59 protein-coding genes and 1 tRNA gene (2 of these 60 running past the window's edge) are annotated in these 55,484 nt (G+C 46.2%); 35 read left to right on the forward strand and 25 right to left on the reverse strand.

Translation table 11 applies throughout. The annotated features are described in order from the left end of the window. On the reverse strand, positions 1-491 hold the beginning of the coding sequence (locus ACES2G_RS07115) for a helix-turn-helix domain-containing protein (protein WP_374001669.1). The gene continues 637 nt to the left of window position 1, outside the view; only the first 491 of its 1,128 coding nucleotides appear in the window; it begins with the start codon at positions 489-491; its stop codon lies beyond the left edge, outside the window. Further along, positions 491-1,366 (reverse strand): 16S rRNA (guanine(527)-N(7))-methyltransferase RsmG, encoded by an 876-nt coding sequence (gene rsmG, locus ACES2G_RS07120; protein WP_347359477.1) that lies wholly within the window; start codon positions 1,364-1,366, stop codon positions 491-493. Before rsmG ends, ACES2G_RS07115 begins: the two co-directional genes overlap by 1 nt. A 111-nt stretch (positions 1,367-1,477) precedes the next feature. Here rsmG and pheS point away from each other — a divergent pair, with 111 nt between their 5' ends. The 4 genes from pheS to ACES2G_RS07140 all read left to right on the forward strand — a co-directional run bounded on the left by pheS (position 1,478) and on the right by ACES2G_RS07140 (position 5,911). Then, complete coding sequence (pheS, locus tag ACES2G_RS07125; RefSeq protein ID WP_374001670.1) at positions 1,478-2,503, forward strand: phenylalanine--tRNA ligase subunit alpha; 1,026 nt, start codon at positions 1,478-1,480, stop codon at positions 2,501-2,503. Continuing rightward, the gene (gene pheT / locus ACES2G_RS07130; protein ID WP_374001671.1) at positions 2,500-4,941 is read left to right on the forward strand and encodes a phenylalanine--tRNA ligase subunit beta; all 2,442 of its coding nucleotides are present in this window, start codon (positions 2,500-2,502) and stop codon (positions 4,939-4,941) included. Before pheS ends, pheT begins: the two co-directional genes overlap by 4 nt. A 123-nt stretch (positions 4,942-5,064) precedes the next feature. Continuing rightward, complete coding sequence (locus ACES2G_RS07135) at positions 5,065-5,397, forward strand: integration host factor subunit alpha (RefSeq protein WP_347359097.1); 333 nt, start codon at positions 5,065-5,067, stop codon at positions 5,395-5,397. Further along, positions 5,369-5,911, forward strand: a complete 543-nt coding sequence (locus ACES2G_RS07140) for a MerR family transcriptional regulator (RefSeq protein ID WP_374001672.1) — start codon at positions 5,369-5,371, stop codon at positions 5,909-5,911. Before ACES2G_RS07135 ends, ACES2G_RS07140 begins: the two co-directional genes overlap by 29 nt. 68 nt (positions 5,912-5,979) lie before the next feature. Here ACES2G_RS07140 and ACES2G_RS07145 read toward each other — a convergent pair whose 3' ends face one another. Further along, a complete protein-coding gene (locus tag ACES2G_RS07145) occupies positions 5,980-6,483 on the reverse strand; it encodes a hypothetical protein (protein ID WP_374001673.1) in 504 nt (167 codons plus the stop codon). 332 nt (positions 6,484-6,815) lie between these two features. Here ACES2G_RS07145 and ACES2G_RS07150 point away from each other — a divergent pair, with 332 nt between their 5' ends. Continuing rightward, positions 6,816-7,274: a hypothetical protein gene (locus ACES2G_RS07150; protein ID WP_374001674.1), complete on the forward strand. Its 459-nt coding sequence runs from the start codon at positions 6,816-6,818 to the stop codon at positions 7,272-7,274. A 1-nt stretch (position 7,275) separates the two neighbouring features. Here ACES2G_RS07150 and ACES2G_RS07155 read toward each other — a convergent pair. The 4 genes from ACES2G_RS07155 to ACES2G_RS07170 all read right to left on the reverse strand — a co-directional run bounded on the left by ACES2G_RS07155 (position 7,276) and on the right by ACES2G_RS07170 (position 9,976). Continuing rightward, positions 7,276-7,352, reverse strand: a tRNA-Pro gene (locus ACES2G_RS07155). 81 nt (positions 7,353-7,433) lie between these two features. After that, on the reverse strand, positions 7,434-8,360 hold the full coding sequence (locus tag ACES2G_RS07160) for a hypothetical protein (protein ID WP_347359081.1): 927 nt from the start codon (positions 8,358-8,360) through the stop codon (positions 7,434-7,436). 266 nt (positions 8,361-8,626) lie between these two features. After that, positions 8,627-9,391 carry a hypothetical protein gene (locus ACES2G_RS07165; protein ID WP_374001675.1) on the reverse strand — a complete coding sequence of 255 codons (765 nt, stop codon included), beginning with the start codon at positions 9,389-9,391 and terminating at the stop codon, positions 8,627-8,629. A 120-nt stretch (positions 9,392-9,511) separates the two neighbouring features. Next, positions 9,512-9,976: a hypothetical protein gene (locus ACES2G_RS07170; RefSeq protein WP_374001676.1), complete on the reverse strand. Its 465-nt coding sequence runs from the start codon at positions 9,974-9,976 to the stop codon at positions 9,512-9,514. Between the two features lie 302 nt (positions 9,977-10,278). Here ACES2G_RS07170 and ACES2G_RS07175 point away from each other — a divergent pair, with 302 nt between their 5' ends. Together ACES2G_RS07175 and ACES2G_RS07180 are read left to right on the forward strand one after the other, a co-directional pair. Beyond that, entirely contained in the window at positions 10,279-10,464 is a 186-nt protein-coding gene (locus tag ACES2G_RS07175) for a hypothetical protein (RefSeq protein WP_347359084.1), read from the forward strand. Positions 10,465-10,473: 9 nt separating this feature from the next. Continuing rightward, the gene (locus tag ACES2G_RS07180) at positions 10,474-10,863 is read left to right on the forward strand and encodes a four-helix bundle copper-binding protein (RefSeq protein WP_347359085.1); all 390 of its coding nucleotides are present in this window, start codon (positions 10,474-10,476) and stop codon (positions 10,861-10,863) included. 37 nt (positions 10,864-10,900) lie between these two features. Here ACES2G_RS07180 and ACES2G_RS07185 read toward each other — a convergent pair whose 3' ends face one another. Continuing rightward, entirely contained in the window at positions 10,901-11,419 is a 519-nt protein-coding gene (locus ACES2G_RS07185; protein ID WP_347359086.1) for a hypothetical protein, read from the reverse strand. A gap of 76 nt (positions 11,420-11,495) precedes the next feature. Here ACES2G_RS07185 and ACES2G_RS07190 point away from each other — a divergent pair, with 76 nt between their 5' ends. Further along, entirely contained in the window at positions 11,496-13,829 is a 2,334-nt protein-coding gene (locus tag ACES2G_RS07190; protein WP_374001677.1) for a fatty acid cis/trans isomerase, read from the forward strand. Here the strand turns inward: ACES2G_RS07190 and ACES2G_RS07195 are convergent. Continuing rightward, positions 13,826-14,413 carry a histidine phosphatase family protein gene (locus ACES2G_RS07195; RefSeq protein WP_347359088.1) on the reverse strand — a complete coding sequence of 196 codons (588 nt, stop codon included), beginning with the start codon at positions 14,411-14,413 and terminating at the stop codon, positions 13,826-13,828. The genes ACES2G_RS07190 and ACES2G_RS07195 overlap by 4 nt on opposite strands. Here ACES2G_RS07195 and ACES2G_RS07200 point away from each other — a divergent pair. Then, complete coding sequence (locus tag ACES2G_RS07200) at positions 14,396-15,184, forward strand: EI24 domain-containing protein (RefSeq protein WP_347359089.1); 789 nt, start codon at positions 14,396-14,398, stop codon at positions 15,182-15,184. The genes ACES2G_RS07195 and ACES2G_RS07200 overlap by 18 nt on opposite strands. A gap of 42 nt (positions 15,185-15,226) precedes the next feature. Next, positions 15,227-15,676 carry a Fur family transcriptional regulator gene (locus tag ACES2G_RS07205; protein WP_347359090.1) on the forward strand — a complete coding sequence of 150 codons (450 nt, stop codon included), beginning with the start codon at positions 15,227-15,229 and terminating at the stop codon, positions 15,674-15,676. Here the strand turns inward: ACES2G_RS07205 and ACES2G_RS07210 are convergent. Continuing rightward, positions 15,670-17,202, reverse strand: coding sequence for a PAS domain-containing protein (locus ACES2G_RS07210; RefSeq protein WP_374001678.1), 1,533 nt, complete (start codon positions 17,200-17,202; stop codon positions 15,670-15,672). The genes ACES2G_RS07205 and ACES2G_RS07210 overlap by 7 nt on opposite strands. 125 nt (positions 17,203-17,327) lie before the next feature. Here ACES2G_RS07210 and ACES2G_RS07215 point away from each other — a divergent pair, with 125 nt between their 5' ends. From ACES2G_RS07215 to pstB, 4 genes are all read left to right on the forward strand, one after another. Continuing rightward, positions 17,328-18,341 carry a PstS family phosphate ABC transporter substrate-binding protein gene (locus tag ACES2G_RS07215; RefSeq protein ID WP_374001679.1) on the forward strand — a complete coding sequence of 338 codons (1,014 nt, stop codon included), beginning with the start codon at positions 17,328-17,330 and terminating at the stop codon, positions 18,339-18,341. 72 nt (positions 18,342-18,413) lie between these two features. Beyond that, positions 18,414-19,289, forward strand: a complete 876-nt coding sequence (gene pstC, locus ACES2G_RS07220) for a phosphate ABC transporter permease subunit PstC (protein ID WP_347359093.1) — start codon at positions 18,414-18,416, stop codon at positions 19,287-19,289. Between the two features lie 44 nt (positions 19,290-19,333). Next, the gene (pstA, locus tag ACES2G_RS07225; protein WP_347359098.1) at positions 19,334-20,206 is read left to right on the forward strand and encodes a phosphate ABC transporter permease PstA; all 873 of its coding nucleotides are present in this window, start codon (positions 19,334-19,336) and stop codon (positions 20,204-20,206) included. 3 nt (positions 20,207-20,209) lie between these two features. Then, positions 20,210-20,980: a phosphate ABC transporter ATP-binding protein PstB gene (pstB, locus tag ACES2G_RS07230; protein ID WP_347359094.1), complete on the forward strand. Its 771-nt coding sequence runs from the start codon at positions 20,210-20,212 to the stop codon at positions 20,978-20,980. Between the two features lie 67 nt (positions 20,981-21,047). Here pstB and ACES2G_RS07235 read toward each other — a convergent pair whose 3' ends face one another. After that, entirely contained in the window at positions 21,048-21,995 is a 948-nt protein-coding gene (locus ACES2G_RS07235) for a hypothetical protein (protein ID WP_374001680.1), read from the reverse strand. Positions 21,996-22,147: 152 nt separating this feature from the next. Between ACES2G_RS07235 and ACES2G_RS07240 the strand changes: the two genes are divergently transcribed. Together ACES2G_RS07240 and ACES2G_RS07245 are read left to right on the forward strand one after the other, a co-directional pair. Beyond that, positions 22,148-22,897 carry a hypothetical protein gene (locus ACES2G_RS07240; RefSeq protein ID WP_374001681.1) on the forward strand — a complete coding sequence of 250 codons (750 nt, stop codon included), beginning with the start codon at positions 22,148-22,150 and terminating at the stop codon, positions 22,895-22,897. Positions 22,898-22,987: 90 nt separating this feature from the next. Next, positions 22,988-23,302, forward strand: coding sequence for a hypothetical protein (locus tag ACES2G_RS07245; RefSeq protein ID WP_347359199.1), 315 nt, complete (start codon positions 22,988-22,990; stop codon positions 23,300-23,302). Here ACES2G_RS07245 and ACES2G_RS07250 read toward each other — a convergent pair. Beyond that, positions 23,288-23,656, reverse strand: coding sequence for a hypothetical protein (locus tag ACES2G_RS07250; RefSeq protein WP_374001682.1), 369 nt, complete (start codon positions 23,654-23,656; stop codon positions 23,288-23,290). The two genes, ACES2G_RS07245 and ACES2G_RS07250, sit on opposite strands and share 15 nt — an antisense overlap. Before the next feature lie 193 nt (positions 23,657-23,849). Between ACES2G_RS07250 and ACES2G_RS07255 the strand changes: the two genes are divergently transcribed. From ACES2G_RS07255 to ACES2G_RS07280, 6 genes are all read left to right on the forward strand, one after another. Continuing rightward, positions 23,850-24,089 (forward strand): hypothetical protein, encoded by a 240-nt coding sequence (locus ACES2G_RS07255; protein ID WP_374001683.1) that lies wholly within the window; start codon positions 23,850-23,852, stop codon positions 24,087-24,089. A gap of 27 nt (positions 24,090-24,116) precedes the next feature. After that, complete coding sequence (locus tag ACES2G_RS07260) at positions 24,117-25,151, forward strand: NAD-dependent epimerase/dehydratase family protein (RefSeq protein ID WP_347359201.1); 1,035 nt, start codon at positions 24,117-24,119, stop codon at positions 25,149-25,151. A gap of 2 nt (positions 25,152-25,153) precedes the next feature. Further along, entirely contained in the window at positions 25,154-29,146 is a 3,993-nt protein-coding gene (locus ACES2G_RS07265; RefSeq protein ID WP_374001684.1) for a DEAD/DEAH box helicase, read from the forward strand. Between the two features lie 207 nt (positions 29,147-29,353). Next, on the forward strand, positions 29,354-29,602 hold the full coding sequence (locus ACES2G_RS07270) for a type II toxin-antitoxin system prevent-host-death family antitoxin (protein ID WP_347359203.1): 249 nt from the start codon (positions 29,354-29,356) through the stop codon (positions 29,600-29,602). Continuing rightward, positions 29,592-30,017, forward strand: coding sequence for a type II toxin-antitoxin system VapC family toxin (locus ACES2G_RS07275; RefSeq protein WP_374001685.1), 426 nt, complete (start codon positions 29,592-29,594; stop codon positions 30,015-30,017). The genes ACES2G_RS07270 and ACES2G_RS07275 overlap by 11 nt, the downstream gene beginning before the upstream one ends. Positions 30,018-30,131: 114 nt before the next feature. Then, complete coding sequence (locus ACES2G_RS07280; protein WP_347359205.1) at positions 30,132-31,376, forward strand: hypothetical protein; 1,245 nt, start codon at positions 30,132-30,134, stop codon at positions 31,374-31,376. Between the two features lie 18 nt (positions 31,377-31,394). Here the strand turns inward: ACES2G_RS07280 and ACES2G_RS07285 are convergent, their stop codons facing one another. The 5 genes from ACES2G_RS07285 to ACES2G_RS07305 all read right to left on the reverse strand — a co-directional run bounded on the left by ACES2G_RS07285 (position 31,395) and on the right by ACES2G_RS07305 (position 34,749). Continuing rightward, on the reverse strand, positions 31,395-31,802 hold the full coding sequence (locus ACES2G_RS07285) for a DUF86 domain-containing protein (RefSeq protein WP_347359206.1): 408 nt from the start codon (positions 31,800-31,802) through the stop codon (positions 31,395-31,397). Further along, a complete protein-coding gene (locus tag ACES2G_RS07290; RefSeq protein ID WP_347359207.1) occupies positions 31,799-32,203 on the reverse strand; it encodes a nucleotidyltransferase domain-containing protein in 405 nt (134 codons plus the stop codon). The genes ACES2G_RS07285 and ACES2G_RS07290 overlap by 4 nt, the downstream gene beginning before the upstream one ends. A gap of 85 nt (positions 32,204-32,288) precedes the next feature. After that, positions 32,289-34,121: an LTA synthase family protein gene (locus ACES2G_RS07295; RefSeq protein ID WP_374001686.1), complete on the reverse strand. Its 1,833-nt coding sequence runs from the start codon at positions 34,119-34,121 to the stop codon at positions 32,289-32,291. 51 nt (positions 34,122-34,172) lie between these two features. Further along, positions 34,173-34,478: a helix-turn-helix transcriptional regulator gene (locus tag ACES2G_RS07300; RefSeq protein ID WP_374001687.1), complete on the reverse strand. Its 306-nt coding sequence runs from the start codon at positions 34,476-34,478 to the stop codon at positions 34,173-34,175. Further along, positions 34,468-34,749, reverse strand: a complete 282-nt coding sequence (locus ACES2G_RS07305; RefSeq protein ID WP_347359210.1) for a type II toxin-antitoxin system mRNA interferase toxin, RelE/StbE family — start codon at positions 34,747-34,749, stop codon at positions 34,468-34,470. The genes ACES2G_RS07300 and ACES2G_RS07305 overlap by 11 nt, the downstream gene beginning before the upstream one ends. Positions 34,750-34,988: 239 nt before the next feature. On the opposite strand from ACES2G_RS07305, the gene ACES2G_RS07310 reads away from it, so the two are divergent. From ACES2G_RS07310 to ACES2G_RS07325, 4 genes are all read left to right on the forward strand, one after another. Further along, a complete protein-coding gene (locus ACES2G_RS07310) occupies positions 34,989-36,335 on the forward strand; it encodes an exopolysaccharide biosynthesis polyprenyl glycosylphosphotransferase (RefSeq protein ID WP_347359211.1) in 1,347 nt (448 codons plus the stop codon). 473 nt (positions 36,336-36,808) lie between these two features. Further along, positions 36,809-37,039 carry a hypothetical protein gene (locus ACES2G_RS07315; protein WP_374001889.1) on the forward strand — a complete coding sequence of 77 codons (231 nt, stop codon included), beginning with the start codon at positions 36,809-36,811 and terminating at the stop codon, positions 37,037-37,039. 138 nt (positions 37,040-37,177) lie between these two features. Continuing rightward, complete coding sequence (locus ACES2G_RS07320) at positions 37,178-37,426, forward strand: helix-turn-helix domain-containing protein (RefSeq protein WP_347359212.1); 249 nt, start codon at positions 37,178-37,180, stop codon at positions 37,424-37,426. Continuing rightward, complete coding sequence (locus ACES2G_RS07325; protein WP_374001688.1) at positions 37,420-38,730, forward strand: HipA domain-containing protein; 1,311 nt, start codon at positions 37,420-37,422, stop codon at positions 38,728-38,730. Before ACES2G_RS07320 ends, ACES2G_RS07325 begins: the two co-directional genes overlap by 7 nt. Positions 38,731-38,804: 74 nt before the next feature. Here the strand turns inward: ACES2G_RS07325 and ACES2G_RS07330 are convergent, their stop codons facing one another. After that, positions 38,805-38,957 carry an XRE family transcriptional regulator gene (locus ACES2G_RS07330; protein WP_374001689.1) on the reverse strand — a complete coding sequence of 51 codons (153 nt, stop codon included), beginning with the start codon at positions 38,955-38,957 and terminating at the stop codon, positions 38,805-38,807. A gap of 302 nt (positions 38,958-39,259) precedes the next feature. Between ACES2G_RS07330 and ACES2G_RS07335 the strand changes: the two genes are divergently transcribed. Genes ACES2G_RS07335 through ACES2G_RS07350 form a run of 4 tightly spaced genes read left to right on the forward strand, consistent with a single transcriptional unit; the run spans position 39,260 to position 43,989 of the window. Next, complete coding sequence (locus tag ACES2G_RS07335; protein WP_374001690.1) at positions 39,260-40,456, forward strand: O-antigen ligase family protein; 1,197 nt, start codon at positions 39,260-39,262, stop codon at positions 40,454-40,456. After that, positions 40,446-41,657 carry an O-antigen ligase family protein gene (locus ACES2G_RS07340; protein ID WP_374001691.1) on the forward strand — a complete coding sequence of 404 codons (1,212 nt, stop codon included), beginning with the start codon at positions 40,446-40,448 and terminating at the stop codon, positions 41,655-41,657. Before ACES2G_RS07335 ends, ACES2G_RS07340 begins: the two co-directional genes overlap by 11 nt. A 1-nt stretch (position 41,658) precedes the next feature. Next, positions 41,659-42,876, forward strand: a complete 1,218-nt coding sequence (locus ACES2G_RS07345; RefSeq protein WP_374001692.1) for a hypothetical protein — start codon at positions 41,659-41,661, stop codon at positions 42,874-42,876. A gap of 9 nt (positions 42,877-42,885) precedes the next feature. Further along, positions 42,886-43,989, forward strand: a complete 1,104-nt coding sequence (locus ACES2G_RS07350) for a glycosyltransferase family 4 protein (RefSeq protein ID WP_374001693.1) — start codon at positions 42,886-42,888, stop codon at positions 43,987-43,989. Here the strand turns inward: ACES2G_RS07350 and ACES2G_RS07355 are convergent. After that, entirely contained in the window at positions 43,943-45,268 is a 1,326-nt protein-coding gene (locus tag ACES2G_RS07355) for a hypothetical protein (protein ID WP_374001694.1), read from the reverse strand. The genes ACES2G_RS07350 and ACES2G_RS07355 overlap by 47 nt on opposite strands. Before the next feature lie 106 nt (positions 45,269-45,374). Between ACES2G_RS07355 and ACES2G_RS07360 the strand changes: the two genes are divergently transcribed. Further along, positions 45,375-46,313, forward strand: a complete 939-nt coding sequence (locus tag ACES2G_RS07360; RefSeq protein ID WP_374001695.1) for a glycosyltransferase family 2 protein — start codon at positions 45,375-45,377, stop codon at positions 46,311-46,313. On the opposite strand, the gene ACES2G_RS07365 is transcribed toward ACES2G_RS07360, so the two are convergent. Then, positions 46,306-46,911 (reverse strand): NeuD/PglB/VioB family sugar acetyltransferase, encoded by a 606-nt coding sequence (locus ACES2G_RS07365; RefSeq protein WP_374001696.1) that lies wholly within the window; start codon positions 46,909-46,911, stop codon positions 46,306-46,308. The two genes, ACES2G_RS07360 and ACES2G_RS07365, sit on opposite strands and share 8 nt — an antisense overlap. An 8-nt stretch (positions 46,912-46,919) precedes the next feature. Beyond that, positions 46,920-48,002, reverse strand: a complete 1,083-nt coding sequence (locus tag ACES2G_RS07370) for a DegT/DnrJ/EryC1/StrS family aminotransferase (protein ID WP_374001697.1) — start codon at positions 48,000-48,002, stop codon at positions 46,920-46,922. Between the two features lie 161 nt (positions 48,003-48,163). Here ACES2G_RS07370 and rfbC point away from each other — a divergent pair, with 161 nt between their 5' ends. Further along, complete coding sequence (rfbC, locus tag ACES2G_RS07375) at positions 48,164-48,715, forward strand: dTDP-4-dehydrorhamnose 3,5-epimerase (protein WP_374001698.1); 552 nt, start codon at positions 48,164-48,166, stop codon at positions 48,713-48,715. A 1-nt stretch (position 48,716) separates the two neighbouring features. Here rfbC and ACES2G_RS07380 read toward each other — a convergent pair whose 3' ends face one another. From ACES2G_RS07380 to ACES2G_RS07395, 4 genes are read right to left on the reverse strand one after another with little or no spacing between them, the layout of a single operon-like run. Continuing rightward, positions 48,717-49,817, reverse strand: coding sequence for a glycosyltransferase (locus tag ACES2G_RS07380; RefSeq protein ID WP_374001699.1), 1,101 nt, complete (start codon positions 49,815-49,817; stop codon positions 48,717-48,719). Then, positions 49,817-51,172, reverse strand: a complete 1,356-nt coding sequence (locus tag ACES2G_RS07385; protein ID WP_374001700.1) for a UDP-glucose/GDP-mannose dehydrogenase family protein — start codon at positions 51,170-51,172, stop codon at positions 49,817-49,819. Before ACES2G_RS07385 ends, ACES2G_RS07380 begins: the two co-directional genes overlap by 1 nt. Positions 51,173-51,180: 8 nt before the next feature. Then, the gene (locus ACES2G_RS07390; protein ID WP_374001701.1) at positions 51,181-51,921 is read right to left on the reverse strand and encodes an ABC transporter ATP-binding protein; all 741 of its coding nucleotides are present in this window, start codon (positions 51,919-51,921) and stop codon (positions 51,181-51,183) included. Further along, positions 51,918-52,679, reverse strand: coding sequence for an ABC transporter permease (locus tag ACES2G_RS07395; RefSeq protein WP_374001702.1), 762 nt, complete (start codon positions 52,677-52,679; stop codon positions 51,918-51,920). The genes ACES2G_RS07390 and ACES2G_RS07395 overlap by 4 nt, the downstream gene beginning before the upstream one ends. Before the next feature lie 174 nt (positions 52,680-52,853). Here ACES2G_RS07395 and ACES2G_RS07400 point away from each other — a divergent pair, with 174 nt between their 5' ends. The 3 genes from ACES2G_RS07400 to ACES2G_RS07410 form a co-directional block, all read left to right on the forward strand. Further along, entirely contained in the window at positions 52,854-54,170 is a 1,317-nt protein-coding gene (locus ACES2G_RS07400) for a hypothetical protein (RefSeq protein ID WP_374001703.1), read from the forward strand. Positions 54,171-54,222: 52 nt separating this feature from the next. Further along, positions 54,223-55,128 carry a glycosyltransferase gene (locus tag ACES2G_RS07405; RefSeq protein ID WP_374001704.1) on the forward strand — a complete coding sequence of 302 codons (906 nt, stop codon included), beginning with the start codon at positions 54,223-54,225 and terminating at the stop codon, positions 55,126-55,128. 84 nt (positions 55,129-55,212) lie between these two features. After that, positions 55,213-55,484, forward strand: the 5' end (the start) of a protein-coding gene (locus ACES2G_RS07410) for a glycosyltransferase family 2 protein (RefSeq protein WP_374001705.1). 1,021 nt of this gene lie beyond the right edge of the window; the window shows 272 of its 1,293 coding nt (coding positions 1-272); it begins with the start codon at positions 55,213-55,215; its stop codon lies beyond the right edge, outside the window.

A 55,484-nucleotide genomic window follows, 5' to 3' on the forward strand; every position in this document is an offset into this window, starting at 1 on the left:
TCAGCACTGTCCAGTTCGGTCAGAATGATATCGAGCTTTTCCAGTTGTTGCAGGCATTGGCCATAAGTTTCTGGATTGAAGGCTTTGGCCAGTGCCAATGTGAACAGGGCACGGGCCAAAGTATCTAAATCATGCGTCTGTGAAGCTTTGGAAATGGCCGAGTTGATGTACATCTCGGACTCCTGAACCTTGTTGCTGGCCAGAAGCCAGGCGCCGATCAGGTTTTCTGCCAAGCCTTGTTCATTGAGATTCTGGGTGTTGCGATGGAACAGCAGCACTTGATCCATAAGGCTCTTTACTTCATCCAAAGTCTCAAGCTCATGGCAGCACTGGAAGAACAGGCGGGCAGCCTCGATCCAGTCTGAATTGTTTTTCTGATTTTTTGCCACAACCATCGCTTCTTGACAAGAAAGACGGGCCTCGTGCAGGTCACCTTGACGGTGCTGCAGGCGCGCAATCAGCAAAGAAGAGTTGAGTGTGGCATGAGTCATCAGTATTTAGCCCACCGTCTTTTTTCATCACCGGACAATTCGTCCATCAGAAGCTCTTCGCCTTCATCTTCTTCCGGCAAAGGCATGTCTTTGATTTTCTCATAAACCACCAAGCGGCGTTCGTGCGGAGTATTCGGCAGAGTGTAAGCGACATCTTGAACCAGTTTGTAGTACTGAGACCACTGGTCTTTTGCGGCCTTGATCTCGGGATCAACTCCAGGACCTTTCATGAAATAAACTCTTCCACCGACTTGCAGACAGCTTATGACGTTACCCAGGGTGTTGCCAATGTCCTCAACAGCGCGAGTGATCGCGCCGCGAACAGGGTACACACAGTGACGGTTGATATTGCGGCCTAAAATGTCCAAATTTTGCAGATTCATTTCGCTGCGAACGTGTTTGAGGAACTCCACACGGCGCTGAACGCCTTCGCCCAGCAGGACTTGTTGATCCGGGTACATGATTTTCAAAGGAATGCCCGGAAAACCCGGCCCCGTGCCCACGTCGAGAAGCGGGAACTGCAAGTCTGTGTATTTGGTGATGATGATGCTGTCGATAAAGTGCTTAATGGCAATATCACGCAACTTTAGCAGCCGAGTGAAGTTTTCTTTTTCCTGATTCAGCATCAAAAGACGATAGAAGTGCGCCAGTTGTTGTCTTTGCGCGTGGCTGACCAGGTCGAAGCCGTGATTGCGGAAAACATCAGCAAGGCGGTCGTTCGCCTCATGAATGTCATAGATGGTTTCCGGCTTTTTGTGGCGGCCCATGTTGTTAGTGCCTGCGGAAGTGGCAGGAGTGGCGCCTCCAACGGCCTGTTTACGGGCTTCTTGGCGGGCTTTGTAGGGGCTGTAGTTGGTCTTGTTCTTATGGGCCATAGTAGGAGGGGGAAGATAGGTCTAAAGGCCTTAAACCTCAAGCATTTTCTGCGCCGTGTGTAAAAGCTAAATCCTTGAAAATAGGGGCCTCTGGGGGGATATTGGAGGCCTATGTCGACGACCAAACTTGATTCCATCAAAGATACAGCTCTGGCAGCATTTAAAGCGGCTTCCAGCTCCAAAGACCTCTATGATCTCAAAGTTCAATACCTGGGGAAAAGCGGTTCTCTGACTGAGATCATGAAAGAAATGGCTTCTTTGCCGAAAGAAGAGAAACCTCTTTTTGGTAAAAAAGTAAATGAAGTGAAGCAGCTTCTTGAGACGGCTTACACCGAAGCCGAAGAAGGCCTGAAGCGTAAAGAAATCTCTGCCAAGATGGTGGCGGAAGAAATCGATATGACTTTGCCGTCTTTCAGTCAGCCTAAAGGCAGCGCGCACCCGGTGAACATCGTTGTGGAGGAGATTTTCACAGTGATGTCACGTTTGGGTTACAGCGTGCGCACGGGCCCGATGATCGAAAAAGATTATTATAACTTTGAGGCTCTGAATATCCCGGCGGACCATCCAGCACGTGATATGGCAGATACCTTCTTCGTCGACAAGACCCATGTTTTGAGAACGCACACGTCGCCAATTCAAATTCATTCTTTGGAGTCTGAAGAGCTGCCACTGCGTGTGATTGGGACTGGCCCTGTGTTCCGTTGCGACAGCGATATTTCGCACTTGCCGAATTTCCATCAGATCGAAGCATTGTGTGTGGATGAAAAGATCTCGATGGCAGATCTGAAGGGCACAATCAGCTTCTTCGTGCGTGAGTTCTTCGGTCCGGGGTTGAAAACCCGCTTCCGTCCAAGCTTTTTCCCATTCACAGAACCTTCTGCGGAAGTGGATTGCTCTTGCCCGATTTGTAAAGGCAAAGGGTGCAGTCTGTGCAAACAGAGCGGTTGGATTGAAATCGGTGGTTGCGGTCTTGTGAATCCGAAAGTGTTCCAAGCAGCGAAAATCGAATATCCAAAATGGCAAGGCTTTGCATTTGGTTTTGGTGTTGAGCGTATGGCCATCATCAAGTACGGCATCGAAGACATTCGTTTGTTCCCTGAAAATGACGTAAGATTCTTAAGGCAGTTTGTAAAATGAAGATCAGTTTAAAATGGCTCCAATATTATGTAGATGTGACCGAATTCTTCCAAAAGCCAGAAGTTCTGGCGGAAGCGTTGACTCGCGGTGGACTTGAGGTTGAAGAAATCACCAATCGCGCCAAAGACTTTAATCACGTTGTGATTGGTCACATCCTTGAAAAAGACAAACATCCGAATGCTGATAAGCTTTCCTTGTGCCGTGTTTCCACGGGCGAGGGTGTTGTTCATCAGATCGTGTGTGGGGCACAGAATCACAAAGCGGGTGACCGTGTGATCGTGGCTTTGCCGGGCGCGGTATTGCCAGGTAATTTCGCCATCAAAAAATCCGCCGTTCGTGGTGTGGATTCTGCGGGTATGCTTTGCTCTTTGAAAGAGCTGGGTTTGGCAACGGAATCTGAAGGTATCGCGATTCTTCCAGCGGATGCTCCGGTGGGGAAATCCTATGCCGAGTACGGTGGCTATGACGATGTAAGTTTCGAATTGAAGGTGACCGCGAACCGCGCGGATTGTCTGTCTCATTTCGGTCTGGCTCGTGAAGTGTCCACATTGTTTGGCAAAGAGCTGAAAGCTCCGAAGTCCGACGTGGCCGCCTCGGGTAAATCGACGAAATCTGAAATCGCTTTGGATGTAAAAGCCTTCGATCTGTGCCCTCGTTATACGGGTCGATTCGTTAAAGGTGTTAAGGTTGGGCCAAGTCCGGCTTGGTTGAAACAGCGCCTTGAAAGTGTGGGCATGAATTCCATCAATAACATCGTCGATGTGACGAACTATGTGATGATGGAACTAGGTCAGCCGTTGCACGCCTTTGATGCCGCTTTCATTGGTGGGAAAAAAGTCGTTGTGGACCGCGCGACCAAAGGTGAAAAGTTCATTACTTTGGATGGTACCGAGATCACTTTGACCGGCGACGAATTAACAATCCGTGATGCCAGTCATCCGGTGTGTTTGGCGGGTGTTGTGGGTGGTAAAAACTCTGGCGTTTCTGATGCGACCACGGACGTGTTCCTGGAAGCCGCTTACTTCCTGCCGATGAGTGCTCGTAAGACATCTCGCTCGCACGGGATTGATACGGACTCTTCTTACAGATTCTCTCGCGGGGTGGACCCGGATGGAACTTTACGCGGCTTGAACCGCGCGGCGGCCTTGATTGCTGAAGTTGCCGGTGGAGAAGTTTATGGTGATAACCATGACTTCTATCCAAATCCGGTGAAAAAAGACCCGGTGACGATCACTTTGCAAACGGTGACGGATCGTTTGGGTTACGAGGCTGAAGAACACAAGTTCGTGGACTTCATGAAGCGTTTGGGCTGTCAGGTTGATAAAAAAGGTGAGGTGTTCACCGTTCTTCCGCCGACATTCCGTTTTGATATTGAACAGGACATGGATTTGGTCGAGGAATATGCGCGCCTGAATGGTTACGAGCATATCCCAGAGGCTTTACCTAAATTTGCAACGGCTCCGTCCTTCCATGACAAAGCCTTTATGTTGAATCGTACGACCAGCGAGTTGATGCGCGCTGAAGGTTATCAGCAGGCGGTGAACTTTGCCTTTGTAGGTTCAAAGTCTCAAAAAGCCTTCATGGGGAACCTTGAGTGCTTGAAGGCCGCAGGTCTGGCTGTGAACGAAAAAGAAATCCGTCTTTTGAATCCTTTGAATGAGGAGCTGGACGTGATGAGATCCGTATTAAGTTACGGTCTGTTTAAAAACCTCAACAACAACTTCCACTCTGGCAACATGAATGGCCGCCTGTTTGAAATCGGCAGCGCCTTCCATGTGAAAGAAGACGGCTCTTTTGTTGAAGGATCTCGTTTGGGAATGGCTGTTTGGGGCCGTGCAAGCAACCTGTGGAACAAATCTTTGGATTATCCGGTTGTTTACGAACTTAAAGCGGCAGTTGAAGTTCTTTTGAAGTCTTTGAATATTTCCTCTTACACTTGGGTGACTCCGGCTAACAAATCCGAAGTTCCTGAGTTCCTGCATCAAGGGCAGTTTGCTCAGTTGTTGGTGGAAGGTAAGAAGGTCGGCTTTATCGGAACTCTTCATCCGATTCTTTTGGATGATAATAAGATCCGCGTGCCGGGGGCTTTGGCAGAGCTGGATTTGGATCAGTTGTACAAAGGACAGCCTCGTCCGTACCGTATCCAAAGCATTTCCAAGTTCCCAGTGGTTGAGCGTGACTTTGCCTTTGTGATGCCGAAGACCTTGAAGGTTGGCGACGTGATGAAGGATATCCGCAAGGCTGCGGGTGGATTGTTGCTGAATGTGGACGTCTTTGACTTGTACGAAGGCGATAAAATGGAAGCCGGGAAGAAGTCCGTCGCGATCCGTTTGTGGCTGCAAGATAAAAATGCCACACTGCAAGAAGCGCAGATCACAGAGGTTACAAACAAGGTTTTGGAGAGCTTAAAGAAGAATTTTGATCTTTCTGTGAGATAAATTCTTGATTGTTTTCAGTTAGTTGTTACGATTTTAGGAAAGAATCCGTTAAAGCCTTGGCTTTGGCGGAATAGCGATGGAGTGAATGACACTATGGCAGGCCAAAACTTAGGTAAATCAACTGTGACTAAGGCCGATATCGTCGAGAACGTGTATCAGAAGATTGGTTTCTCTAAGAAAGAAGCTTCTGAACTTGTAGAGCTGGTTTTCAACACCTTGAAGACTGTTTTGCAAGAGGGTGAAAAGGTTAAGATTTCTGGTTTTGGTAATTTCGTTGTTCGCGGCAAAAACGAGCGTATTGGGCGCAACCCTCAAACAGGGGAGCAAATCAAGATCTCTGCACGCCGTGTTCTTACCTTCCGTCCGTCTCAAGTTTTGAAGGCGATGCTGAACGGTGAAGAGTACGCTCACTTAAAAGATGAGGACGATGATGATGACTACGACGACCATGAGTAATCCTTCGGACCTCGAGATGGAAAGCTCCGAGCTTTCTCTTGGGGATCATCACATAGACTTTATCGAAGAGGCGGAAAAAGAATCCGTCCCTTTGACAGCGTCAGCGCCGATCTCTATTCCTGCGATGCTTTGTGATGAAAAGCTGTTGGAAGAGATCAACCCAATCCCGGATAAAATGGGTTTCAAAATCGGCGACGTGGCTGAAATCCTGGGTATCAAACAATATGTTTTGCGCTACTGGGAAACGGAGTTTGAAGTTCTTCGTCCGAAGAAGGCCTCCAACAACCAGCGTATGTACACTCGTAAAGATGTGGAAAATGCTTTGTTGATCCGTAAGCTTTTGCACCGTGACCGTTTCTCTATCGAAGGTGCAAGAAACGCGATGAAAGAGCTGAAGGCTCATGTGAAGAAAGAAAAGGACATGACTCAAGTGTATCATAAGCTTGAGGGGATCAACGAAACAGTGGAAGAGTTGATCCTGGACATCCGCAAACTTCGTCAGTTGTTCAAATAAATTAAAAAAGTAAAAGCCCTGATCCAAAAGATCAGGGCTTTTTTTGTTTTTGCAACCCTAGACAGCTTTTAGTTCGGCTGTACGTCCGGGCAAGTTGGGAAGGTAAATCTTTTCCAGAAGCTCTGATCGGACTCGCCACGAGTCAGGAAGACCTGAGTGTCGATAGTCTGAGGAACAGTCACTTCACGATTGCCAAACTCCACGCATTCATGGGATTGATCGCCACGGCCTCTGAGTTCCAGACACACGGGTTCTTCGTAAGTGCGAGGCACAGAAACGATTTTAGTTTCATAGCGGGCGCAAACCCATTCTGTGATGTCACCTGGGCCGTCGCCACCAGGGCCACGAATTGTTCTTGGCACCAGCTCAGCACACTCGCTTGTAGCCTCGATGGCGCGAACTTCTGTTGCGGTCATACAGGCATTGTCCAGTTTGATGCCCGGCAATCTGTAGCCATGGGTTACAACAGCATCGCGGTCTGCAAAGATTTGTGACCAGGGGCTATTGGCGTGAACAGCAAAGGCACTTGTGGAAATCAAAAGTGTTGCTAGAGAGAACAAGATCTTTTTCATAAGAACTCCTTATGGGGTTGTTGTTTCGGGTGACTCGCAAATGCGTGTCAACACTCGAGCAACGCTACAGAGAAGCCCATGGAACGGTCTAAATACAAAACTGTAATTGGCAATCGACATAATAAATCAGCTTTTTTCACTGAAAACCGTGATTTCTGACAGGCTCAGGGGCGTGCGTTGACAATGTTGCAAATTTTCGAATCTGTTTACAGAGGACATTTCCGCATCTGGTGACGGACCTATGTCCTAGTGGAAGTGCTATTTGACTAAATATATTTAAGATTACAGATGGCGCCATGCTACTCTCTGTGAGAGTTCCAACATGGGAAGGTATGGGTATGCAGAAGGACTTTGTCTGTAAGATAAGATTGTCTAATCAGGACTCTGGTGGATACAGAATTGAAGACGTTTCCATCGAAGGATATAAGATTTCCATTGAGTCTCAAGAAAGTGATTCCGCGAATCCATTGGCGGTGGTTTGTAAGGGGCTGATATCCAAGATCGAGAACGAAGACGACAAGAGCATCGCGGAAGTGCTTTCCCTGCTGCACTATATTCTGTGGGTTTTAACTCTTGCGGGCTGGGTGGTGTCTTATTCCAATGAATATATGGTGGTCCGAATAGTGGCTTTCATTGCCTTCCTATTTGCCTCGTACGACTTCTTTGGAAACCACTTTAAAAGAATTCAGCGTTGGGGGTTGAAAGTATTTTTGACGATCGCTTTTGGGGTGATCGGCGTGTACTACTTTATGGAGATTTGGGGCTGGCTGAAAGGAACAATGGGTATTTAAATGGTCTGCGCGACTGGATTTGAACCAGCGACCTCTTGCACCCCAAGCAAGTGCTCTACCAAGCTGAGCCACGCGCAGACGGTCTTTGAAAAAGACCCTTTTATGCTAGCGAGGCCATCCATAAGGATCAACTTTTAAGTGTGTTTTATGCTGTGTTCGTTAAGGGTTTTGCATTAAAAAATGATGAAGCAAGCGAGCATTGGCCTCTTCCAGTGACGATGATTTTTCGGAGGCAAGGTCTTCACGAATGGAAAGGGTTATGGCTCTTTCCAGGCGCTTGAGCAAAGACCGTTTCTGATCCAGATCCGCATTCATATGCTTTCCAATAAAAGACCGCACCAGTGATAATTTGGTATGTTCATCGGGGTTTGCGTGCAGTTGTTCCGCCGAATGGTCTTTGGCAAAATCCCGGGGGCCGACAAAGACTTCTTTATCAGCTGGGATTTGCGGATAATGCAGGGCCTTGTACATCACCGAAGGGTCATTGAAGAACAGCACCGCCAAAGTGTCGGCATAGAGCTCTGAATAGGCCGGCAGAGTTTTGAAATACAATCCGTAGGCTTCTGAATTTGCCAGCTGTGCCGACATCTGACGAACGGCGCGCGAGGAAAATTTAAGCTCCAGATTGGTTTCGGCAATTTGGGAAACCTCTTCCAGTCCTGCAAAAAGTTCACCGAACTCTTCGCGGAAATCCTGTGTCCAGATTTCTTTTAAAATGGCATGACCATATTCGTGGACCACGACAGCCTTAAGTTGTTCGGTGTCAGCTTGGTATTGATTTCCCTGCGAATCTGAAAACACCAGTCTTTGAGGAATACGGATGATATGGCCGTTATCGAAGCTGGCGTTGCCGGCTTGTTCTCCGATGACTAAGGTTACCGACGGGGACATTGCAAATGTACGGCCGACGTCGCCTAAGGTTTGAGCCAGATCCTGAGCCAACTGGCAGGACGCTTCAGAGGGCTTTGCAACAAAGATCAGATTCTGTACGGGGCCCGAGGTTGGTAGCTGGCATGATGTGTCCTGAGCCTCGGCCACAAGGGCTGAGAAGGTCAAAAGGCTTAGAAAAAAACTGCGCAATCCCATCTCGACTCCAGAGTTTCCAGTAAAGGTTCCGAAGTTTGATATAGGAAGAAATGTGCCACGGCGAAAGCCGCTGGGATCGCTTTCGCAATGCCAGAGCTGTCTAAGGATTTGACGGTGCCCTTGGGCGGAATAAAACGACTACTTGGTGCTGCCATTTCTGGGCGAGGAGTCTCCGGAGCCCCCAGCGCTTCCCCCACCACGGGCCGAGGATTGTAGCGACGACATAACGATTAGAAGAAAAATGCCGCAAAGGACCAGTTTCATATTCAGGACTCCTGAAGTGTATCAATAACATTAAACATAAATGCTGGAATGGGGCCGCGGGATTCCGGATCTTCCAGCAAGCGAATTTTTTCTTTGAATGCCAGGCTGTCGATTTCAAGCCATTTTCGATAGGTCTTTTCAGACACAGATTCAAAGAACAAATTCATATAGTTTGCATAGTTTTCATCAGTGCGTGACGGTTTGCTGTATCGCTCAGCCAGGCGCAGGCCGACGGTTTTGATTGTTTGTGCCGAAAAAGTGGATCGATGGTTGCCCAGGCCATAGCGTCCATTGTCTAAAATGCGTAAGACATTCATCTGCAGCATTTTATGCAGAACCTCAAGACCGTATTCGCCAAAGCGACTGCGCACATAACTCGAGTCAAAGGGGCGAGTTTCTGCCAGAACATAGAGTTCTGAAAAGCATGGGTCCTTTAGCATCTCTTGCTCGGTGCTGACAGTGTATTTGAAAAGAGGCGAGGACTTTACCTGAGGATCCGTGCGTTTAAGTTTTTCCTGTACCAGAGCTGGCGCCGCCTTCAGGATTTGATCAAAGTCCGGAGTCCCAACCAGACAGGAATAGAGCTTGTACAGTGTTTGATAGCCGGGGTTGTGCTCTTTCTCGATAAGGCGTTTCAGGGTTTTGGCATGAATCTGGGACTTTGTTGCAAGAAGTGCCAGTCCTTTGCGCGGATCTTTGTGGCGCCGAAGGAATAACCCAATGTCCTGACTGACCTGATCTTGAATGGATGGAGGCTGATCTAACATGACATACCTTTGTTTGGTTTTACAGACGGGTATGCCGCCCCGGAGGGATTGGCAAGTTTCCAAGATGTAAGGAAGAAGAAACCCGGGGCTTTGTAAGGAAGCCCCGGGTTAAAAATGCAATTAGAAGCAGGCAGGAACCGTCAAAGACTTGTTGAACAAGAATTTGTAAGTGTCGTTGCGTGGGCTTACCAACTTGGAAACTTTTACGTTTACAGTCGTTGGGTAAGTTCCAGAAACAACTTTGTCTTTGCAGACTTCGCGGTTTTTTCCAACATAAGTGCACTCAGAAACGGTGCGAGTGTAGTTGATTGGAGTGTAAAGATATTTGTAGCCAGTGATAACTTCTTTAGAACGGTTTTTGCCGATGAAGATAGTTTCTCTTTGAGCAACGGCCTTCTTGGTTCTTAGCATGTTTCCGTCAACGCATACGAAAGTATAGTCAACAGCATGACCCATGAAAACCACAGGGGCGTCGATTTTCAAAGTTTTATCCTGCATAAGAACTTCCCAGGAAGTATCCGCAGTGTGTGCGAAAGAGACAGAAGACGCGATCATAAGGCCGATCAAAGCAAATACGTTTTTCATTATGGTTTCTCCTTTTATGGTTTGTTTGATGAGTCTTGAATCTGCTGGCGGCAGAAAAGTTTCAACGAATAAAGCGGGAAGGTGGAAGAATCCTGGACAATTTTGAATCTGTCCGGATCGCCAGAGGACATATCTGGTTTTGTCTGGAAAATTCTTTACGAGTCCCTTTGTCGGGCCACATAAGCAAGGTTTCGAAGCTGTTGATTCTTGTCAGATCAAGTGCATATTTTTCTTTTGCGCTGAGCTTGCGCGAGGAAGGTTTGATATTCTGGATCTGAACTTTTGAGCAAAGGAGGCTGGCTATGTCTGGTCATCATAAAAACAAAGGTTTCAGTCAAACAAGCAAGCGCTATGAAGGGGATTTAAAGGCCCAGCACCAGCGCAGCCGCAACAAACAGATGGATCATTCTGCGGATCACCGCGAAGAGGAATCTGAAAGTCGCGAACCACAGAATATTTCGTCACAGAAAAAATCACCACGGTCATAGGGGGCTTCCATGAGAATGAATCCGTTGCAGGACAGTGATACGGCCAAAAGCATCAACTTTTGTTTCACCACGTATCGATGTTGCCTTGAAACCTTAAACCATGTGCAGGAACAGGGTCTTAAATTTGCCCAGACGGATCTGGCGCTGCTTCTGCAACTTTGTGCAGACACGTGTGATCTGCATGCACGGATGGAGATGGCAGAGGTGGACTTCGCCAATCAAGGAGCCGAGCTATGTTTTGAGGCTTGCACCAGAACAGCTTCAGAGTGTGGCAAGTTTCCGGAAGATCATATTGTGGCAAAGTGTGCCGACATTTGCCTGAAGTGCGCCGAGCATTGTCGTGGCATGATGGGTATGACGGTCCCGGTGAAGAGTTCGCAGGTGTCCGCTCGATTCTAGAAATAAAAAAGGCGTCTCACTGAGACGCCTTCATTTTTTAGTGGCGGATCATTTCCGGCGTATTTTCTGTTGCCAGATCGTTAAGGCAATCCACGAAGAATTTACAGATAATGAACAGGTGAACTTGTTCGTTGGCGTCCAAAGAAGGTTCCAGTTCCGGGGACATGAATAGCTCTTCGATGATGTAGTTCAGAATCTCAGGTTGGCCACCAGCGGTCGCCTTTTCCTGAAGATCTGCGATCATGTCGTCGTTGATTTGCAGATATTTTTCAAATTCTGCCTCGTTCTTTTCAAATCTTTGAACAACTTCATCTTCCGTCATCGCACGCAGGGACTGATATTGGTCCTCAAAAGAGCGATTTAGGATCAGCGCCATCATGAAGCCCAGATCTTGAGCGCCTTCGCTCATGTCCTCGATGAATTCCATAAAGAAGCCACCCAGGTCCGGTTGAACTTCAAACAAATGCTCAGATGCTTTTTCGAGGTCACTTTCTTCCGTGATGCTGCAGATTTTATCGATGGAATTTTGCACGACTTGGAATGGAATTTTTTGCATAAACGACCTCTACTTTATCTTTCCTTTAGCCCAGAAAGGGTTTTATAGTTGCAGAATACACAGGGAGTCCGGAGATATGCAATTTATTAACGTCATTGTCTTTTGTTTTATTTCAGTGGTGTCGCTTATTGCGACCGCAGAAACGGCCCCAGTGCTGACAGAAGACTTCTACAGTCGACAAATCCAGCCGATTTTTGACAATCGCTGCTTGGCTTGCCATAGCTGTTTTAATGCTCCCTGCCAATTGAATCTGCAAAACTTTGAGGGTTTTCAGCGCGGTGCTAATAAGCTGAATGTTTATGATGGAACTCGTTTAAAAAGTGTTGAGCCCTCACGTCTTTGGATTGATGCCCATGGCAGTCAGTGGCGCGGGCGTGGTTTTTACGATATCAGCACCAGTACGGACCCTGAACAGAATCTGTTTTTTCAGATGATCCAGTTGCGTAATTCGGCGCCGGGTAAGGCCGTTAAGATGCAGGTCTCTGAATCTCGGGTTTGTGTGCAGTCGATGACAGATTTCCCCATGGTGGCCAAAAATAATCCGGAATTAGGCATGCCTTATGGCTTCCCAGCATTGAATCATGAAGAGCTGAAAACCTTGAAAACCTGGGTTGAAAAGGGGACTCCGGGGCCGGATAAGAGCAGTTTGGAACAGCAGGAAAAACCGTCGCCGCAACTTCGTAAGCAGATTGCTGAATGGGAGTCCTTCTTTAATGAAGAAAACAACCGTCAGCGCTTGGTCAGCCGGTATTTGTTCGAGCATTTGTTCTTGGCACATATTTATTTCCCCGAAAAGAATGACGAGTTTTTCCGGCTTGTTCGTTCGCGCACTCGCTGCTCCAAGGGGGTTGACGAGATTGCCACACGCAGACCCAACGACGCGCCAGGGAATGCCAAATTCTGGTACTGCTTGCGTAAGTTTCCCGGCAGTGTGGTGCTGAAAACCCATATCCCCTATGAGTTCAGTGCAAAGAAATTGGCGCGCTATAAAGAGCTGTTCCTGAAAGAAAAATGGTCTGTTTCGACGCTGCCAAGTTATGAGCCCGGAGTTGCCGAAAATCCGTTTGTGGCCTTTAAAGAGATCCCTGTAAAGGCCCGCTACCAGTTTTTGTTGGATGATGCTCAATATCACGTCAGCACCTTCATTAAGGGCCCGGTTTGTAATGGCAGTATGGCGGTGAATTCCATACAAGAGCAGTTCTATGCCTTCTTCCTGGATCCGAACTCAGATAACATGGTCCGCTCAAAGGACTACGAAAATAAAGCGGCAGGCCTGTTGATGCTCCCAGGGATGTGGGGCAGTGACGTGGATGTGAAGGAAACGGGACTATTCTACAAGACGTTGGTGGATCATCGCGAGGCCTACCGAAAACTTCGCACTGAAGAAGTGCAGAAGCTTCGTCCTGATGGATATACCTTGAAAGATATCTGGAATGGAAACGGCGATAATCCCAATGCCGCTCTAACGATTCTTCGTCACGATGACAATGCTGTGGTGCAAACCGGTGCCGTCGGAGATTTGTCCAAAACAGTTTTTGTTATGGATTATCCGCTGATGGAACGTCTGGTCTATAACCTGGTTGTGAATTTTGACGTGTTTGGAAATATCAGTCATCAGCTTTTGACTCGCGTGTATATGGATATGATCCGCATGGAAGCTGAAGAGCTGTTCCTGGCCTTCCTTCCGGCAGAAGAGCGTCTGTCCTATCGTCGGGCGTGGTACCGGGGATTGTTGGCACAAGTGAAAATGTCATACATCTTTCCAACCGTGGGCTCTGCAGAGCCTACCGGGGTTAAGTTCAACGAGGACAATCACACCAAGAAACAGTTCGTGGAAAAGATTTTGTTCTTTCATATGAATGAAAAGGTTCGTGGTTCTTTGGATTTCGTGAACTGGAAGAATCTGGAAGTGCCTGACAGTATGAAGTCTCTTTGGAAAGTGGAAGGTTTAGACAGAGAGCTGCGAAAGATCGCCGCGGTGAAAGCTCATAAGAAGACACCGTTTGCCCGCTATTTCCCGGATCTGGCGTTGCTGAAGGTGAGTGGGATTGGTGAAAAACAGAAAGTATTCTCTTTAGTCCGTAATAAAGAGCACGAAAATATTTCTTGGATTTTAGGAGAGTCCCTGCGCATGGACCCTGTCAACGACACCCTGACCATTCGTGAAGGGTTCTGGGGTTCATACCCCAATATGATTTTCGAGGTGAAGGAAAATGAACTTCCTGCCTTTGTTGTTCAGGCCAAGAATATCAAAAATGAAAAAGATTATCAGGGGCTGGTGCGACGCTATGGGGTTCGCAGAAGCAATGAGAAATTCTGGCGGGTCTATGATGACCTAGGTCGATACATGAAGCAGACAGATCCAGTCGGTTTCGGCTATCTGGATCTGACTCGCTATGATCTGCATTAAAAAATAAATTGCTCAGAGGATGGGTCCCACTTCACTGTGTAAACGACACAGTTCGGAGTGGGAAGAGCTTCGGTTAAATCCGGTCGCAAAGAGTGCAGGAACCGACGCATGATCAGGCCGTGGGTGCAAAGACCTGCGGCTTTAAAGTCGTTCTGCTGGCACAGCTCTGTCAGGCCTGTTGCGAAACGCTCAATGGCTTGCTTTGATGATTCCGCGCCGGGGAAGCTGAAGTCGCTGTCATGATTTTGAATGGCCAGCCAGTTTTCCCACACCGGAGAGCCAAACTTGTCGGCCACTTCTTCTCGGGTCCAGCCTTCGATTTCTCCCAGATAGACTTCGCGAAATTGAGGCGAAATCAGCAGCGGATGTTCCAGTTGTGTATTGGCAATTTCTGCGGTTTGGCGTGCACGAGTCAGATCGCTGCTGACGAAAAAATCCACAGGGTTTTGATAGAAGAAATCCTGCAGGGCCAATGCCTGATTTTGCCCCTCAAGATTCAGTGGAATATCGGTATGACCCTGCAAACGGCGCTGATGATTCCAGTCGGTCAGCCCGTGGCGGAAAAGATGAATGATTTTCTGCATAGTGGCTCTATTGAAGCACTTGCCACACGCGACGGAAAGAGAAAAAATCTGAATATGAACAACATTTTTCGCGCTCTTCGTCAGTCTTTTGAAGCTCTTTTGAAAATCCGCATGTTTTTGCTGATTTTGGGGCCTCCCATTATGACTGTGATAGGGCTGCTGATTCTATTTTTGGTCTTTTGGTCGGCGTGGACAGAAGGGCTGGCGCATGTGATCTCCCACTTGTGGGGCTATCAATGGATTCAAAGTGTCACGGGCTTTACGGAGCTGGCATTTTGGATGGCTGTTTTATTTCTGATTCTGATCTTCGTTCCGTTGGCCTATGTCTTGAGTGTTTTGATTGTCTCCATCTTTGTTATGCCGATCGTCCTGAAGTGGGTGGGTGAGGGGGAATACAAACACCTTGAAAAACGTCGCGGCGGCACTGTGGTGGGCAGTGTGTGGAATACGCTGAAGGCGACACTGGGCTTTATCATTGGCTTTGTGGTGACGCTGCCCTTGTGGTTTGTGCCGGGGTGCCAGATTCTGGTGCCGTTGCTGTTGACGGCGTGGCTCAATAAGAAGGTGTTTTTATATGATGTACTTCAGGATTATGCCTCCAAAGAGGAACGCAAAAGCATTGAAAGTGAGCAGTCCGCAGGGCTTTACGGCATGGGGCTTTTGTTAGGACTGCTCTCATATATCCCGTTGGCGTTCTTCTTTGTGCCTATCATTTCCGCCCTCAGTTACACCTATTACGGTTTAAATGCCTTGGAGGATCGCCGCCGCTAAATCTGTGGATTTTGCGGGCAAACTGGTGTATTTCCTTGGTTTATGACTAAGTGCGGCCACGAAAGAAAGAACATCGATATCGATTCGCTCAACGAGCGGGTTCGTAAGGCGGGGATGAAGCTGACCCAGCAGCGCAGTCAGTTGCTAAAGATCTTGCTTCATCATCCAGAACCGATTTCTGCCGACGAGATCTTCAAAAAAATCGACGATAAGTCCGACGGCATGGACCTGGTGACGATCTATCGAATTCTAAAAAAATTTGAAGAGGCTAATTTGGTGTCCCGCCTGGAATTCGGCGACGGGGTGGCACGCTTTGAACTGACCTTGGAGTCAGGCCATCACCATCACCACGTGATCTGTCGTCAGTGCCAGCGTGTCGAGCCTTTGCACATCTGCGATCTGGATCAACACATCAAAATGGTAGAGGCCATGGGATACAAGCAAGTGGCCCACCGTTTGGATTTCTTTGGTGTGTGTTCTCGCTGTCAGTAACTAAGTGCTTCATCTTCCTGCCAGCGGGGCAGGGTGATCACAAAAGTTGTATTGGCAGCTTCGGACTTCAGGCGCAATTCGCCTTTATGGCTTTTAATAATCCCTGCCGAAATACTTAAGCCCAACCCAGTCCCTTTACCCACTTCTTTGGTGGTGAAGAAGGGCAGCATGATCTGATCAGCGATGGCTGCGGGAATGCCGCTGCCGGAGTCGGCGACAGAGATCTCGATGCAGTCCACTTTTTCTGTGACGTTGATGCGGATCCATTTGTCTTTAAGGTCGGTGATCGCATCAAACGAATTGTTCAGAAGATTCAGTAAAACCTGTTCAATTTGAATCAGCCGGCATTCTACTTCCAGATCTGGATCAATAGTGCCGACTTCGATTTCCACTCCGTGATTGTAAAAGCGTGTGCGGCAGAACTCTAAAGTTTCATCGATCACCTGCTTAACGGGCACGACTTCAAACGGGTCATAAGTGCCCTCGCGCGCAAATGAGCGCAGGGATTTGATAATACGGGCAATTTTGTCAGCAGTGCGGCTGATGCTTTCTGCCGCCTGTCTGATTTTAATCGGGTCCGTTTTTCCGGCATCCACCATTTGCTGCAATTGGAAGGCGCGTGCCTGGATGACCGTCAGAGGGTTGTTGATCTCGTGGGCGATACCGCCGGACATTTCTCCCAAGGCCGCCATTTTGGTGGAGGAGATCATTTTTGCCTTGGTTTCGGCCATCTGCATTTCAGTTTGAATCTCTTCTGTGGAATCCCAGGCGACACCGTACATGCGCGGAGTTCCTGACGAGGTCATGAACTTGCCGTAGCATTTGATATGGTGGATTTCTTTATTTTGGTAAGCCACGCGATAAGTGACATAGAAGTCCTGGTGATTGGTCACGGCCTCGTTGACCTTGCGGTTGACGTTTTCCATGTCGTCGCGAAGGGCACGCTTCCAAACTTCGGTCATGGGGTCCATGTCGGGCATTTCGGGAACATCGTGCATGGAATACATTTTACTGTCCCATTGCAGACGGTTTTGTTCGATGTCCCACTCCCAAGTTCCCATGTTGGCTGCCGAGAGCGAAAGATTCAGCTTTTCGATGGTCTTCTTTAGGTTTTCTTCGTGGTTTTTGCTGTCATTCACATCCGTGGCAATGCCCAGGATGGTGTTCACTTTGCCATGCTCATCACGAGAAAACGGTGTGATACGATCGTTGATCCAGTGATACTGGCCGTTGCTGTCTTTGAAGCGATATTCGATGGAAATGACTTCGCCTTCTTTAAGATCTCGGGATCTTTCGATGGCCGCATTTAGCACGGGGATATCATCCGGGTGCATAGACCGGGCGTAGTATTCTGTGCCCTGGGCCCGGATCTCTGCCAGAGTATAGCCGTAAAGGTCCTTCACCCGATCGTTGAACCACACCATATTCACCTCGTTCAGGTCGAATATGTAGACGCTGTTCGGGATCGTATGATTGATCTTTTCAAGAAGGGTATTTTTATCGTTCAGAAGGTCGGCTATTTTCATAAATAGGTTTCAGTCTAATCCAAGTTTCTTGTAACGCGAAACGGCTAAAATCATAATAAAACCTTAACATTACAGGCTCCCAACAGGGTGCTAGACTTTGGCCTATAAATCCATAGGAGATTTCTATGCTTACCAACTTGGTTGCGTCTTTGTCCTTCGTTATTGGGGCCGCCTTGACTCATAGTTCGGCTCAGGCTCAGGTACCTGTTATTAAGATCGATGGTTCTTCAACAGTTTTCCCGATCACGGAAGCAATGGCTGAAGAGTTTCAGACAGCTCAGCGTGGAAAAGTGCGTGTGACTGTTGGTATCTCTGGGACGGGTGGCGGTTTTAAAAAGTTCTGCCGTGGTGAAATCGATATCCAAGATGCGTCCCGTCCTATCCAAACTTCCGAGTTGGAAGCTTGCCGTAAAGCCGGTATCAAGTTCCTGGAGCTTCCGATTGCTTACGATGCAACGGCTGTGGTGGTGAATCCTAAAAACACGTGGATCAAGTCCATGACCGTGGCTGAGTTGAAAAAAATGTGGGAGCCTGCGGCACAAGGTAAGATCGCCAAGTGGAGCGATATCAACCCAGCATGGCCGAAAGAAGGTCTAAAGCTTTATGGTGCGGGTTCAGACTCTGGAACCTTTGACTACTTTACAGAAGCGATCGTAGGGAAGTCCAAGTCTTCTCGTGGTGACTATACAGCCAGTGAAGATGACAACACTTTGGTAACAGGGGTTTCTAACGATCTTTATGCACTTGGTTATGTTCCTTTGGCTTATTACGAAGAAAACCGCGCTAAGCTGAAAGTCGTAGCGATTGTAGGGGGCGATAAGGCCCCTAAGAAAAACGAAGCGGTGCTTCCAGGTCGTGAAACCGTTGAAAACGGCACCTACTTCCCATTGTCTCGTCCGATCTTTATCTATGTCAGTGAAAAATCCATGGCAAAGCCTGAGATCAAGGACTTCGTTAACTTCTACCTGAGCAAGTCCTTTGAGATCGTGCCGCAGGTAAAATACGTTCCACTTCCAGCCAAGGCCTATGAGACCGTTAAAGACCACGTGAAAAAGAACAAGGTCGGCACGGTCTTCGGAGGGCACTCCGAAGTGGGGCTTAAAATTGAAGAGTTGATGAAGCGCGAAGGTTCGTTGTAGTTTAACCATGTGGGTAAAAGCCAACTTAGAAAACTTTCTGAATTTACATCCGCTGACCATCCGGTTCGGCGGATGCGTCGTTTAAGGGAACGTGCCATTGAAACAGTTTTGTTTCTGGCGGCGGCCTCTTCGGTTTTGGTGACCATCGGTATCGTTGGAATTCTGGTGGTGGAAAGCCTGCCATTCTTTGAGCATGTGACCTTAAAGGAATTTTTAACCGACACGCAGTGGACGCCTCTTTTTGAAAATGCACGCTATGGGATTTTGCCTTTGCTCAGTGGGACTTTGCTTTCCACCGTGATTGCGCTTTCCGTGGCTATTCCGCTGGGGACCGTCGCAGCCGCATTTTTAAGTGAATACGTTCGTCCCAGCTGGCGCGAGGTTTTAAAACCCATGCTCGAGCTTCTGGCGGCAGTGCCGACAGTTGTGTACGGTTACTTTGCCTTGCTTTTTGTGACGCCGCTTTTACAAAAAATCATTCCTTCTTTAAGTGGCTTTAACGTGCTCAGCGCGGGGATTGTGATTGGCGTGATGATCGTGCCATATGTCAGCAGTCTCAGTGAAGATGCCATGCGCTCGGTGCCGAGTCATTTGCGTGAGGCCTCGTTTGCGGTGGGTGCATCCCGTATGCAAACGGCTTTCCGGGTTGTGATCCCGGCGGCGTTTTCGGGTATTACTTCGGCCTACGTTCTGGGGATTTCCCGTGCGTTGGGTGAAACCATGGTTGTCGCGATCGCAGCTGGAATGCAGCCCAACCTCACGATCAATCCGACAGAGCCTGCGGCAACGATCACGGCCTTTATCGTTCAAGTGAGCTTGGGGGATTTGCCTCACGGGTCTATCGGTTACCAGTCCATTTACGTTGCGGGATTAAGTCTATTGGTATTGACGTTGTGCTTTAATATCGTCGGCCTTTGGCTGCGCAAAAAGTTCCAGGAGAAAGAATAGTGGAAGCTCGTCAGGATCTTTTGGCCAATATCAAGCGCCGTCAAATGTGGGACTTTGTTTTTGCTTTGATGGGGTTGTTGGCTTTGATTTTTGCGCTGGTGACTTTGTTGGCCTTGATTGTGGATTTGGCCATCACTGGCGTTCCGCGTATCAACGCGGAGTTCTTTGTGAACTTCCCTTCGCGCTTTGCTGAAAAAGCGGGGATCTTGTCGGCATGGGTAGGGTCTTTCTGTATCATGATGACCACGGCCTTTTGTGCCATTCCGCTTGGGGTGGCTGCCGGGGTGTACTTGGAAGAATATTCCAAGAAAAACTGGATTTCTCAGATCATTGAATTGAACATCATCAATCTGGCGGGGATTCCTTCGATCACTTACGGTCTGATGGCGTTGGGTTTATTCGTGTATAAGCTGAAGCTGGGGCAGAGCATTCTGACTGCCGGTTTGACGTTGGGGTTATTGGTTCTGCCGATTATTATTGTGACCACTCGTGAAGCCATTCGTGCGATCCCGAACACCATTCGTGAGGCAAGCTATGCGATGGGGGCCAGCAAATGGCAGACCGTGCGCTATCATATTCTGCCTTATTCCTCTGGTGGTATTCTGACCGGTGTGATTATCTCCTTATCTCGCGCGATCGGGGAAACGGCTCCGCTTATCACAATTGGTGCGTTGACCTTTATTGCCTTCCTGCCAACGCCGCCGCTGGATGGGCAGTTCCCGTATTTGAACTTTAAGTGGCTCATGGATCCGTTTACTGTGATGCCGATTCAGATGTTTAACTGGTTGTCACGACCTCAGCCCGAGTTCCATGTGAACGCGGCGGCGACCGGGGTGGTTTTACTTGTGATGACTTTGATTATGAACGGTGGGGCGATCTATCTGCGCTCCCGTTTCCGTAAAAAGATGAAGTGGTAATTTATGCAGCAGTTGAATTTGCGTGCTGAAGTTAAGAATTTGATTTTCTCTTATGGCGATAAGAAGGTGCTTAACGGCATCACTTTGCCAATCTATGAAAACCGCGTGACGGCTTTGATCGGTCCGTCTGGTTGTGGGAAGACCACACTGCTTCGTTGTTTCAATCGCATGCATGATCTGTACGCCAATGCCCAGTACAACGGGGAAATTCTGCTTTATCCGGATCAAAGAAACATCCTGGGTAAAGAAATTGACCCGATGGAAGTGCGCATGCGTATCGGGATGGTTTTCCAAAAGCCAAACCCATTTCCGAAAAGTATTTACGATAATGTTGCTTACGGTCTGACAGTTCGTGGAGTGAAAAAGAAAAGCTTCATCGAAGAACAAGTCGAAAAGTCCCTGCAACAAGCCAGCCTGTGGAACGAAGTCAAAGATCGTTTGCACTCTTCTGCAACGGCTCTTTCCGGTGGTCAGCAGCAGCGTCTTTGTATTGCCAGAGCCTTGGCGACAGAGCCCGAGATCCTGCTCTTGGATGAACCGACATCAGCCTTGGATCCGATTTCCACGCGTCACATCGAAGAGCTGATTCAGGAGCTGCGCAAAGACGTGACCATTGCGATCGTCACCCACAGCTTGCACCAAGCTGCCCGTGTGTCTGACTTCACAGCCTTCATGTATCTGGGCGACTTGATCGAATTCGGAGCCAGCGATCAAATCTTCACCAATCCAAAAGATCAGCGAACAGAAAACTACATCACCGGCCGCTTCGGGTAAAACCGATTTTCCTAAAAGGTACCTGCTCACTTTTGCAGAAGCGTCGCGTTGGGGCGCATCTGCTTGCTTAGAAGATCACGTATCTGAGGCTTAGTTTGGCGTAGTAGGCGTTGCCGATATCGACTTTGTTTTTGGGGTTGAGTTCGTAGTTTTCGGCTTGGAAGAATTGGCGGTCGAAAGAATGACCCAGTTCCAAATCGGCGAATGTTGTTTTTGACAGTGGGGATTTAAATCCCACGAAGAATTTCTTTTCATCGTAAAACAATCGGTCGGCGCGGTTTTCCCGGCCGTAGGGCAAATAGGTAACTTGTGAAAAATCCAGGCCCGTGTAGGCTTGCGCGTACTCGTTTACTTTGTAGTAAACAGACCCTTTGATGATCCACGGAACCAAGGTGAAGAAGTTCATGCCCCACTTGTCGGCGAACTGCCAGTTCAAGGATGCGAACGGGGCTCCTAAAACTAGGCGGAATTCTTTGGATGGAAAATAGAACCACGCAAAACCTGGCAGGGGAATGTTGTTCAGGATCGGGCGGTTGTTGGAATAGTTTGCCAGCAACAGCCAGCTGCTTTTTTCATCGCTGGGGTATGAGTACAGGGCTGTCAGTCCCAAAGTGGAAACCGTGGGATCATAGAATGGTTTATCGCTGGCAGAACCATAGTTCATCATCACCGACCACATACGTTTTTCACTGAGTAGTTGTGTGTAGCTCGCGCCGAATTTGATGTCGTACAGCTCTGAATGACCATTCTGTGAAGGATCGACTTTAAGTTGATCGCCAGAGAAAGAAACACTGACAGACTCAGAATCCGTCTTATAGACAGGCACTGTGGCATTCAGGGTCTGATATCTCATGTTCGCACGCTCTTGCGGGAACTCTGCTTTATCGAAGAAAGTGCCGGTATAACTGAAGATTGTGCGCTGTTGCCCCGGCGGAGTCAGGCCTTGTGCCAGTTCAAAGGCGTTTGCGATCATGGGGGAGATGAAAATCAAGACAGAAGCCAAAAACTTGTTCATAGAAAATAAGCATAACGAGGTCTTTGTCAGTTCACAATGCGATTTCATTGCGGGGTCCTAACTAACTGTAGAAAACTTACTTACAGGATCTTAACTCGAGTTTTCTAAGAACCATAGCTAGCGTGGGTTATCCCTTTTAAAGCAGGTGAATCATGTTAAGCCGAGGCAGAATTATTCTCTTCGCTTTTGCGGCGGTAACGGTTCTTGGGGCGATGGCCTTTAAAGAACTGACTCCAAAGCAACAAGGCTCTTGTCTGCAGATCTTTTTTGATCCGGAGGGTGACGTGCAGGTGCAGTCTGGTCGCGGGTTTGCGACAACTCTGCAGCGGCTGCTATCGCCATACGAAGGGGTGCAAATTCATAAGTCCCCCATCGACCTGTATCAGCGGGGTATGTTGGGGCTTTGTCAGAAAACTATTTATATCGGAACTCATTTCGACCATCGCGTTCCCCGGGTATTCGTTGAAGACTTTATGAATGCCAAGGGGAGCGTTGCGTGGTTCGGTTATAATATCTGGCAGATGGGCCTGCGTCTGGAACAGGACCTGGGGCTGCGTTTTCTGCGCTCGGCACGACCTGATGCGCGGGGTTCATTTGATGAGATCGTCTATGAGGGCGGGACTTTCAAAAAAAGCCGCAGTAACCGAGATTCTGAGCAAGTCGAGCTTCTGCCTGTTGATGTTTCCAAGTTCACAACTCTGGCCGAGTCCAGAAACTCGCGAACGCGTGAGCTGGTCCCATATATCGTGCGCTCGAAAAACCGCTTCTATATCGCCGACATTCCGGAAATTGAAAGCTCTGGGGGGCACGTCAGTCTGATGCTCGCCGAAATTCTGGCGCGCTTCATGGAGGACCCCGCACACTCAAAACCCAAACCAAAGTTCATAGCCGCCACCGAATAAAAGGTGCCTGGTTGAATTTTCTGGCTACAGCGCGTCTTAGTCAGTTTTCTTGGGATTGCATTGGGATGGGCGAGTCGTTAGGCTTTAGAGATGTCATCACTTCAAACTGATAAATATTTTATTCGCGAAAGTCTGTTTAACCTGGTCGAGCTGTCTTTGTTGGCGCGTCTGTTTGAAGAGCACTGCACTCCATCGGCGTCATCTGGAAATCTTAATAAGGAATCTTTGGCGCAAACGCTGTTGAAGATGAAGGCGACAGAGGGCAAAGGGCATTTGCGAGTGGCTATCTGTGAAACCGACCCCGTTGGTTTCTTCTGGAGTCTTGACGGGAAAGTTCTGGCTCACTGGGTTCACCCGGATCATCGCAATCAAGGTGTTGAACAAAATCTTCTAGGCGGCGCTTAGATCTATTTGAATCTGTTTGTATTCCACGAGTGGCGTCTTGATCTTTCGTCCATTTTGCGTGGATTCACGAATTTTAATTGCGCCGACTTCCTCTAAGAAAAGAATGATTTTATTGAGGTTGGATACGTCCATCTTGGTGATTTTTGCCAATTCATAGACTGATTTGGGTTTGTGAATAATAATCGTCGATAGAAGCGCAATGTTTTTCGCAAATCGGTCAAAATCTTTTTTGTTATCGAATGAGATTTCAAAGTGATCCTGTTTGAGTTTTTGTTTGCGGGCAGCACTCAGGGCTGCTTTAAAATCATTTAGTGCCTCTTCGGAACTCTTAATCGAGACTACAAGTGTTTTCATAGTTTAACTCCAAGCTCGTGCAATACAGTTTGTTTGAAATCCTCAATGAGTTGATCTTCATTAGAAAAGACATAGCTAAACTCCTGCCTTCCTATGTGATAGTGCGGACCTTTCGGATGATGATTGTCGAATAAAACAAAGTGTTCGTTCGTAATATCTTTACAAATCAACCCGTACTTAATCCCATGAGGATATGTTTTGGATCGGCCGACATCATGGATTGTCATCTCGATCACAAAACGGCTCTGAACCCAAGCTTTATGATAGAAAAGCAGGCGAGCCTTCATATTGGTCTATTATTACCTATATTGGTAGTTTTGTCCATAATTTCCTCATTTGGAGCGAGATGCAAACTCAGGATCCATTTAAAGGGCGTTTAAAGTTAGGAAGACATGGTGCAGGGTTGGAAATCGGCCAAAAAGTAAGTGATTGAAAGGCTATTAGCCGTTAAAACTAATCTATGACCACCACCGAAAGCTTTTGGTACAACAAGCGCGTTTTTGTCACTCAGCCGGCCAGTTTTCTGGGGGCGTGGGTGGTGAAGGCCTTGCTTGCTCAGAAGGCGCAAGTCTTCGGTTTTGGTGAAGCTCCGGCGACTGAGGCAAATCTTTTTGATCTGGAAAATCTGGGACAGAAGATCTCGATGACTTTCGGAGATCTGCGCGACGAAGCTGCTCTTCGCGAGGCTTTGTCGTTTGCCCAGGCCGATGCCGTCATTCATTTGGGTGAAATCGGCCTTCTTAAGGATGCACAGGCTCGGGCCCTGGAAACTTTCAGTAAATCCGCGATAGGCACTGCCACGCTGATGGAGCTAATGCGTGAAACGGCCTCGGTGCGATCTGTTGTGGTTCTTAGTTCCGACAAAGTTTATGCTCGCAAGACCTCTCAGGAAGCTTACACGGAAGAAGACAGTGTTGGGGCATCGGCCGCGCTGCCGACGGCTAAGCTGTGTTCGGAGCTGATAGCCCTTTCTTATCGTCAGACTTTCTTTGCTCCAGAAAAATATAACAAACATAAAATCGCCATTGCCACAGCCCGTATGGGATCTGCGGTGGGCGGTGGGGATTTCACTGAGCAGGCATTGATTCCGCAGGCGGTGAAAGCATTTGTGAGTGGGGAAGTGTTTACACTTAAAAATCCACAGTCCTTGCGTCCGTGGATCGCAGTCCAGGATCAGGTGCTGGGACTTTTGGCTTTGGCTCATGGGCTGATTGAAAAAGGTCCCAAGCTGGCGGCAAGCTATAACTTTGGCCCTTCTGAAATGCACGCCGTCGGCGAAGTGGCGCGCATTTTAGCAGATGAATGGGGTGCAAAGGCACAACTTTCTTGGAATGAAGAAATAAAATCCAACATCTCCCGTCACGGTGAGCTAAATTCGCATCTGGCAAAGCAGGATCTGGGCTGGGAGCCACGGAGAAACCTGCAAAACACTCTAAAAGAAACCATTCAGTGGTATAAAGAATATTATTCTTCTGCGACTTCTGCTAAGTTGTAGGGATGGCCTTTTTCGGATTAACACTGCAAAAAATTTCTCATTTAGTCAGCCCCAAGGATCTTGCGACCCTGGAGCAAATGCCCGTCGCCGAGAAGGCATTTAAAATTCTGAAAGCTTTGGCGCTAGACAGTCACCGAATCCAGAAAACGGATGACGGTGGACTGGAGATGCAGTTCGTTTTTGCTGAAGAAAGTTCCCTAAAAAAATCCTATGTCAGTGTTACCGAAGATGGTGAAGGTGGGGAACTGACGTTCCACTGTGCCCAGTGTGCGGAAAGCCGCAAAGATGCTGATGATATCTGTCAGCACCAATGGGCTTCTTTGATTCTTATCTGGTGGGCTTTGTCGGTGGATCGCGGATTCTTGCGCAATCACAGCTTCCAAGTCAGTAACTTCTGCGAGGACTTTTGGGATCAGACAGAAGAAAAAAAAGCTCAGCGTGGAGAAGGTGACACCAAAGGTCTGCCCTCTGATCTGAAACTGGAATCCCTTGCCCTGTGCACGGAGCCCCTGTCACTGGATGAGTCCTTGCCACTGGAAGACTTCCTGCCAGAAGCTTCCATGCCCTATGAACTAACTCATGTGCCGGACAGCGAAGATGGTTCCACGGGCGCTGTCTGGGGGCTTCCACAAGCATTCAGAGGAAACCCGCAAAAAGAAACTGTGTACTGGGCTGACAGTAAAAATCAGCAGCAGCTTGCGGGAATTCTTCGCTATAATTTCAGCGACGGGGTCGCAGTAAGCAGCAAAGATATTCTCCGCCACGCTTATCGCGCCATTGTTCCTCGTGATCTGTTGCCAGCCCCAGCGCGCAAAGAAAGCTTTGAAGTGCTTTGGCCTTTGCTGCCAAGTGACCCGCATCGTTTTTTCAGTCGAGACCTGCTGGACATTGAAGCCGTTATGCAGGAGCTCTTAAATCGTATTATCCGCCGGGTGAATAAAGGTGATCTGAAGTTTTTTGTTCAGGACCTGAAAGACCTTGGGAAGGCGTTGCAGATCAGAAACATCTCTGTCGAAGCTGAACAGGCCTTCCAATGGCAGATTGAATTCAGTGGTGAAGAGGATGTTCGCACTTCAGCGGTGCTGCGCGCGAAGAAGCCTCAAGAGCGTTACGCTTTCTTTGATAATTTTGCCATTGATTTTGGTTTGGGCCATCTTGTGGCCTTTGGCTGGCGCAAAGAGTTTGAAGCGGTCGGGCAGTTCTATTCTCGTAAGCTGGCTACTGAAAAACCGCTGCATTTCTCGCACTTGAATGTCGAGGGTAAGACCGAGACGGCTTCCTTTATGAAGTTCCTGCGCAGTCGCGCGCTGCCGGTCAAAGTTGAAGGTGGCAGTCACGATGTGGGTGCCATTGGTAGCGTTTTGAATCTGCACCATCAGGACGATGCGGGCTTTGTGATTGAAAAAGTATTCAGTCTTTCCGAAACCCAAAACGTTTCCCAAAATGGTTTTAGTACTCCGGTGGTCATGATCTTACGCACGTTGCATGAAGGTTTGGGCTTTTTATTGCAAAGTGAAGTGAAGACACTGGCTTCAACCAGTTTCAAAAAACGCGAATGGGATTTGAAACTGCTAAAACATCTGGGGGCTTTGCAGTACCTGACGCTGGAAGCACTCAGTCTGCATTTTGACCGACAGCTGACGGACGGTACGACCTGCAGTCCGCAGAATTTATTGAAAATGGTGTCTCCAAAAATTCATTCTCTTGTTGTGACTGGTGACGGGGTCAGCTTGGATAAAGCCCAGCCGTTGGATGAATTGTGTTCGAAAAGCACGTTGAGTGTTTTTGAAGATTATGTCGCAAAGATTATGAAAATGCTTTCCGAGAGAGAAGCCGTGTACAGCCCTAAGGGCGAGTACTTGTTCTCGGGCTCGGTCGAGCGTGAGTTCCGTGTCGTGTATGAGATTCTGAAATACATGGCTCTTTCCACCCAAGGGTCTGCCTTTAAACGGGCACGTACGGGACTGCTTACCAAGATTTGGGATGGTAAGGTTGAAGAAGATCCGCTGTTGGAAAAAGGTCACTTCTTTATGCCAAGTTGGGGTAAAGAAGATGTCACACCCACGCAGTCCCTGGGGCTTTTGCAGCCATTGATGGATCATGGAATTCGTCTGTATGTGCGTGGCCAGCGTTTGGAAGAGCTGACAAAGGATGAATTCGTAGTCGATTTCCAGATCGTCAGTAAGCTTGATGAAGGCATGCTAAATTGGTTTGAGCTCAATCCGCGTTTCTTCCTGCAAGGGCAAGAAATTGACTCCAAACAGCTAAAGAGTCTTGGCGGCGGCGGGGTGATTGAATACGACGGCAGGTTCTATCTGGTGCCTCGCACAGAGATTCCGTCATTGCGTCGCTTGGAAGGCTTCTGGAATAAGCTGCAAAAAGGCAAGCGTGAATCCAGCAAGAAGCCGTGGTCGGATAAGTACTATCAGCTTCCCAAACATCAGGCTTTGGAGCTTTTAGCCTTACGTGCGTCGGGATATAAATTCCGCGGCGATGACGAGTGGAAAAAGATTTGCACTTTCTATGACAACCTAGGCACGCGCACCGATCTTGTGAAGGTTCCTGAAACCGTGAAAGCCGATCTAAAAATATATCAGCACGAAGGCTTCCAATGGCTTTTGGATCTCTACACCTTGCGGATGGGGGCTTTGCTAGCTGATGATATGGGTTTGGGTAAGACCCTGCAGGCTCTTTGTTTCCTGGAATACCTGCGCACGCAAAATCAATTGGGCCAGGTGTTGATCGTGGTGCCTTCAAGCCTGGTGTACAATTGGGAAAGTGAAGTGGCGAAGTTCACGCCAAATCTGCCATTTGAAATCTTCACCAGCAAGGACCATGAGCGCATTGGCAAACGCCTTGAAGCCAAGGAGCCTTTGGTGGTTGTGACCACCTATGGTCTTTTGATGGAAAATGGCGAATTCTTAAGTCAGTACAACTGGAACGTTTTGATTTTCGACGAAGCTCAGAATCTGAAAAATATTTCCGCCAAACGTACCAGCTCGGCTCGTATGCTGAATGCCCGATTCAAACTTTGCCTGACCGGGACCCCGATGGAAAATCACTATGGTGAGTTCTATTCTTTGTTAGACTTGGTAGTGCCGGGAAGCCTGGGCAAATACGATGATTTCCGTCGTCAGTTCGTGAATACAGACGTTGTTCTTTTGGAAGATGTCGAGGATCTGAAGCTTAAAACAAAGCCTTTGATTTTGCGCAGATCCAAAAAAGAAATTCTGAATCAACTTCCTGAAAAACAGGAAACCAAGGTCAGCATTGCCTTTGAAGAAAAACAGAAAAAAATCTATCGCGATATCGCTATTGCCTACAATGAACGCATTCAAAGCTCCATCAAGGAAGTTGGTGAAAATCAGTCCCAGCTTCAGATGTTGACGGCATTGTTGCGTCTTCGTCAGGCGTGTTCGGATCCAGGGGCTTTACCGGACGTAAAGTACGACAAAACTCCGCCGAAGCTGGAAGCTTTGTTGGACTCCCTGCAAGAAATCATCGAATCCGGCGAAAGTGCTTTGGTCTTTACCCAGTTCCTACAGACACTGGAAAGAACAGAGAAGCTTCTGCGTGCCGTGGGAATTCCGGTCTTTGTTCTGCATGGAGCAATCCCAACCAAACAACGCCAAAAGATTCTGAAAGACTTTAATGAAACCCCGGGTGGGGCTGTTTTGGTGATGACACTCAAGACGGGTGGTGTGGGTCTGAATTTGACCAAAGCCAGCTACGTCTTCCATCTGGAACCGTGGTGGAACCCATCCGTGGAGAATCAAGCCACGGACCGAGCGCATCGTTTGGGACAACGTAAGGCCGTTCAGGTCTTCCGCTATATCATGCACGAATCTTTAGAGGAAAAAATGGAGCTTCTAAAAGAGCGCAAGAACCGTAAGTTCCAGTCGCTATTCTCGGAAACGGCAACTACGGCAGATCTGGATTCCAGCGGCAGTGCTCTCAGCAAAGAGGACTTTGATTTCCTGTTGGGGCTTAAATAAAGAGCTGTTAGCGGCAGACTGGGCTCTGGGCTCCTAAAAGGTTCCCGGTTCTTTTTTAGGCCTACAGTGCGTTACAAAAAGGTACGGCGTACCTTTGGGCGCCTTGTAGAGTTAAGTTCTTGATACTACACGGAAATTGTAGCTTTCTTGGTGCTTTTCAATTAAATATGACCATGCTATAATGACCATAGTTATTTGGAGGCCACTTTGACTCAAAAATATCCAGCAGGAAAATTTAAAGCAGAATGCCTTATGCTGATGGATCGTGTGAAGAAATACGGTCAGGCTGTGACTATTACCAAGCATGGTAAGCCAGTTGCGAAGCTTGTTCCTGCTGATGCCGACGTGGACATTTCCGAGCTGGAGAGTCCATTTGGTATTATGGCAGGTACTGGAGAGATCAAAGGCGATATCGTTGGTTCTCTGAATGAAAAATGGGATGCTGATGAAAAATAGTTCTCTTCTATTGGATACGCATGCTTGGATATGGGTGTGTCTAGGCCATGATAAAATGGCTAAGTCCACGACGAGAAAAGCGATTGAAAAGGCCTTTCGCGAGCATCGTTTGGCGGTCTCTGCTATTTCTCTTTGGGAAGTGGCGATGCTTGAGGCAAAAGGGCGTTTGGCTTTGGCGGAGCCTTGTCAGGATTGGCTTGAGCAAGCTGTTGCAAAGATGCAAATTGAGGTCGTGCCGCTTTCCATTGATATAGCAGTCGAATCAAGTCGGCTTCCAAGGGGATTTCATGGAGACCCCGCAGATCGCCTCATAGTCGCAACAGCGCGAAAAAACCGATACACCTTGGTCACTCAAGACAGTCTTATCCTGTCCTATGGAAAGCAGGGGTTGGTAAATACAGTTGCCTGTTACTAAATATGGGCAGTCGTGAAGCATCTACCTGTATAAAATCCTGACAGTTTATAGTCTTCATATTTTCCGTTATAACCAAGCGGTCTAATCTATTTTCCGGTTATATAAGGACGCTTTATGAGACTTTATACATCCTTGGTTTTATCGGGTTTTCTAGCGCTGTCGGCCTGTGCTTTTAAGAAGGACGACGGGGAAAAAACCAAAGCTGCTGCGGATCCGGCTCCGGCGACTGACGTTGTCGAGCAGATCAAGTCAGAACGAGCTAAAGAAGCGTTCAATGGACAGCTAAACGATGAAAACGTTCAGGTATCGTTTAAAGAAGCTGAGATGGGACGTTATCAGCTAACGATCGCATGGCCGACAGGTATTTCAAGCGTAATGCTGGTTATGAATGGGAAGAAGGCGATTATAGCTGACGCAAGCTCAACAACTGCAGTTGTTGAGCAAGGAGCCGAGCTGGACATTGAGCTTACGGCAATGGACTCACTAGGCGCGCCGATGTCTGTTTATACTGTTACTCGCAAGGCTCCGGTAGATATTATCTTATCGGAACCATACTATTTAAGAGAAGATACCAATTTATCTGCTAATAGACTTTACCTTTTGTCCGGCGGGTACATTCTTACTAACGGGCGACACTTGAATATTTCCGTAAATAAAATGTATGTTGAAGAGGCTCAAAATAAGGCCTTCAACCTGTTTCCTTCCTACGCCAAAATCCGCACACAAAACGCTCAAAACATTGGAAGCAATAATTTCGAAATCCGCAATTCCAGTATTTCCATCACCGCCAAAAAAGCCGTGGGTACATTGAGTGTTGCCATGGTTGGTTTCAACGGCCGGAACGGGAAAAGCGGCGAGGAACTCGAAAGGCAGGGAAACATCTCTCGCCAAAGAGATTCCAAGCTTGATGGAGCTAATGGTTTAGATGAAGCAACCAGACGAAGCCCAAGGACTCCAGATAGCCCTGCGCAACCTATTTGCACGCGAGCAGCAGGCAATGGCCAGGACGGTGCCCAAGGGGCCCCAGGTATCAATGGTGAAAATGGACAACCAGGCGGTGATACCGGCAATCTACTTGTGACTATCGATGATTTCAGTGAATTCTCACTCGAGGTGGGAACCCAAGTCGGCCACGGTGGCAAAGGAGCCTCAGGCTCCCCGGGCCACGAAGGCGGCAATGGCGGCGCACCAGGGAAAACATTGGGTGTTTGTGCTCAAGTTCCAACAGCGGGTAAAAAAGGCCCTAAAGGTGCAGATGGGACCAACGGAGTCGATGGCCAGAGTGGTAAAGTTGGCACCATTTCCTCTAACGTGTCTAAGCAAAATATTTTTGACCTTAACGTGAAGCAAAACCCTTAAAGGTACTGCGTGCCCTTATTAAGGTAACAGGATTTCCTTTGCGAAATTCCTGAATGTATCTAAGTGGTCGTTGGCAACTTTAGCAACGATGTCCCAATCGATTTTCGAATATTCGTGAACCAGAAGGTTGCGCAGCCCAACAGACTTTACCAAGGCTTGAGCGACCTCCGGAGAGATCTTTTTTTCCTCTGCGAGAAGTATGAAGGACTCAGCCATCGTCGTAGGTGTTCGTCCGCCACTTTCAGCCAGAAGGTGCGAAGCTAAATCCACACAAATCTGAACAGCCCTTTCAAGATTGATAGAGATGATATCTTGAAGATCAAAGTCTTTACGAAGGTCATCCGCAACAAAAGGCTTTTTACTCTCGATTCGTTCAATACAGTTTCTCAGAGATTCAATTTTTTGATGGAGGACTTCTATGGTCATGACTTAAGAAACCTCTCTCTTTTAGCTTTCAACATACGCTGATAGTATGGTTGGAAGTCTGCTTGGTCAAAAAGCATTCTTTTCATGATTTGAGCATAAACGGCTGTTTCCTTGTGCACCCATTTTGCCGTATGTAAAGATTCTTTAAGGATGACCCCGTTGACCGTATGGAGATCCAAGAGATCAATTTCTTTTCTTAATAAAAGTGTGAGCTCGTTGATGTACTGGATTTTCTTTTCAGTGCTCAGTGGGCGATCTTCCGCAAGGCAGATGTCAACATCGCTGTCAGAACGAGGATGGCCTTTGGCGTAGGAACCAAAATAACCAAGGACAGCCACACTCGGGTGCTTTTGGAGAAAGGTTTGTAATGCTGTTTCAAGATCACCGGTTTGTAGAGGCATACCAAATCATACGAAATCCCCTTCTGAAAAGGTACCTGCTTACTTTTGCAGAAGCGCCGCATCACAAGGAAGGTGTCTACCTTCTTTACCGGAACAGCTCTTCCTGTGATTCCTTAATGTAGCTTAAGCCTTCTTCGTACATCTTCTCGCCTTGAGAAGGGCAAGGAAGTGGGTGGGCAAAGCTCATGTCATTCTTCCAGTTAAAGCATTTCTTTTCGCCCGGGATACGGATATTGAAAACGACACTCCAGTCGCCATCAAACCACGCCGACTGGCCCAAATGAAAGACGCTGGCTCCGGAACTAAAGTCATTCGGACGCAATAAAGAGCGGCCGATAAAATCCGGAGCTTTGCTGCCCGTGAGATCCGCCAACGTCGCAGCGACATCGACTTGAGAATAGGCTCCCGGCAACAATCTGTGCTCTACCGGCGAGGCCCCTTTTTTCGCAACCGAATGATACTTCATTAAAAACGGAATAGAGTAGTGTTCAAAGATACTGGCACCGCCGTAAGTGGTGTGATCCGCGACCAAGACCAGAACCCAGTCTTTTTTCCATTTTCTTTTCAGAAGCTTTTCATAGAACCCTTGAAGTTCGTGATCCGCCCAGTAACGAGTGGTTTTGTAGCGTTTGCGATCGGCTTTGGCGGGCAGACGATCATCGTGAGTGGAGTTGGTGTTGACTCCAATCAGCATGGGCTCGGGCAATTCATTCATTTTGCTTTCGACAAAGCTATAAAGACTTTCATCGAAGACGCCCCAGGCGTTCTGTTCCAAAGATTCGACATTGGGAATTTCGCGCTTGCCATAAGAATTCTGGAAGCCACTTTTTAGAACGAGCAATGCTGTCCCACTGGTGAACTGATCAGACCCCTGGAAGAACGCAGAACTGTAACCCTTTTCTGTCAGCAGGCGAGGCAGGCAGGTGAAATCCTTACTCTCAATTTCAGAAAACATAATGCTTTTTCCCAGTGGGTTGGGAAGACTGCACAGGGAAGCAAAAAGCCCCTCGGTGGTGCGGTGACCCCCGGCCAGGAAAAGTTCCGTACTTAAGGACTCTTTACGAAGTTTGTTGAAGAAGGGAAGGACCTCTGTACCTTCTTCGTCGATTTTGCCAACATCGGTGCCCCACCAGCTTTCCAGGAAAACGATCACAACATTGCCGTCGAATTTACCAATGGGCTGGTTGATGCCGCGTTTGTCGCGCCAGTTTTTGTAAACTTGTGCGGTGTTGATGTGGTCTGAAGACTGGATGACTTCCTTGCTGCTTTTTTTGCCGCCAAGTGCTGCCCAGACAATGCCGTAGGCTCCGTTCAAAGCGACGACGGCTCCTTGGGGGCCTCCACCAGCGCGATAAGCCCAGGATACATCCTGAGGAATACCTTCAAATCCGCGGAAGCCGATGACGGCGATCATAGCCACCATCAGCATGGCGAACAGACGTCCGACAATCCCGCTTTGAGGTTTGTAAGTCGGGGTTAGCCACAGATTCAGAAACGAAGTTGAAAGCAGGGATATCAGCACCGCCAGCCAATAACGGCCGACAAGATTCAGCATCGAGCCTTCAACGGTGAACAGGGAATAGACTTCGTAAGACAGATGGCGCCCGGTCTCGCGGGCATAAAGGCTGTCAGTCACGATAAAGACGATATAGGTCCACAGCAGCAGGAAGTTCCAGCGCTTGGTGGCTTTCGGCGAAAGCTTAAATAACAGAATCAGCCAATACAGCAGCAGATAAACCACAGAGCCGATAGCCAGGTCGAAATGCCATCCATACAGGAAGGCCCCGAAGGTTTCCGAGATTTTGGAAAGCTCCGTGAACTGCCAGATGTTTAAATAAAAGGCGACAAAGGCACGAAAGCACATGCCCAACAAAGTAATGCGGAAAAGAAAGCCGAAAGAAGACAGAAGAAAGCGCATCTCTTGGTGGTATCACCAAAATGCGTCCTCTTATATTTTCGAAGCTGCGCGTTAAGAGGTTTTTCGTATTTGGACACTCATTTTGAGGCCAGCTTTACGGAGTGAATCTTGAATAGAGCACTCAACAGCTAAGACTTCAGAAAGGCCGCATTTTTTTGCGATTTTTGCGGCAAGTTCGATGCTTACTTGTTGTCGGCCTTTTTCGATATCGCAAAGAGTGCTTTTGGAAATATCCAGAAGTTGTGCCATCTCAGTTTGCGAGAGGTCCTTCATGGTGCGCGCCGATCTTAGGAAACCACCAAAAGAGATGGGCCCAAGGTCTTTTTCAAGAAGCTTTGTTAGATTTTTAGTACTCATGGTTACTCACCTCAATGACTGTGATTTCTATTCCTGATTCCGACTCCATATAGATTGCTCGATAGGAGCGATTCAGCCTAATGGACCGTTGCCCTTTGCGGGGACCTTTTAGTGGTTCGTCATGGTACCCGGGCAGTCTTCGAGTGTGATGCAGCCCTACCAGTTGTACGGACTCCGCCCAATATTGCAGGGCTTCTTTTATATAATTTGGAACCTTCTTGAGCTGCTTTTCCGCAAACTTGGATATGCGTACTTTTACTCGTGCTTCCATCGAAGTCTTTCTGTACGGTATTTTACCGTACTTTTGTGGGATTGTCAATGTTTGTCGGAGGTTTGCAAAATGAGCCACAACTCAAGCGGTCTGCTGAAGCCAGTAGGTTGGCTAAAGGAGCCCATGCTCGGACAGTAGCCTTGCGCGCGGCACAATAGCATTGCTTCCTTCATGACGGCCACTGGACTAAATGCTAGGGTTTCTCTTTAAAGTTAACTTATTGAGAAGCTTGATCTTTTATGAAGTCGTTCGGTCCTTTTTTGGATAGTAAGTACAAGTGGAGCCTGCTGGCGATTGATGTCCTGTTTTTTGCGGTGATTGCAACCGTGGTCAGCCATCTTCGTTTGGGGGCCAATGTTCAAGATATCTTGCTTCAGCCTCAACTTTTGTTCCTGGGTTTTATCACAGTTCTAAGTTTGTACATTTTCGGTGGCTACGATTTGGATCAGGGGCTTTCACGCTTTGCTGTGATCTTCAGGCAATTTGCGGCCATGCTGGTTTCCGCAGTGATCATTGTTCTTGTGAATTATTTGTTCTCGATTGATCGTGCGGGACTTTTTGGTCGTGGTATTTTGCTGGGAACCATCTTGGGATTCTTCTTTGGCTCTATGGCTTACCGAACAATGGTTCTGGGAATGTTGGATTCCGTTCGCAGTAAATTCAGCTGGCTTGTTTTGATTGATGAAAAGGACAAGGCCTTTTTTGAAGGCGATCGGGAACGTTTGGGCTTTCAAGGTCAGATTCAGTTTTTTAATCCGGTGAAGTCTTCTCTTGCCGAGTTGGATGCACAGTTAAATAAACTCTGGTCCGGCGTTGTGGTGGGAGTGCGTTCTTCTCAAGTCAGTTCGGATGTCCTGCAGATTTTGATGCAAGCGAAGTTTTCCGGACACGGAGTCATGGATCTCGGCCGATTCTATGAAAAGCACTGGTTGAAAGTGCCCGTATATTTCCTTGATCCCGAATGGTTTATTTCTTCTGAAGGTTTTGAGTCTATCAGTCATCCTGTAGCACTCAGAGTAAAGCGTATCTTCGATATTATTCTATCCATAGTGATCTTTGTCCCAGCGCTGCCATTGATGCTTTTAACGGCCGTGCTTGTAAAGCTGGAAAGCCCAGGGCCGGTGATCTACAAGCAAATCCGCACGGGAAAAAATGGTCATTTGTTTTCGATCTATAAGTTCCGTTCCATGCGATCGGATGCTGAAAAGGACGGGGCGAAGTGGGCCCAGAAAAATGATTCCCGCATCACGCGTGTTGGTAAGTTCATTCGCTTAACTCGCCTGGATGAGCTTCCTCAACTATGGAACGTGCTTAAGGGTGATATGAGCTTTGTGGGGCCAAGGCCCGAACGTCCAGAGTTTAATGAAATGCTGGCTAAAGAAATTCCATTCTATAATCTACGCCACATGATGCAGCCAGGCCTGACGGGATGGGCGCAAGTGCTTTACCCCTATGGGGCGAGTGTCGATGATTCCCGAGAGAAGCTTCAATACGAGCTTTACTATGCCAAGCACTATAATCTGATGATGGATTTGATCATCTTCCTTAAAACAATTCGCGTGGTTCTGTTCGGGCGGGGGCGGTAGCTGTGTTGGAGGCTGTGATAAGGACGGTCGACCTATTTTTCCACCTCAGGGGCTTGAGGAAAATCAAATAGATAAGATCCAACAGGAGTTATTGGCGTATTGCCATCAAATCCAGCCAGCCTACTTTCCTGCATTGAGTGTGTAAACTTATGCTGATCGCAAACTCATTGTTTTGTGGGCTTTTGGCGGACAGGATCGCCCCTATAAAGCTCCGCATGCCGTTACTGCAAAAAACAAATCCTACGGATATTTCATTCGTAAATACAGCAATACGATGGAAGCAAAAGGACGGGAAGAGCAAGAGCTTCTAAGCATGAAGTCAGTACCTTTCGATGATCGTATTTGCCGTCGAGCGGATGTGGAAGACTTACGAAAGTCGCTTCTTGGCGAATACCTAAAAGATGTAAATAGTGATTTGTACGAACAGGTAGTATCGGAATCGCCGTATTGGGGATTTTTTAAAAGAATTAAAGCTGACGGAAGGTCGAAGCACCGGGATTCCCTTGGTTCATAAGGCGATGAGCGAGAATGGCTCTCCTGAGCCTTATTTTGAGACTGACGAGGAGCGAACTTATATGTTCGTGCGTATTCCAATACATCCTCAAATGATCCCCCATGTGACCCAAGAGGTCATGTCATTGGTGCATGCTCTTGGAGATAGGACCTTGGGACGGCCTGATTCTCGGGAAGCCCACTCACCATGACATTGTTTCTTTATTTGTGGAAACAATGTCAATGATTTGATTTTCAGGACGGATATTTCTATAAAAGTAGAAATTTAATGTAAAAAACCTCTTTTTTGCGATATTATTTCCATAGAAATAGAAACTATGGAGGCACTCATGGCTAGGCCCATTCAAGTTGTCGCAACACCCGCTCGATCTGAGATTTCAAGTCCTAAGGACTTGGCGGCTTTTGTGAGGGCTCGCCGTACTCAGGCTGGATTGCGGATTGATGATGCTGCTGGGCTGTGTGGGGTGTCTGTTGAGACGCTGTCGAAAATTGAAACTGCGAAGTCGGGAGTGAATCTTGACAGCCTATTCAAGGTTCTCAATGGTTTGGGCATTCAGCTGCAGGTGAATCGATGGTGAAAAAAGCTAAACAAGATCCCTCTTTGAGGTTGCTGTATGAAGATCGAGAGGTTGCGGATCTAAGGTATGATCTCGATCGGCAGGAATTTCATCTGGTATATTCAGCTCATTGGACCTGGAATGCAGACTTCGTTTTGTCGCCACATCTTCCTTTGTCTGGAGAATTTTCTTCGGAGAATACTCGTAAGTTTTTGGAGAATCTACTCCCGGAAGGGGAGGCTCTGAAGACATTGGCGCGCACTTTAAAAATCTCGCCCTCGAATATTTATGCCTTGCTCGCGGCAATAGGGCGTGACACGACGGGGGCGTTCTCATTCTCGGTGAATGGTGAAAAGGTGGAAACTTCTTTTCGCCCGCTTCCTATTGAGGAGCTGGAGCAAAGAATTCGAGAGCGGGCCAGTAAGCCGATCAGTATTTGGGATGGAAAGCCTCGTCTGTCTTTGGCTGGGGTTCAGGAGAAGTTGGCTGTGACTCTGTTGAAGGATGGGCAGTATGGATTTGGCGAGGGGAAACTGGCTTCCACCCACATTTTAAAGTTTGGCAGAAAAGGTCAGCATCTGATTCTGAATGAATATTTTTGTATGAAGTTGGCCGAAAGGGTGGGGCTTTCAGTTGCTCATGTCGAGCTGATTCGCTTGGGTGAGCGTGTGCTACAAGTGGAGCGCTTTGATCGCGAATGGAAGCTCCCTCACCGTGTCGCACGTATTCATATTCTGGATGCATGCCAGATGTTGGATGCGCCTCCCGAGTTCAAATACCAACGAATTATTCCTGTTGGTCCGAATAAGAATGACTATTTAGGGCCTATTGACGTTACTAATTTATCGGCTCTTTGTCGGCAGTGTGCTGTTCCCGCGAAGGCGCAGCTTCAGCTTTTACGGTGGATTTTGTTTAATCTTATAATTGGCAACACTGATAATCATGGCAAGAATATCTCATACATTGTTACCAGGAAGGGATATGAGATTGCTCCCGCATATGATCTTGTGAACGTGTCAATGTATGAGGACTTTCATCAGGAGCTGGCTTTTAAAATTGGTGACACATTTGTATTGGATGATGTGAAAGCATTTCAATTGGTTGAAATGTCTGAGCAAATGGGCTTGGCACCTCGTTTTGTGGCAACTCACCTGAGAAAGATTTGTCAGGAGACTTTGAAGCATATTGACTCCATACATATCGAAGAGCTCTCTGACGATGAGCGAGACTTCATGGATAAGCTTCGTAATAATATTCAAGACCGAGCCGAAAGATTTTTAGCTCAGTCGTCTTTAATCAACTCGATAGCTTCCAAGGTAAGATAAAATAGTCTTGAGGGCCCCTGTCATGGCCGAGCTGGTCCTCAGGCGCGCGCTTTCTGTTCCTAACTTGCCGAGGGTTAAGCGACCTGTATTTTCACGTCGGGCCGAATCTTAGCCAACAGCTCCAGCAGCTTGTCTATGGTGAACCGCTCAATGTGATAATGTAGGATTTCGCTCACTCTAGACTCGGTGACACCGAGTCGTTCGGCCATCTCACGCTGTGTAATCATCTCGTCACGATGATACAGGATAAAATGTTCGCACAGGTCGTACTTGGCTTTTGCAACGGGGCCTGCATTTTCAGGGGGCGCTTTGGTCGGGCGACTGTCGGCAATTCTTCGTTCTATTTCTTTCCATTGTTTTTCGGTGGGCCATCCTGGCGGAGGAGTTTTTCAATATTGGTACCAATGGAGGGTAACCGTGATGATTTGATCTTGGACTATCGAGTTATCTATCCTTTCTCAGACTTGCGCGCCGCACCGCAAGCTTCTTCCCTCATGACCCTTGTGGGGGTAAGTGCTAGATTTTCCCAATGATTTATCTGTTGTTGTTATCCTTGATCGGAACATTGACCACTCAGTCCGGCATGGACATCTTTGTGACACTGACGGTTCTGACATTGTTGGTGCAGGCTATTCGTAAAAAGGGCCCCGAGGGTTGGAAGCTTTTCAGTAAAATGAATCTGGAAGCCTTTTGGGTGTTCTGGGTCGCAGTGATTGCTTTGGGGTTTGTTCTAAATGGCCATTTTGATGGGCCGCTTTGGAAACGCCTTGGGGAAATGCGCTGGATATTGATTCTGTATCTGATGGTGTCGGCTTATCAATATGTCCGGTTGGATCTTGAAAAGCTAATTAAGGTTGTGCTTGCCGTTAGTGTCATTGTTTGTATTGGATCTCTGATTGTTTCAGTAGTCAAAGGCGAGGATCGTGTTGGCGGAATTCTGAATAGCCCTATGACTATGGCTCATTCATATAGCTTGTTGTTTTTAACTTTGTCTGGAATTTTTCTCTATCGCTGGAAATTATTGTGGGAGCAAGAGCGCGGGGCCTTCTATATTTGGATAGCATCTCTGGCTGTGGTGGGAGCTACCTTGGTTCTAACCCTTACACGCGGAGTCTGGATCGCATTGTTCTTTGGTGTTTTGGCTATCGCTGTGGCATTGAGTTGGCGTTTGGCTTTGCTAATTATTAGTGGGACATCCCTACTTATTGCCGGATTATTTATAATGTGGCCAAGATTCCAGGAACGCTTTCTGTTCGCCTTTAACTATCAAAATAACTACGACAGCGAGAGAGTAGTTCTCTGGAAGACTAATTGGATGATTTTTAAAGATCATCCCTTGTTTGGCGCAGGTTATGGAGAGAACTATACACTGCTTGGAAAGTACTATGCTTTGCAGGGGTTACCTGAGAATCAGTTCACAGGACATGCCCATAATCAGTTTCTACATATGTTGGCGGGAACTGGAGTAGTTGGACTGATATGCTACTTATTTATCTATTTTTACTTCATTTGGCAGGCCTGGTCGATTTTTAACTCAAAAGAGTCATCCCCGATTGAGAAGGCATGGGCTATTGGTATTTTTGGTGCTCTTGTAGGGTTTGCATTTGGTGGGTTGACAGAATCTAACTTTGAGCATGCAAAGGTTCGAATGATGTTGATTTTCATATGGGCTTTGTTGATTTATATCAAAGCTAAGCCGACTGGTGGAGGGCGTTATGCAGGCTAGTAAGGTTTGGAGTGAACGACTGCTTATTGGAGCACTTTATGCATTTAGCCTATCTGTGTTTGTTTCGGTTTCTCTAGTTGCAGCTTTTCAAATACTCTTAGTAATTGCCTTTTTATTAGCTGCGTTCTCAGGAGGATTAAGCCTAAAGTTGCCCAAAAGTGGCTGGTTTTTGTTGGCTTTTGTTTTTGCCCAGATATTGTCAGGGATTTTGAATTTTCCGGAACTACAGGAAAAGTCTCATGCCTTGGGTTTAATAAAGTATCCGCTTGTTGGTTTAATTGGTGTGATTCTGTTTAGAAACTTGCAGTCTACAACAGTCCTTAAAGACAGTATTCGCCCTATATTTTATCTTTTCCTACTTAGCATTGTTGTTGCCTGTATTCATGGCGTGATTAAGGTTTATTTAGGCTATGATGTGTTCAAGCTGAGAAGTGGGGACTTTGGCACGAGAGTTGGTGGTTTTACAGACGTGATGAGATATGGATATGGTTCTGCCATAGTACTTCTGATTTTAACTGGCTTGTCTTTTAATTTAAAGAGATTCCCAAGCTTGAATCGTAACTTCATCTATTTTGCTATCTTATTCGGTGGTGTTGGTCTGGTTTTATCATATACGCGAGGTGCCCTTTTGGGACTTCTGATGGGAGTACCAATTATAGTTTTCTATTATCGGAGAATTTTCGGGTATTGGATCGCAGGCTTGTCGGCAGCGGTTATTGGGGCGCTGGTGGTGGTAGCGCTGTTGGGGGGGAGCCAAGCATCTCGTTTCTTCATGAGCGCCACAAGTAGTTCGAACACAATTCGTCTTTCTCAGTACCAGTCAGCATGGAAGGCCTTCTTAGAGAATCCTGTTGTTGGGCTTGGTCCTCAGCAGTTGAAGTATCATGTGCAAGATTTAAAAGAACGATATGATCTACCTCATAAAGAGTATGTGAATGAGCATTCTCACAATGTGTTTTTAGAGACACTGGCAAATACCGGTATCCTTGGTTTTATTGCATTCATGCTTTGGATAACTTCATGGGCAATAGAGATATTCAAGTCCAGCAATTTACATAAACAGATTTTTCTTCCGGTCGTTGTTTTTATTTTTGTCGCAGGCCAATTTGAAATGTTGTTTATGGCGCAGACATCAACATTGATCTATTTCCTCTATTCCTTGAGTTTTGTTGAAATAGATCCGGATCGTCAAAAGGTGTAGCTTGTCCATTAGGAAGCAGATTATAAAAAATAGCGTCTGGGGAAATCTAAATATACTTGCTAGGTATGTTTTATCTTTCTTTGCTACGGCAGTTATTGCCTCGAAATACGGCCCTGCTGATTTCGGTATCTATCAGTTGGTTATTACATACGTAGGGATCTTGGATGCATTGGTTTTATTAAACCCAAGTCATCTGAAGAATCACTTGGTGGAGTATCCTGAAGATGAACCGAAGGTGATTTCTGCGTGGAAGATTCATAATTCAATACTCTGGGTGTTGATTGTGGTAGGTATTGGTGGGCTTTATTACTTCTCTGATGACAAAGTTTTCTATGCTCTGTTGTTCTTTTCTTCATTGCGTCTTTTTTTCAGGATTTTTGAGTATAGTCAGATTTTGATTGATGCGAGATCTAGAGGCGACTTGGTTCAAAAGATCCAGATTGTTTCTGCAGGAGCGTATAATGGTTCACGTTCTGTATTTGCGCTACTTGGGGCCAGTTTGAATTTGGTTGGTGCGGCTTCGTTCTTTCAGGGCGTGTTCGCAACCATGGTTCAGTTCAAGTTTGCCAGAGATATCGGTGCTCCTTTAAAGGGAGTTTATCAAAAAGGCTTCTGTATTTCACTTATACGTAAGAGTTTTCCGTTGGCCATAATGAGTTTTTTGAGTGTATTCCAAGTAAGAGTGATAGGCGTGCTCATGGTAAGTCGAATGGGCATGGAAGAGTATGGCGGTTTTCAGTTGGTAAGTAAGTTGATCGAGCCTGTCACTGCTATAGGTATGGTTATATTCAGCGCAAACTATACAGCACTGGCACACACCTATAAAGCAGATATTAGAGTCTTCAAGAAAAGGTTTTTAAAGATTAGCGCGGTCACAGTTGCGGCAAGCTTACTATTTACCGTTTCTTTAGTGGTTTTCCCTAAAACATGGCTAGTATTGGCCTTCGGGGAAGCCTATAAGACCGCAATAGATTACTTATGGATGGGTCCATTTGTTGTTTTGTCGATTGTCTGCTTTTCGTTATGTGTTAATTACGATCTTCTGACATACCGCTATCGAACAGCAATGCTGAGATATATCGCTGTTATTATCGGCTATGGTCTTGCAAGCCTATTGTATCCAGATTTTTCAATTTTTAGCGCCTTATCCTTAACGGTTCTCGTTCCACTTATTGTCACAGCTTTGTTTTCGCTCAGTTATTTTTTTGATAGAAAATAGCGAGAAGTAATGGATTTTTTCGTGCAAAAAGACAAACGTATCACAGTTTTTTATTTAATCTCGACACTACGCCGGTGTGGAGCGACCGCAGTTCTATACAATACTGTGGCTGGCCTAGATAAAGCTATCCGGCCCGTAGTTATTACAATAGCACCGGAAGACGCAGATAGTATGCGTAGTGCCTTTGAGGATATTCTTGGATGTAAGGTTATACAGATTGGTTCTCGAGGATGGTATTCAGTTCCAGGAATTGTCTATCGTTTGCTGCGGATGTCTCGGAAAGAAGAGTTTGCTGTCGTTCATGCGCATGGTTTGCGTCCAGACTTTATTGCAGCTATTCTGAGTTTCTTCAATGTCCGCTCAGTATCTACGATCCATTCAAATTTCTTTTTAGATTATCCTTTTAAGTATGGCCCGTTGATAGGAGAAATTCTTTCTTTTGCTCACTCGATCTTCGTTAGTCTTATCGGTTCGCCGGTGGCAGTATCGACTTCCTTGGAGCAGGTTTTTCGCTCTCAGGGGCTTCAGAAGGTACGATGTATTTTGAACGGAATTGATTTAAATCGCTTTCTCGGTTTTCGTAGAGTGGACGAGCAAAAAAGAAATGCTGTTGCATTTGGTCGGATCGTAAATTTAAAGAGATTCGACGTTATTTCTAAGGCATTTCAGGAGGCCACAAAAGGCAGTAAGGAACAGCTTCATATCTATGGAGAGGGGCCGATGCTCGACGCCCTTAAGGATCTGGCTTTAGAGAATGTAGTCTTTTTTGGAAATGAAAAAAATATTGAGAGAGTTTTGCCGCAGTATAAAGTATTTATATCGGCTTCAGAGACTGAAGCTTTGCCAAATGCAGTGGTCGAAGCTCTCTGTTCTGGTGCTAAGGTGATTCTTTCGGATATACCACCTCACCGTGAGATACACCGTATTGCTGGTGAAAAATGCCCTATTTATTTCTTTCCAGTTAACGATGTGGACGCATTACGCACTTTGATTAAGCGCGCGCTGGATGAGCCACAAAAAAGTTGTCCTGTATCTGACTTAGATTACTTCTCATCTGCTAGAATGTCTAAAGAGTATTCTGATCTGTATAAATCCCTTTTTGAGGAGGATTAATTTCCCTCTCAATAAGTGTCGTTGCAAAGTTTTCCATGTCCGCGTCGTTATAATAGTACAAGTTCATGTTGTACTGATATGAGTACTTCAAATAATCTAAGAATTTCTTAAATAGGTCTGGTCTGATCTCTATTTGACCATTGATTAGCTTCTTTAAGGCTTTCTGAAGATCTGCTGTGCTTGTCTTATAGGTCAGCCCAGGTATATCGAAAAAACTATTCCCCAGTGTAACGACCGGCTTCTTAGCATGCAGGCACTGTGCAATTGTAGAGGAATTGATAAGAATAACTCCGATAGAGTTGGAAATCAGATGGTTGGTGTCTGCTGAGACAACTTTTGATTCAAGACTGAAGTGATATGATTTGTCTCCTTCCATGGGGTGTTTTTTGAAAACTAATTTAGTATCTTGTCTTTCCTCTTTTGGAATTGAATAGAAAGCGTCTTCTACTGCAACAATGAAGTCTTGTGTCCCATTGAATGGGGAATGGATGACGGTCTGAGTATCTTCAGCAACCTGAAGTGCTACAAAGATGTAGTTAGATATAGATTCTTTAACTGAAATAGCTTTTTTTCTCTTTAGCTTGCTAATAAATAGGGAAAAATACCTTTTAAATGAATACTTCTTATTTCTTGTGATTGTGTTCAATCCAAGACTTGCTCCGACGATCTCAAGAAGCATGAAAATGTTGAAGTGGGCAATGCGCATAAATCTTTGAAATGGAGTTGCATTGTCAAAGGACTTTAGTGGGCACGGGGAGATACTCACATCTTGGTAAAAGCCAGCGTCATTTGGGAGTGAAGAATAAGCGTTGACCCCTGCATGGTCCACTGTGATGGTGTTTGGTCTGAAGTATCCTTCTTCAGAGAAGAGAATTTTGACATTTAATGTTTGGCAAATAAATTTGGCAATCGCATGTTGCCAGCGAAGATCGTTGTGGCAAATTAAAAGATTCACGCGGTTTTTGATAATGAAGTTGTGTAAGAAATGAGCAAAAGAGGCCATTTCTGTAAGCTCATCTTCTGTCGGCTTCCTTGTGTTGCTGTTTACTATCGAGGGTAGTTCTGAGACGTTTTTTAGCCAGTTCTCTTGGGGGGGGATGTCGGAACTTAACTCGCTTCGGATAAATGAAAAGTTACGAGTAGGTTTGTAATAGTAGTAGCCGAGGGAAAATAGCAGGGAATAGCTCCATTCAGGATTCAGTTTGTTATTTAGATCTCTGAAAATAAAAGAATACGGAGATTCGAGATAGACAACTCGGATGTGGCTTTGACTTTGCATAAGTGATATTTTCTTTTTTTTGGGGATAGTAGTAAATAGATTTGTAAAAGACACTTGTCAGATGCGGCGCGCCGAGTGGAGGCCTGTGGGGGATCGAAATATTAAGGTGTCAGTGTGTATCAACACCTACAATCAGGAGAAATACATTGGGGATTGCCTTCAGAGCTTCATTGATCAAGAAGTGGATTTTCCCTATGAGATTATAGTTGGGAGTGATGCATCCACAGATGGAACAAGGTCAGTAATTGAAAGGTTTCAGGCAAAATATCCCGATAAGATAGTTCCGATTTTTCACGAATCGAATGTGGGGCCGGTAGAAAATGTACTGTCGACCTATCGGATGGCGAGGGGAAAGTATATTAGCCACTGTGATGGGGATGATAAAGCTCTTCCTGGTAAGCTTGCGCAACAAGTTGCTATCTTAGATGCTCATCCGGATTGCATTATATGCTCCCATGATGTGCAGACTATAAATGAAACGGGAAATCTTTTGCAAGAAAGCTTTATTCGCAGAGCCGAAGGGGAGTACTCCCTTATGGATATCTATGAAAAGCTCCCATTTTTCGCGCACTCATCTAAGATGTTTGTGAATGATATGGAGAGTGACTACTGGCATGGGTTTACTAAAGAAAGTCTTGATATTGACATTCATGTTGCACAATTAAAAAAGGGTATGGGATATCACCTAGATCGGCCTTTAGGGTGTTATAGGGTAGGGGTAGGGATTACGGCTCTTCGAAAGGGAGTAAATCCTTTGTTACCCAAGGCATGCTCGCGGATATATGAAGATGCGCTCAAGAGTTTTCCAGAGAATCAGGCGCTGAAAAAGTACTATGCCAAATCTATGCTGGAATATGCTTATCGTAGTGCAGTATTTAAAGATCCAGTGGGACTTAAAGAGTATGCAATAAAGTCGCTGGGAATTAAATACTATTCTCCGATTCAGTTGGTGGTCTGTGCTGGGGCTTTTTATCCTAGTCTGACATTTTATTTAGTGAGTGTCCGTGTCTGGCTAAGGAAAGTATTGCGAGCTCTTTCTATTTGATCTTTTTTGCTGGTATTCCGACATAAACTCCGGACTCTTCGAGGGACTTGTTTACCACTGTTCCAGCTCCAATAATTGTATTGGATGGGACGACTACGCCTGGGTTGGTAGATGAGCCTGTTCCCATCTCGCACTGATCACCTATTTGGGTATTACCAGATAAAGATGTATTGGGTGACAGATGTACGTGGGATCCTATTTGGGTGTCGTGGCCGATAGTACATCCGATATTGATAGCAACCGATTCGCCAACAGTTATGTCGCAGGTAAGAATGGTTCCCGGGCAAACCACGGATCCTGCTCCAATAGAGACATTAGAGCCAATTATGCAAGAAGGGTGAATTACAGCCGTGCTAGGCGGAATTCTTCCGTCCACTAGCTTTCTCATCGCTAGCATGGCTTTGGGGTTTCCTGTGCCTATAATCCATGTTGATCCTGTTGGTACAAGGTTCACGTCATAGTAAATTGGCAGACCTCGTAGAGTTTTTTGCTCAGCTAAGACGCCGCTAAAAAAGCCGATGACTTCTTTGTTGGCTGCTGTGGCCCAGTCGTAAACTTCCCTAGCAAAAGAACCGCTACCTAAGATGATGACGCCCATATTTTCTCCTAGGTTGCTTCCATAACTAATCTGCAGATTTTTGCTTGGTCTTCTTTACTCAGGTCGTAGTAAGGCGGCAGGCATAAGACTCGATCTGCGATATAGCTTGCGTTGGGATAATTTCCATAAATGCTGCTGTGGAATGTCGGGCTATTATGTAGGGCTGGATAGAAGTACGGGCGAGATAGAATGCCGTGTTCTTTTAGGTTCTGGAAAACTCTGTTTCGCACGGCATTGGACTCCAGAACAATGGGGGCATAGGCACCGTTCCTGGTCGCATCTTCTAAGGCTTTTGGGAAAATCGCGCAGACATCGAGGGTTCTCTCGTAATTAGTTATGATCTCAATGCGCCGATTGATAATATTGTCGATATCATCAAGTACACTGAGTCCCATTGCTGCGTGAAGTTCACTCATTTTTGCGTTGATTCCAGGGTTCTCGATAATGCCGTTGGATGTATTGATCCCAAAGTTGATCATTTGGGTCGCACGCTCTAGATCCTCTTTATTCTTGAAGATAATTCCGCCGCCTTCGGTGCTATGGAAAACCTTAGTTGCATGCAAACTCAGAGTTGAGGCGTCACCGTAAGAGAGTATGCTTTTGCCTTTGAATTTCACTCCAAATGCATGGGCAGCATCATAGATAACTTTTAGATTGAGTTTGTTTGCAACGCTGTCAATCTTTTCAACATCACAAGGATTGCCATAGACATGAACCGGCACAATGGCGGAACAGTCGGGTTGGTACATACTTTGAATACTTCGAGGGTCAAGGTTGAAGCGACTCATCTCGATATCAGAAAAAACTGGATGAATTCCTTCCCATTTTAGAGAGCTTGATGTTGCGACGAATGTATAGGGGGTCGTAATGGCACTGCCGGTAATAGAGAGGGCCCGGTAAGCCAGTTGAAGAGCTAGAGTGCCATTTGCAACTAAGAGGAGGTTTTTTACGCCAAGATAATCTTCCAGACGATGTGTAAGTTCTTCAGTCAAAGGACCAAAATTTGTTAACCATTGGCGTTCGTAAATACCATCCAGATATCGTTGATACTTTGACATGGGAGGTAAATAGGGCTTGGTAACGGGAATCATAGGGTTCCTTTGTTGCGAAATATGGTAGATCGACGCGGACTCTTCTGGTAGCGAAAAATTTGATTTTTCGAAAGACGATCGCGCAATGCAGAATGCATTTTCTATTGGTATATAAGAGCCTATGTCATAGTTGTGTTTTACGGACTGTAAGGATTGTAGGCATGGAAATAGTTAATACGGATATTCCTGATGTGAAAATTATTGTTCCCAAGGTGTTTGGGGATCATAGAGGATATTTCGTAGAAACATTTAATGAGAAAAAATTCCTTGATAAAATTGGTCCCGTTCAGTTCGTACAAGATAATCAGTCTTTTTCGGTCAAGGGGACCTTGAGGGGACTACATTATCAGATTCCCCCTTATGCGCAGGCTAAGCTTGTTCGCGTTACTTTAGGTTCAGTAATTGATTTTGCTGTGGATATTCGCAAAGGTTCTCCGACATTTGGGCATCATGTAGCTGTGGAGCTGTCGGCAGAAAACCACCGGCAGTTATGGATTCCTAGAGGCTTTGCTCATGGTTTTTTTGTTACGAGCGAAGTGGCTATCTTTCAGTATAAGGTGGATAACTACTATTCGAAAGAGTGTGACCGAGGTATTAGGTTTGATGATCCATCTCTTGGGATCAGGGAAGCCTGTCAGTGCGAAGCATTTGTTCTGTCTGAGAAAGATAGTGCTTTGCCTTTCTTGGCGGAAGCAACTGATCTATTTAATTAAGCTAGCTTGATACTGACGTAATGAAGCTTGAAATCTTCGTTGTGAATTGTTCTTTCGAAAACTTTTGTGCCTGTTGGTGAAGATTTTCTGAGTGAAAAGTTATTTGCTCAAAGCGTTTGATTGCATCTTTTAAACTTTGGGGATTGGGCTCTTTAAAGAAAATACCAGTATCTTCGGTTAAAGTTTCCAATACGCCTCCTGCTTTGTAGGCGATGACTGGCGTTCCGCATGCAAGACTTTCAAGAGGTGTGATTCCGAAATCTTCAATGCCTGGAAATATAAACGCTCTGGCTTTTTGCATGTGGTTGATAACATCGGCGCGGGATAAGTTACCAAGAAATTGAATATTTGCTTTTGCCATCCGTTTCAACTCGGCTTCTTGCTGACCACTTCCGATAATTTTTAGCGGAGTTTTAAGATCATTAAAAGCCTCAATAGCAATATCTACGCGCTTGTTTGGAGCAAACGCAGTTACCATTAGATAAAATTCTTCTTTGCCCGTTTGGCTTGAACGAACATCTTGAATATCTTTAAGGTCAACAAATGGATGAATGACGACGCTGTCACGCTTGTAGATGCGTTTTATCCGCTCTTGAACGAAGCTGGAGTTGGCGATCATGAAGTCTACATTGTCGTTGCTTTGAATGTCCCATTTTGTCAGATAATTGCGAAATGCTCTTGCTCCAAACTGCTGATATAGGGGGGCATGACTGCCGAAGTAGCTGTCAAACTGGTCATAGAGATATCGCATTGGGCTGTGGATGTAAGAGATGTGAACTGATCCCTTTGGTTTGATCACGCCTTTGATTACGCAATGTGAACTGGAAAGGACAACCTTGCAGTTCTCCGCTATTTTTAGAGATGCGGCGGCGGCAGGGAAGAGAGGTAGGTACTTTCTGTAATGCTTAGAAGCGCCAGGAACCCTATTGAGAAAGCTAGTGGTGATGGGGCGATTTTCAATTTTTTGGCTTGTTGTGCCTGGTGAGTGAAGCAACGTATACAAGGGGGCTTGAGGGTAAAGATCGCAGAATGATTCGAGAACGCGTTCTCCTCCACGAAATCCGGTTAACCAGTCATGAAGTAAAACCACTGATTGTTGCATTACTGATTCCTAAAGATAGTCGGGCGGCCAACCGAATGGTATTCAATGCCTGCATTTCTTACTTTTCCTAATTCAAAAATATTACGACCATCGAAGATAAGAGGCTGCTTCAGAAGTGATCTTATCTTAGAAATGTCGGTGTTTTTGAACTCTGGCCATTCTGTGACGATGCACAGAGCATCAGCGCCTTCGATGGCGTGATAGGGGCTTTCGGCCAACTGCACATTCTTTTGAAAATGGTCTGGAAAGCTTTTAAGTAAGCTCTGAAACTTTTCGCCAGAAATAGGGTCATATACGCGGACAGTAGCTCCGCTACGAGTAAGCGCAAGAATAAGGTCTAAGGATGGAGCCTCGCGCAGATCATCGGTTCCTGGTTTAAATGATAGACCCCAAATGGCAATTTGAGTGCCCATTAGGTTTTCTGAAAAGTGAGCCTTTATTCGAATGAAGAAGTTTTCTTTTTGCTGATTATTCGCCTCTGCAATTGAAGATAAAAGGCGCAGATTGAGTCCTGCGTCTCGTCCTGATCTTGACAAAGCTCGAACGTCCTTTGGGAAGCAGGAGCCGCCATATCCGATGCCTGCATTCAAGAAATGAGGTCCAATGCGTGGATCTGTTCCAATTCCTTTTCTGATGTGCTCAATGTTGGCACCCATTTTATCACAAATTTGAGAGAGCTCATTCATGAAGCTGATGCGCGCTGCGAGCATTGTATTTGCAGCGTACTTGGTAAGCTCGGAGGAGGCCGGGTCCATCATTATTATTTGTGCGTCTGACTCAATAAAGGTTGAGTAAAGGCTTTTGAGTTTTTGAGCACTTTCTTGAGTATCTGTGCCAATTACTACTCTTGTTGGCTTTAGACAGTCTGAAACCGCACTACCTTCGCGGAGGAACTCGGGGTTAGAGCAGACGTCAATGGCAAAATTACAGGCGCGTTCGGCGAGCTTTGAGTTGATGACCTCTTTTACTTTTTTGCAAGTACCTACTGGAACGGTGGATTTTACAACGACGATTTTGGAGGTGGCTGCTGTCGCTCCAATAAAAGAAGCTACTTCTAGCACATATCGAAGGTCAGCACTTCCGTCATGGTCGCTCGGGGTGCCTACGGCGATAAAAATGATCTCAGATAGTTCGACGGACTGTTTAAGGTCTGTTGTGAAAAGTAGATGCTCTGATTTGAGATTTTTTTCAATTAAAGGTTCTAGTCCCGGTTCGTATATTGGGGAAGTTCCATTTTTGAGGGATGTAATCTTGTTTGCATCAACATCTGCGCAAATAACATGATTACCGTGTTCAGCAAAGCAAACACCCGTAACTAGTCCAACATATCCCGTTCCTAAAATCGAAATTTTCATTTAAATCCTTACTGAGTACTGGCGTTATAGATAGGTAAAATTTCGGCCCTTTTTCCATCCATTTTCACTTTATGGTTTTCTATCCAGATAACTCTGTCACATAGTAAGTCGACGTCGGCAGGGTTGTGTGTAACTAAAATGATAGTGACCCCTTTATTTTTGAACTCTTTCATTTTTTCCAGGCATTTGCGGCGAAAATTGGCGTCCCCCACGGCAAGCACTTCGTCAATAAGTAAAATTTCAGGGTCCAAATGAGCTACTACGGAGAACCCAAGACGCGCTAGCATGCCGGAAGAATAGGTCCTTACTGGTTGGAAAATAAAGTCACCCAGCTCTGAGAATGTAACGATAGACTGAATTTTTTGAGCAACTTGCTTTCGGGTTAGCCCCAAGAGCACCCCATTTAACTGAATATTCTCGATTCCAGTAAGGTCCGGGTGAAATCCTCCACCAAGCTCAAGCAGAGGAGAAACTCTTCCCATAATGGTCACTCTTCCTAGATTAGGTTTTAGGACGCCAGCAATAAGCCCGAGGGTTGTGCTCTTTCCGGCTCCATTTCGACCTAAGAATGCGACGGTCTCTCCGCGGTTGATGATGAATGAAATATTATCTAAGGCAACGAAAGAGCTTTGTTTCATCTCTCGAACTGCCTTCGGCAAATTCAAAATTAGATTTTTAAATCCACCAGTTATGTGATGATAAAGAGGATACTTTTTTGTGACGCTCTTAAACTCAATAGCTATACTCATAGTACCTCAGCAAATCTCCACTGTAGTTTCTTGTATGTATATTGGGCTGTGATGCACAGGAATCCGACCCAAATCGCACTGGAAAGAAGATACTGCGGGTCAATCGGAAGTCCGAGGAAGAGGTGTCGCCAGCAAATTATTAGAGGAGCCAGGGGGTGGAGGATAACGAGGGCTTGGAATCTCTCCGGGATCATCTCCTCAGAGTAAAGTACGGGAGTCATGTAAAACAAAAATGTCATTCCTAGTTGAACAAGGCGCTCCAAATCTCTAAAGAAAAGGTTGATTGTTGCTGTTAGTAAATTAAGTGCATAGGTCAGCCCTAATTGGAGAGCTAGTAGAGCTGGAAGCCAAAACCACGAAGAAGTTAATGGGGTATCCGTAATTAAGATCATACATAATATGATTGGCAGAGATATGACAAAGTGAATCATATCCTGGAGAACTACCACTACGGAGATTAGATAACGAGGGAAAAGCGTCTTTTTTATTAAAGGGGCGTTGCCATAAAATGTCATCGCGCCGACTGAGATCGAGTTGCTAATCCATTGCCAAGGAAACAATCCTGCGACCAGGAATAGCGGATAGTTTGGTGTTTTGACCGCAAAAATCAGTTTAAAAACGATATAATATAAAGCGGCGTATGTTAGTGGGCTGGCTATTGACCAAATGTAGCCTAAGGCCAAGTGCTTATATCTTACCCGGAACTCTTTTCGGAGGAGCTCGACAATTATATCAGTGAGGTAACTTAATTTTGTCATTGATTCTACAGAGTGTTTTTTTGGTTAAGATTATCAGGTTTGCTATTGAGGTCAAATGGTTGCTACAGCGAGAGTACGTACCTTGTATTCGTAAACATGCTGCGTTATTAATTGCTGAGTTGAAGTTCCTAAATAGAGTATTACGCTACTATTTTAAAATTCAAGGACTTGGTCATGTTGGTTCGGTACATTAATGCGTATTTATTATTTCCAATATTAGAAAAGTTGACGAAGAGAGATATTCTTTCAAAGAGAGCTGAACTGTATCGTTTTAATCGGCTCTCTTTCGAGCAAAAGAATTCAATTCGGAAATCTGAGTTCTATCGTGCATTAAGGCATGCAAAACAGAATGTGCCATTCTATACGGATCTTTTTCGGAAGCATGCTTTTGACGAAGAAAAAGTACTCAAAGATATTAGGTACATTCAAGATCTTCCAACTATAAATAAAGATATTATCCGTGCGGAGTGGGAGCGAATTCGTTTGCCTGGTGCTCGCCATGCGCGCAAAACGGGCGGGTCGACTGGGCAATCTGTTTTTTTCTATTATGATGACATAGGTCTCGATTGGACCGCTGCAGTTAACATGGTGGCCTACGATATGAGTGGAAACTACCCTCATAAGTTGGATTGTCATATCTGCTCTGAGCTAGGCATAAAAGCTGTTACCCTCAAGGATAAATTCATTGGAGGCATGAAGACGTTTTCGCAGAACAGGCGAAGACTTATGATTAGCTCATTTTCCGATCATGATATGAGAGAAACATTTGCGCATTTGAGTACGATGAGGCCGTATTTATTGCAGGGGCATCCATCGTCTGGGTACGCAATTGCAAAATATATTGAGGGCCTTGGGAGTGGGAAAAGAAAGTATTGCGATATCTTTGAGCCTAGCGGCGAGATGTTGACCCAAAAAATGGTAGATACCATGGAAGAGTACTTGGGGTGTCGGGTAGTTAACCGATACGGTAATGCAGAATTTGGTGTAATGGCTCATTCGAGAATGACGGATAGCTATAATCGACTTCAGGTCTTTGATCGACTTTTTTATGTTGAAGATGTGGAGGACAGTAGTTTGATTGTCTCAAACTGTACGAATTACTCGTTTCCGTTATTTCGATATGATACGGGTGATATTGGCACGGTAAGGCAAGCGGAGGAAGGAACGTTCCTTTCTGATTTAAAAGGGAGAGTTCATGATCTTGTAAATATCGATGGTCAGAATTATGCGACGCATTTCCTGCAGGACTACTTGGATCATAAGGTAAAAGGGGTTCGCGAGTTTCAGATATTTGTCTCTGAATGGGAGCATCCGACTTTGGCAGTAGTGGCAGAGCATGAAAGTGATAAAGATCGGATATTTAAAGCAATAATGGACAGATGGCCTAGGGGGCTTGTTGTTAAGTTTGTAGAGATGGATAGTCTCGTAAGAGTTGGTTGGCAGCAGAAGTTTAGGCACATCGTAGATATGGGGAGCTCGAGTGAGTCATAAGGTCGTCTTCAATTCATGGTCGGGAGCATTCTTTCATCCTGGAGGAGGTGAGGTGCAGCTTCTTCAGACAAAGAAGGCTTTGGAAGATCGAGGCATGGAGATTGTTCTCTTTGATCAGTGGAAGCCTCAAAAGGATGTTGATATTTACCACCAATTCTCGATTCAGTATGGAACGAACTATGTCATGGACGCATATAAGGAAAAAGGTGTGCCAGTCGCGTTATCAACAATTTTGTGGGCGAATTTGAGTCATGATGATGCTTACTTTAAGCAAATCTTCGATCTTGTTTCAAAGGCTGATATTCTCTTGACTAACTCAGATCTTGAATCGCGAAAGATCTCCAAGGATTTTTCAATTCCTCTTAGTAAGTTTTTTAAAACCCGTAATAGTTTGACAAGTGATTTTCTTGATCTCGGAACTGGTGATCTGTTTAGGAAACGATTCTGTATAGATGAGGATTTTATATTAACAGTAGGCAATATTGATAGAAGAAAGAATACTAGAGTCTTGGTGGAGATATGCAAGGAAATGGGGTTGAATTTAGTTGTTATTGGAGCTGTCCGAGATAGTGCGTACTTTGAAGAGTTTAAGAGTATTTCGAATAAAGTGTACTATACGGGTCCCATATACGATCCCCTGCTGATTAGATCTGCATATCGTGCATGCCGCTTATTCGTTTTGCCTAGTTTATGTGAAACTCCGGGGCTCTCCGCTTTAGAGGCTGCTAGCCAGGGAGCTAGAGTTGTTGTGACTGAAGAGGGAGCGGCCAGAGAATATCTCGGGGAATATGCATTGTATGTCTCACCACTTTCAAGAGAATCGATTGCAACAGGGATAGCGGAGGGATTGGAAATGTCTGTTAAGCACGATCAAATCGATTTTGTGAAGGGAAACTATACGTGGAGCCGAACTGGTGACGATGTGATGGCTGGCTATTCGAGGATCTGTACGACATAGTGCGTGGCGGAGTGCGCGCAAGACTCAAATTTTGTCATATAACTGTATTGAAATACCTGGGAAAGATAAATGTTTGGAAGCTTTTTGGAACGAAAATATCTCACAGCGATTTTGTCTTTAATAAAGAAGGATGAGCTGGCGCAAATAGACAAAATATATGTAATTGGAAAATTAAGTGAGGCAGCCCGGCATGGATGCTTTGGCTTGGATCTTTCTGATGCCGTATGCTGTTCTTACATTGATTCGATATCTGAATTTATTAGTGAGATTGAAAAAATCCCTGCTAAGGATTGTTCTGCGGTTATTTGTTTAGATGCGATAGATTTGGATGACGTATCAGCGGTGTGGCAGAATCA

This window comes from Bdellovibrio bacteriovorus, from assembly GCF_041888015.1.
In the GTDB taxonomy this organism is placed as follows: domain Bacteria; phylum Bdellovibrionota; class Bdellovibrionia; order Bdellovibrionales; family Bdellovibrionaceae; genus Bdellovibrio.

Coding starts and splice junctions, on each gene's coding strand:
- ACES2G_RS07305 (WP_347359210.1), bottom strand. CDS start 34,749: ATGGAAGCACGAGTAAAAGTACGCATATCCAAGTTTGCGGAAAAGCAG.
- ACES2G_RS07355 (WP_374001694.1), bottom strand. CDS start 45,268: ATGCAAAGTCAAAGCCACATCCGAGTTGTCTATCTCGAATCTCCGTAT.
- ACES2G_RS07390 (WP_374001701.1), bottom strand. CDS start 51,921: ATGAGTATAGCTATTGAGTTTAAGAGCGTCACAAAAAAGTATCCTCTT.
- ACES2G_RS07290 (WP_347359207.1), bottom strand. CDS start 32,203: ATGCCTCTACAAACCGGTGATCTTGAAACAGCATTACAAACCTTTCTC.
- ACES2G_RS07295 (WP_374001686.1), bottom strand. CDS start 34,121: ATGCGCTTTCTTCTGTCTTCTTTCGGCTTTCTTTTCCGCATTACTTTG.
- ACES2G_RS07190 (WP_374001677.1), top strand. CDS start 11,496: ATGCAATTTATTAACGTCATTGTCTTTTGTTTTATTTCAGTGGTGTCG.
- ACES2G_RS07245 (WP_347359199.1), top strand. CDS start 22,988: ATGTCATCACTTCAAACTGATAAATATTTTATTCGCGAAAGTCTGTTT.
- ACES2G_RS07255 (WP_374001683.1), top strand. CDS start 23,850: ATGTTTTGGATCGGCCGACATCATGGATTGTCATCTCGATCACAAAAC.
- ACES2G_RS07275 (WP_374001685.1), top strand. CDS start 29,592: ATGAAAAATAGTTCTCTTCTATTGGATACGCATGCTTGGATATGGGTG.
- ACES2G_RS07160 (WP_347359081.1), bottom strand. CDS start 8,360: ATGGGATTGCGCAGTTTTTTTCTAAGCCTTTTGACCTTCTCAGCCCTT.
- ACES2G_RS07180 (WP_347359085.1), top strand. CDS start 10,474: ATGAGAATGAATCCGTTGCAGGACAGTGATACGGCCAAAAGCATCAAC.
- ACES2G_RS07320 (WP_347359212.1), top strand. CDS start 37,178: ATGGCTAGGCCCATTCAAGTTGTCGCAACACCCGCTCGATCTGAGATT.
- ACES2G_RS07340 (WP_374001691.1), top strand. CDS start 40,446: ATGCAGGCTAGTAAGGTTTGGAGTGAACGACTGCTTATTGGAGCACTT.
- ACES2G_RS07400 (WP_374001703.1), top strand. CDS start 52,854: ATGTTGGTTCGGTACATTAATGCGTATTTATTATTTCCAATATTAGAA.
- ACES2G_RS07385 (WP_374001700.1), bottom strand. CDS start 51,172: ATGAAAATTTCGATTTTAGGAACGGGATATGTTGGACTAGTTACGGGT.
- rsmG (WP_347359477.1), bottom strand. CDS start 1,366: ATGGCCCATAAGAACAAGACCAACTACAGCCCCTACAAAGCCCGCCAA.
- ACES2G_RS07170 (WP_374001676.1), bottom strand. CDS start 9,976: ATGAAAAACGTATTTGCTTTGATCGGCCTTATGATCGCGTCTTCTGTC.
- ACES2G_RS07370 (WP_374001697.1), bottom strand. CDS start 48,002: ATGATTCCCGTTACCAAGCCCTATTTACCTCCCATGTCAAAGTATCAA.
- ACES2G_RS07150 (WP_374001674.1), top strand. CDS start 6,816: ATGGGTATGCAGAAGGACTTTGTCTGTAAGATAAGATTGTCTAATCAG.
- pstA (WP_347359098.1), top strand. CDS start 19,334: ATGTGGGACTTTGTTTTTGCTTTGATGGGGTTGTTGGCTTTGATTTTT.
- ACES2G_RS07240 (WP_374001681.1), top strand. CDS start 22,148: ATGTTAAGCCGAGGCAGAATTATTCTCTTCGCTTTTGCGGCGGTAACG.
- ACES2G_RS07250 (WP_374001682.1), bottom strand. CDS start 23,656: ATGAAAACACTTGTAGTCTCGATTAAGAGTTCCGAAGAGGCACTAAAT.
- ACES2G_RS07185 (WP_347359086.1), bottom strand. CDS start 11,419: ATGCAAAAAATTCCATTCCAAGTCGTGCAAAATTCCATCGATAAAATC.
- ACES2G_RS07205 (WP_347359090.1), top strand. CDS start 15,227: ATGACTAAGTGCGGCCACGAAAGAAAGAACATCGATATCGATTCGCTC.
- ACES2G_RS07165 (WP_374001675.1), bottom strand. CDS start 9,391: ATGTTAGATCAGCCTCCATCCATTCAAGATCAGGTCAGTCAGGACATT.
- ACES2G_RS07335 (WP_374001690.1), top strand. CDS start 39,260: ATGATTTATCTGTTGTTGTTATCCTTGATCGGAACATTGACCACTCAG.
- ACES2G_RS07285 (WP_347359206.1), bottom strand. CDS start 31,802: ATGACCATAGAAGTCCTCCATCAAAAAATTGAATCTCTGAGAAACTGT.
- ACES2G_RS07260 (WP_347359201.1), top strand. CDS start 24,117: ATGACCACCACCGAAAGCTTTTGGTACAACAAGCGCGTTTTTGTCACT.
- ACES2G_RS07310 (WP_347359211.1), top strand. CDS start 34,989: ATGAAGTCGTTCGGTCCTTTTTTGGATAGTAAGTACAAGTGGAGCCTG.
- rfbC (WP_374001698.1), top strand. CDS start 48,164: ATGGAAATAGTTAATACGGATATTCCTGATGTGAAAATTATTGTTCCC.
- pheT (WP_374001671.1), top strand. CDS start 2,500: ATGAAGATCAGTTTAAAATGGCTCCAATATTATGTAGATGTGACCGAA.
- ACES2G_RS07265 (WP_374001684.1), top strand. CDS start 25,154: ATGGCCTTTTTCGGATTAACACTGCAAAAAATTTCTCATTTAGTCAGC.
- pstB (WP_347359094.1), top strand. CDS start 20,210: ATGCAGCAGTTGAATTTGCGTGCTGAAGTTAAGAATTTGATTTTCTCT.
- ACES2G_RS07175 (WP_347359084.1), top strand. CDS start 10,279: ATGTCTGGTCATCATAAAAACAAAGGTTTCAGTCAAACAAGCAAGCGC.
- ACES2G_RS07145 (WP_374001673.1), bottom strand. CDS start 6,483: ATGAAAAAGATCTTGTTCTCTCTAGCAACACTTTTGATTTCCACAAGT.
- ACES2G_RS07380 (WP_374001699.1), bottom strand. CDS start 49,817: ATGCAACAATCAGTGGTTTTACTTCATGACTGGTTAACCGGATTTCGT.
- ACES2G_RS07280 (WP_347359205.1), top strand. CDS start 30,132: ATGAGACTTTATACATCCTTGGTTTTATCGGGTTTTCTAGCGCTGTCG.
- ACES2G_RS07350 (WP_374001693.1), top strand. CDS start 42,886: ATGGATTTTTTCGTGCAAAAAGACAAACGTATCACAGTTTTTTATTTA.
- pstC (WP_347359093.1), top strand. CDS start 18,414: ATGCGTCGTTTAAGGGAACGTGCCATTGAAACAGTTTTGTTTCTGGCG.
- ACES2G_RS07395 (WP_374001702.1), bottom strand. CDS start 52,679: ATGACAAAATTAAGTTACCTCACTGATATAATTGTCGAGCTCCTCCGA.
- ACES2G_RS07210 (WP_374001678.1), bottom strand. CDS start 17,202: ATGAAAATAGCCGACCTTCTGAACGATAAAAATACCCTTCTTGAAAAG.
- pheS (WP_374001670.1), top strand. CDS start 1,478: ATGTCGACGACCAAACTTGATTCCATCAAAGATACAGCTCTGGCAGCA.
- ACES2G_RS07235 (WP_374001680.1), bottom strand. CDS start 21,995: ATGAACAAGTTTTTGGCTTCTGTCTTGATTTTCATCTCCCCCATGATC.
- ACES2G_RS07300 (WP_374001687.1), bottom strand. CDS start 34,478: ATGAGTACTAAAAATCTAACAAAGCTTCTTGAAAAAGACCTTGGGCCC.
- ACES2G_RS07215 (WP_374001679.1), top strand. CDS start 17,328: ATGCTTACCAACTTGGTTGCGTCTTTGTCCTTCGTTATTGGGGCCGCC.
- ACES2G_RS07200 (WP_347359089.1), top strand. CDS start 14,396: ATGAATGATTTTCTGCATAGTGGCTCTATTGAAGCACTTGCCACACGC.
- ACES2G_RS07325 (WP_374001688.1), top strand. CDS start 37,420: ATGGTGAAAAAAGCTAAACAAGATCCCTCTTTGAGGTTGCTGTATGAA.
- ACES2G_RS07365 (WP_374001696.1), bottom strand. CDS start 46,911: ATGGGCGTCATCATCTTAGGTAGCGGTTCTTTTGCTAGGGAAGTTTAC.
- ACES2G_RS07195 (WP_347359088.1), bottom strand. CDS start 14,413: ATGCAGAAAATCATTCATCTTTTCCGCCACGGGCTGACCGACTGGAAT.
- ACES2G_RS07330 (WP_374001689.1), bottom strand. CDS start 38,957: ATGATTACACAGCGTGAGATGGCCGAACGACTCGGTGTCACCGAGTCT.
- ACES2G_RS07140 (WP_374001672.1), top strand. CDS start 5,369: ATGATGATGACTACGACGACCATGAGTAATCCTTCGGACCTCGAGATG.